Below are 44,891 nucleotides of genomic sequence, written 5' to 3'. Positions count from 1 at the left end.
CGCGGCGGGATCAAAAACCATAGACCAGAGTGAAGCGCGTCAGCGTGTCGGTGCTGACGGCGTTAGGGGGAGGATCGCTGTCGTAATCGAGCGAATAGGAAAAGCGTGTCGTGATCCGGTCGCTGACTTTCGCATCGAGCCCGGTCACCAGCGACAGCGTGGTGCTGGGCCCGCCGATCAGGGCCACGGCCTGCCCGCCCGCCTCGGCGACGGCGTTCGCGTCCTGAGTGAGCTTCAGGCCTTCGGCGAAGGTCCAGTCGAAGTCGAAACCGAGCAGCGCGGCGAGGCTGCTTTCCTGGTCTCCGCTGACGAATTCGGTGTGGCGGAAGGCCGGGCCGCCCTTGACCGACACTTGCAGGCTGTCGTTTTCGACCACCTTATATCCCAATCCACCCGAAACGGCATATCGCGCGTCGAAGCCTTGGAAGCGATTGCTCTCGAACTGGCCGAGACCGTAGGCGAACAGGCGCTCACCGATCTGGTAGCGCGGTTCGTACGAAGCGAAATACTGCTCGCGGCTCGTGATCCCGCGCGAGCGCTGGTAATCGGCGCGCGCGCGTAGCTTGTGAGTCCAGTCGATCCCCTCGCGCTCCAGCGTGAGCCCGCCGGTAAGGCCGACATTTTCACTGTTTCCGGTCGATCGGAACGCACCCAATTCGCCTCTGCCGGACCAGTTCTGGAACAGACCGGCTTCGCGCAATTCGCGCTCCTCGACGATCGCGAGTTGCGCTTTGCGCTCCCTGAGCGTCTCGGCGAAATCCTTTTCGAGCGCGGCGATCTCTGCGGCGCTGTCGGGATTGGTCTTGCGCGCGGTCGCCGTCACGGCGTTGAAAACCGCCGGATCGTTCGTTTCGGCTGCGGCTTTCAGCATGGCGCGCACCGGTTCGGGCAGGGGTTCGGCCTGCGAGACCGGCGGCGTATCGTCCTGCGCGAATACCGGCGCGGCGACACACAGGAGGAGCGGGGAAAGATGGCGAAGGCGTAGCGTCATAGCCCCTGCCCCATAAATCTTCAGGCGCGCAATCGCCACCCCGTCTTGAAGATGAATGCGATCACCGCCACGCACAGGGCGAGGAAGCCGAGCGTGATTCCGAAGCTGATCCCGATGTCCACATCGCTGCTGCCGTAGAACGTCCAGCGCAGCCCGCTGACCAGATAGACGATCGGGTTGAACAGCGCGATCGTGTCCCAGGGCTTGGGCAGCATGTCGATCGAATAGAAGGTTCCGCCAAGGAAGGTGAGCGGGGTGAGGAACAGCATGGGAATGATGCCCAGCTTCTCGAAATTGTCCGCCCAGATGCCGAGGATGAAGCCGAACAGGCTGAAGGCGGCGGCCACCAGCATGATGTAGATCACGGCGAGGAATGGGTGCGCGATCGAATAATCGACGAACAGGCGCGCGGTGAGAAGAATGATCGCGGCCAGGATCAGGCTCTTGGTCATCGCCGCGCCGACGAAGCCGATCAGCGTCTCCGCCACGCCGACGGGCGCGGACAGCAATTCATAGATCGTGCCGGTGAAGCGCGGCATGTAGATCCCGAAGCTGGAATTGCTGGTCGTCTCGCCCAGCAAAGTCAGCATCAGCAGGCCGGGAATGATGAAGGCGCCATATTCCACGCCGCCGAGGTCGGGCATCCGCCCGCCGATCGCCGCGCCGAAGACGATGAAATAAAGCGCGGTGGTCAGCACCGGCGCAAGCACGGACTGGAACGCGGTGCGCAGGAAACGCATCAATTCGCGCGTGTAGATCGACCAGGTCGAGCGCCAACCGGTCATGCGTCCTCTCCCAGCAGAGAGACGAAAATGTCCTCCAGACTGCTCTCGCGCACATCGATGCCGGTGTAGTCGATCCCGGCCCCGATCAGCGCCTTGGTGATCGCCGCCACCTCGCCCTTGCCCTTGCCCGTACCGTCGCCACCGCGATAGCATAGCGAGGTTCCGCCCGCCTCCAGTTCGACGGGATAGGCCGCCAGCGCGGGCGGCAGTTCGGTAAGCGGCTGGGCGAGCGTGATATGCGCCTCGGTCCGGCCAAGACGCGCCATCATTGCGTCCTTATCGTCCACCATGATGATCTTGCCCTTGCGGATGATGCCGACCCGGTCGGCCATCTCCTCGGCCTCTTCGATGTAATGCGTCGTCAGGATGATGGTGACGCCGCGCGCGCGCATCGTCTCGATGATGGCCCACATGCCCTTGCGCAGTTCCACGTCCACCCCGGCGGTCGGCTCGTCGAGGAAGAGCAGGTCGGGCTCATGCGCCAGCGCCTTGGCGATGAGAACGCGGCGCTTCATCCCTCCCGAAAGGGCCATGATCCGTTCCCCGCGCTTGTCCCACAGGGACAGCGAACGCAGGATTTCCTCGATCCGGGCGGGATCGGGGGCGAGGCCGAACAGGCCGCGCGAATGGGCGACGGCGCGCTCGACCGGTTCGAACATGTCGGTCGCCAGTTCCTGCGGCACCAGGCCGATGCGTGCCCGCGCCTTGCGCCAGTCGCGCGCCAGATCGTAGCCGAATGCTGAAATCCTGCCCGAACTGGGCCGAACCAGACCGCAGACCGCGCCGATCAGCGTGGTCTTGCCCGCCCCGTTCGGCCCCAGAAGAGCGAAAATCTCGCCCGGGCGAATGGTCAGATCGATATCGTCGAGGGCTTTCAGGCTGCCGGGATAGACTTTGGACAGACCGGCGATTTCGAGAATGGGTTCGAGCACAGCCCTCGATTAGGGCAGCAGGAGTGAGGAGTCACCATAGGAATAGAAGCGGTAATCGCTCTCGATCGCATGGCCGTAAGCGGCCTGCATCCGCTCGCGCCCCATCAAGGCGCTGACGAGCATGAACAGCGTCGATTTCGGCAGGTGGAAATTGGTCATCAGTCCATCTACGGCCCGGAACTGGTAGCCCGGCGTGATGAAGATGTCCGTATCGCCTTCCCATCCGGTGATGGTGCCTTCGGGCGTGGCGGCGCTTTCGAGCAGGCGCAGGCTTGTGGTCCCGACCGCGATCAACCGCCCGCCTGATGCCCGCGCGGCGTTGAGGCGTTCGGCGACGTCCGGCTCGATCCGGCCCCATTCGGAGTGCATCCGGTGGTCGGCGGTATCCTCGGCCTTGACCGGCAGGAAGGTGCCCGCCCCCACATGCAGCGTCAGGATTTCGCGCCCGATCCCCGCCTCGTCGAGCGCGGAAACAAGTTCGGGCGTGAAATGCAGCGATGCGGTGGGTGCCGCCACCGCCCCGTCACGCGCGGCGAACATGGTCTGGTAATCCTCGCGGTCGGCCTCGTCCGTGGCGCGCTTGCCCGCGATGTAGGGCGGAAGCGGCATGGTGCCTGCGCGTTCCAGCAGCAATTCGACCGGTTCTGTACCCGGAAAGGCCAGCGTCCAGCTGCCGTCTTCGTGCCGGCTTTCCGCCACGGCCGTTACGCCGCCGCCGAAGGTGAGGATATTGCCTTCCTTCACGCGCTTGGCGTTGCGGATGAAAGCCTGCCAGCGCCGCAGGTCGATCCGCTTGTGCAGCGTCACGCCGATCTTCGCTTCGCCCCTGCGGCCTTCGAGCTGAGCCGGAATCACGCGCGTGTCGTTGAAGACGAGCACATCGCCCTTGCGCAGCAGCGCTGGCAGATCGCGTACGCCGCGATCCTCGAAGGGGCCATCGGGGCGCACCACCAGCATCCGCGCCGCATCGCGCGGCCTTACCGGGCGCAGCGCTATCCGCTCGGGCGGCAGCTCGAAATCGAAAAGGTCGACCTTCATCGAAAGCGGGACCGGCCCGGCCGGATCACTCCTCCAGCGGCGCGTTGAGATCGGCTGCGGTCATGTCCTCACCGGCCTGCGGGCCAGTCTGCGGACCGGGCGCACGCATCGCCTGCATGGAAACCGGCGGGCGGTTGTCGCTCGCGATCGAAGCCTGCATGATCCGCGTCGGATTCTGCGGCGGCTCGCCGCGCTGGATCGCGTCCACGGCCGCCATGTTGGAAATCACGCGGCCGAAATTGGTGTAGCGCTTGTCGAGCGCGAAACGCGGATAGAAGACGATGAAGAACTGGCTGTTCGCGCTGTCTTCGCTTGCCGCGCGGGCCATCGCGACCGTGCCGCGGATATGCGGCATCGGGTTGAACTCTTCCTCCAGATCCGGAAGCTGCGAGCCGCCCTGGCCGGTGCCGGTCGGATCGCCGGTCTGCGCCATGAAGCCGTCAATCACGCGGTGGAAGATCACGCCGTTGTAGAACCCTTCGCGAGCGAGGGTTTTCACCCGCTCGACATGGTTGGGCGCCCAGCTCGGCATCAGGCGGATCGCGACACGCTCACCATTCGACAGGTCGAGCAGCAGGATGTTCTCGCGGTCGTTCTCGATATTGTAGTCGATCTGTTCGTAGACCGGCTGCGCCGCGGGCGTTTCGGCCGCATCCTGGGCCTGCGCGGCGACAGGGCTCAGCGTCAAAGCGCCGAGAGCGCACAGGGCGGTGGTGACCTTCAGCATCGTATATCCATCGTGATTGTTTGGGGGTCGGAGGCGGCTGTAACGGGCGCGCGCTGTCGTTTCAATGAATAGGGTGGCAGCTGCGATGCGGCGTCAATAATCGCCGCGCTGTCCGATCGTCTCGACCCGCGCGACCACGTCCTCGCACACCGCCTGGCTGACGAAGGCTTCGATATCGCCGCCGAACAAAGCGATTTCCTTCACCAGTTTGGAAGCGATCGGTTGCAGGCAGACGTCCGCCATCAGGAACACCGTCTCGATATCGTCGTCGATCTGCTGATTCATGCCGGCCATCTGATATTCGTATTCGAAATCCGCGACCGCGCGCAGACCGCGCACGATCACGCTGGCCCCCTGCGCCTTGGCGAATTTCATCAGCAGCGCGTTGAACCCGACGACTTCGACATTGCGAAGTCCCATGGCCTCGACCTCGCGCCGGACCATTGCGAGGCGTTCCTCGGTGTCGAACATCGGGTTTTTCGACGGGTTGGTGGTGACACCGATGATGAGGTGATCGACCAGCTTGGCACCGCGCCGGATGATATCGGCATGCCCCAGCGTGATCGGGTCGAAAGTGCCCGGATAGATACCGATGCGCTTGCTCATGTCTCGTCCCTTCCCGCTCAACGATCGCGTTCGACGACGAAGCGCGCCAGCGCCTCGAGCAGTCGCGCGTCGGATCCGTGCCCCGACAGATGGCCCACCGCCTGATCGACCAGCGCGCGGGCCTGTTCGCGGGCCTTTTCCGCGCCCATCAATGTCACGAAGGTCGCCTTGCCCTGCTCGCCGTCCTTGCGCAGCGCCTTGCCGGCCAGCGCCTCGTCCCCCTCCACGTCGAGCAGGTCGTCGGCGATCTGGAAGGCGAGGCCAATATCGCGGGCATAGGCGCGCAGATGGCCGCGCCCTTCGGGCGGAACGCGCCCCAGGATCGCGCCCATCTCGACACTCGCGCCAAGCAGGGCGCCGGTCTTCAATTGCTGCAGGCGCGTCACCTGGCGCAGGTCGTAATCCTGCTCTTCCGCCGCCATGTCCATCACCTGGCCGCCCGCCATGCCCTCGTGCCCGCTCGCCCGCGCGAGCACGGAAACGAGTTCGCTGCGCACGAAGGGATCGGAGCTGACATCGTTCTGCGTCAGGATATCGAAAGCGAGCGCGTGCAGCGCATCGCCCGCCAGCACCGCGGTCGCCTCGTCGAAGGCGCGGTGGACGGTCGGCTTGCCATGGCGCAATTCGTCATCGTCCATGCAGGGCAGATCGTCATGGATCAGGGAATAGGAATGGATCGCTTCGACCGCGCAGCCTGCGGCGATCGCGGCGGAACGGTCGACGCGATAGAGATCGGCGACCGCCACGACGAGCAGCGGGCGCACCCGCTTGCCGCCACCGATGGTGGCGTGGCGCATCGCTTCGACCAGGCGCGCGCGGCTGTCGTCTGGCACCGGCAGATACGCGTCGAAGGCGCTGTCGATATCCTGCTGCACCCGCGCCAGCGAGGATTTCAGCAGATCGTCGCCAGAAAGGGTATTCATCGCGGTCACGAGTCCGCGTCGAAGGGTGCGGTGCCGCTGGCACGCCCCTGCCCGTCGGTCACGATCTTCTCGATCCGCGCCTGCGCCGCGTCGAGCCGGGCCTGGCAATGCGTGCGCAAGGCTTCGCCCCGCTCGTAAAGGTCGATGCTGCGATCGAGCGTCACCTCCCCGCTTTCGAGTTTGCGCACGATCTCTTCGAGCGCGCGCAGCGCGTCCTCGAAACTCATTTCGGAAATGGCGGGCGTCGCATCGCCCCGGGCATCCTGGTCCATGGGGCGCGAGCATTGACCGCGCGCCGCGCGCCGGTCAAGTAAAGTGGCGGGGAAAGCCACGGGGGAGACGGGAATGGCGCGCGCAATCGTGGACGAGGCCGTCGGGGAAAAGGCCATGGGGCGGTCCGCATGTTCATAGGCCATTGGGCGCCCGCCTTCGCCGCCGGCGCGATTTCGTCCGAAAGCCCGAAACTGGGTACGCTGTTCGTGGCGGCGCAGCTGGTAGACTGGGCGCTCTTCCTCCTCTTGATGCTGGGAATCGAGGACATGCGCATTGTCCCCGGCATCACCGCGATGAACCCGCTCGATCTCCATCACATGCCCTATACGCACAGCCTTCTGGGAACGGCGGTGTTCGCGCTCGGCTTCGGCCTGATCGTGGGGCGCCTGTCGCGCAACGCGGTTGCGGCGACCTGGGCGGGGTTGGTGGTTTTGAGCCACTGGCTGATCGATTTCCTCGTCCATCGCCCCGACCTGACTTTGGCGGGCGGGCCACAGAAATTCGGCTTGGGACTTTGGAACACCCCCGCGATCGCGATGCCGCTGGAGCTGGCGATCACCTTTCTCGCCTTCCTCTGGTATATGCGCGCCACCAAAGGGCCAGTGATTCCACCGCTGATCCTCATGGCTGTCATGCTGCTGTTTCAGGCCGCCAACTGGTTCGCGCCTGAACCCACACGGATGAGCATATGGCTGCCGATCGCCTCGCTGACGGCCTTCGCGATTCTAACCTTGCTTGCGACCTGGGTCGGGCGAACGCGGTGGCATAAACGGCAAACCGGACTGGCAGTGGCGAGCGCGCGCGGCTAAGGCGCGGCGCATGAGCGCAATCACTCCCGATGTCGTCGCCCAGCACGGGCTGTCCGAAGACGAATACCAGCGCGTGCTGAACGCGCTCGGACGCGAGCCGAATCTGGTCGAGCTCGGCATTTTCTCGGTCATGTGGAGCGAGCACTGCTCGTATAAATCGAGTCGCCTTCATTTGAAGAAGCTGCCGACCGAAGCCCCCTGGGTGATCTGCGGACCGGGCGAGAATGCGGGCGTGATCGATATCGGCGATGGGCAGGCTGCGATCTTCAAGATGGAGTCGCACAACCACCCCAGCTACATCGAACCCTATCAGGGCGCGGCGACCGGCGTGGGCGGTATCCTGCGCGACGTCTTCACCATGGGCGCGCGCCCCGTCGCCAATGCGAACGCGCTGCGCTTCGGGCGGCCCGAGCATCCCAAGATGCAGCATCTGGTGAAGGGCGTGGTTGCCGGCATCGGCGGCTACGGCAATTGCGTCGGCGTGCCGACGGTGGCGGGCGAGACCAATTTCCACCCTGCCTATGACGGCAACATCCTCGTCAACGCGATGACCGTGGGCGTCGCCGATGCGGACAAGATCTTCTATTCGGCGGCCACGGGCGTCGGAAACCCCATCGTCTATGTCGGCTCCAAGACCGGGCGTGACGGGATCCACGGCGCGACGATGGCCAGCGCGGATTTCGAGGAAGACGCCGAAGCCAAACGGCCCACGGTGCAGGTCGGTGATCCCTTTACCGAGAAGCTGCTGATCGAAGCCTGCCTCGAACTGATGGCAACCGACGCGATCGTCGCCATTCAGGACATGGGCGCGGCGGGCCTGACCTCTTCCAGCGTCGAAATGGCCACCAATGGCAAGGCGGGCATCCGGCTCGACATGAACAAAGTGCCCTGCCGCGAAGAGGGGATGACTCCCTACGAGATGATGCTGAGCGAAAGCCAGGAGCGAATGCTCATGGTGCTGAAGCCCGGCAAGGAAGAAATGGCGCAGGCGATTTTCGAAAAGTGGGAACTCGATTTCGCCGTCATCGGCGAAGTCACCGATACGCGCCACATGGTGCTCGAATTCGATGGCGAGGTGGTGTGCGACATCCCGCTTGGCCCGCTCGCCGCGGACGCCCCCGAATACGACCGTCCGTATCTCAGCCGCGAAGACTACGCCGCCTGGGCCAAAATCGCCCCGATGAAGGAGCGGCCCGATACGCAGGATGTGGGCGAGGATCTGCTGAAGCTGCTCGCCAGCCCCAATCTCGCGTCGAAAGGCTGGATCTCACAGCAATATGACAGCCAGGTTGGTGCCGACACCTTGCAGACCGGCGGCGATGCGGGTGTGGTCCGCGTGCACGGCACCAAAAAGGCGCTCGCGATCAGCACCGATTGCACGCCGCGCTACGTTCATGCCGATCCCTTCGAAGGCGGCAAGCAGGCCGTGGCCGAGGCCTATCGCAATCTCTGCGCGGTCGGCGCGCGGCCGCTGGCAATCACCAATTGCCTCAATTTCGCCAATCCGCAGCGGCCCGAGATCATGGCGCAGCTCGTCCACGCGCTCGACGGAATGGGCGCGGCATGCCGCCTGCTCGATTTCCCGATCGTGAGCGGCAATGTCTCGCTCTACAACGAATCGAAGGCGACCGGCGGCGGCTCCGCGATCCTGCCCACCCCCGCCATCGGTGGCGTGGGCCTGATCGAGGACTACGACAAGATGATGACCATGCCGTTCAAACAGGACGGCGAGGCGATCTACCTGATCCGCGCGGAAAGCTGGGCCACGCCCGATCCGGAACGCTCGCATCTCGGCAAGTCGCTCTGGCTCGACGTGGTGCATGGCCGCGACGAAGGGCGCACCCCGCCGACCGACCTCACGGTAGAAAAGAATGCGGGCAAGATCGTGCTGCAATTGATCGCCGACGGTCTCGTCAGCGCGGTGCATGACGTCTCCGATGGCGGTCTCGCCGTCGCGCTCGCTGAAATGGCGATGGCGGGCGGGATCGGCGCCGAAGTCGAATGGCACCAGGACTATACCCAGGCGCAATGGTGGTTTGGCGAGGATCAGGGCCGCTACATCGTCACCGTGCCCGATACCGAGGCGCTGAACGCAGCGCTCGCCAAGGGAACCGAGAACGCGGAAACCGCCTCGATCGGATTCCGCCGCATCGGGCGCACCGGCGGCGACACGCTGTTCGGTAAGAGCATCGAAGATCTTCGCGCAGCGCATACGCGGTTCTTCCGCGAATGGATGGAAAGCTGAGCGGCGCTTCTCCCTATCCGACACGGCCAGACCTGTCGGAGGAAGAGCGGATCGCCCGCGCGCAGGCCGCTTTCGAACGGCTTTCGACCCGCCGGTCCTGTCGTGCCTTCGCCGGCACGCCGGTGCCGCGCGCGGTCATCGAATACGCCATCCGCGCCGCCGGCACCGCGCCCAGCGGCGCCAACCACCAGCCCTAGCATTTCGCCGTCATCGGCTCGCCGGAAAAGAGGCGCGCGATTCGCGAGGCTGCGGAGGCTGAAGAGCGGCGGTTTTACGGAGCGGAGGACACTGCGCCCAAGGCCAGCGAGGAATGGCTCGCCGCGCTCGATCCGCTCGGCACCGATGCTGCCAAGCCCTTCCTCGAAACGGCGCCTTGGCTGATCGTCTGCTTCGCGCAGCGCAAGGGCGGGATCGCGGAGGACGGCGCAGCGCAGAACTATTACGTCACCGAAAGCGTCGGTCTTGCTTGCGGGATGCTGATTGCGACGCTGCACGAGGCGGGGCTGGCGACGCTGACGCACACGCCCTCGCCCATGGGATTCCTGCGCGACATTTGCGGGCGGCCCGAATGGGAAAAGCCGCTGATGATCGTGGTGGCGGGGCATCCGGCGAGGCATGCGACCGTGCCCGAGCATGCTTTGCGCAAGAAGCCGCTCGATACGATTGCGAGCTGGCTTTAGATCTCGGTTTTAAGCCGCCTTGGCGACTGCCGCATCCTTGCCGAGCAGATCGTAGGGATCCAGACCCTCTTCACGCCAGATGCGATGACATTCGCGATACCAGTGCGGTTCGGGAATACGCAGCAATTCGCGCGCGTCGCTCAACTGGGTCGCCAGCAATTCCTGGATCGGCAGATCGACCAGCGGCGGGCAGGCATTCCCCGTGCGGCGGGCCTGGCGCACGGCGCGCATCACCGGCGCCTTGCTGCCCTTCGTCATGGTGCGGATATTGATCGCCCCGGCATAGCCGATCAGCAGATGCCCGTGGCTCGGTTGCTGGCCATAAGTGAATAGCAGCACGCATTGTTCGCCAAGCGCGTCGCGCCCGTATCCGGTCAGCACATGCATCAGATCGTGAATGTCGCGCGATCGGAAGGCGAACCATTCGGTAAGATCGCCATATTTCGGGCGGCCCAATTTGTCCGCTTCGGCAACCAGGCCAGCTGCCGTCAGGCCTTCGCTTTCCATGAAATCGCAATAGGCATGGGCGACCGATCCCTCAGGCAGTTTGCGCAGAGTTTCATGATCGTCGAGGATCGTGGGCAGGAACGGTTCCGACTTGCGCAGACGCTCCCCCTCCTCGCTCAAGGTCAGTCGGCGCACCCGCCCGGGAAAATGCTTCGAAGGGAGCGATTCGAATATCTTGAAGACGTGGCTGGTTTCTTCCTTGTCCTCCAGCAGGTCGCGGAAATGGCCATAGGCCTTGGTAAGGGAATAACGGGGTTCGGGCCTGCGCGGATCGCGCAGCAGCGTGCCGTCGGGAGCGGCTTCGAGATCGGACTGAATGTGGGTCTGTTCGGTCATGGCTCAACCTCGTGAAGTGGGCTATCGGCTTACTTACATTAGTGTAAGCATCGCGTAAACGCCCTTCAAGATGGCCGTCAGCCTTCGACCCACTCGCTTTGCGGAATGCCGAGCAATTTCAGGATCGCGGTGAGATCCTCGCTTTCGATGCGCCCGTTCGCCGCAGCGCGCGCCTTGGGCTTGGCGCGATAGGCGAAACCGTAATCGGCCGCCTCCAGCATCGGGATGTCGTTCGCCCCGTCGCCGCTCGCCAACACGCGGGCGCCCTCGCCGAGCAGCGCCAGCTCCTCTTCGAGCACGCGGCGCTTGGTCGCCGAATCGCTGATCGCTCCGTCCAGCGCGCCGGTCAGTTTCCCGTCCGCCACCGCGAGGCGATTGCCGACCACGCGTTCGAACCCGATCCTCTCCGCCACCGGATCGGCGAAATGGTGGAAGCCCCCGGTGACGAGCACGCTGCGGCAGCCTTTCGACTTCAGAGTCGCAACGAGCGTGCGAGCGCCTGCGACCGGCGCGATCCGCTCGGCAAGGCAGCGCTCGATCGCGCTTTCTTCCAGCCCTTCCAGAAGTGCGACTCGCTCGGCCAGCGCGCTGGAAAAATCGATCTCGCCGCGCATGGCCCGTTCGGTAATGGCGGAGACCTTCTCCTTAAGCCCGGCGAAATCGGCCAGCTCGTCGATGCATTCCTGGCCGATCATGGTCGAATCCATGTCGGACACGAACAGGCGCGGCATCTCGATTTCGTGATCCGCCACCAGCAGGTCGCAGCCGCCGAAATGGTCGCTCAGGATATCGGCGACCGCGACGGGTTGCCCCTCGGCCAGCGAGATCTGCAGCACGTCACCGGAAAAATCGAGCATCCCGGCCAGCGCCACCGGCGTTCCCGCCTTTGCAAGCGCGTCGCTGGCGCGTTCCAGACGCGTTTCGAGCTCGCTACCGATGCTGGCCTGATCTGCTATCAACCGGGCGATGATCACGCCTGAACCCCTTGAAAACGCCGTATCCGGCAAACCGGTCGCGCTCATCGCAGGGCCGACCGCCAGCGGCAAGAGCGATCTGGCCGTCCGGCTGGCGCAAAGGATCGAGGCCGATGGACGCCGCGCCGTCGTCGTCAATGCCGACAGCGCACAGGTCTATGCCGATCTGCGCGTCCTGAGCGCCCGGCCGAGCGAAGAGGACATGGGCGGGATTGAGCACCGCCTGTTCGGCAGTTGGGACGGCGCGACGCCCTGCTCCGCCCCCGATTGGGCCGCCGCCGCCAAGCGCGAGATCGATGCGCTCCATAGCGAGGGCGCAGTGCCGATCCTGTGCGGGGGAACGGGCCTCTATATGAAGGTTCTTCTCGAAGGGATCGCGGCGATCCCGCCGATCGATCCCGCCATCCGCGACAGCGTGCGCGCTCTGCCGACCGACGAGGCCTATACTGCCCTGCAAGCCGAAGACCCGGCACGGGCGGCACAGCTCGCTCCGGCGGACAGCCAGCGAATCGCGCGCGCGCTCGAAGTCGTGCGCTCGACCGGGCGGAGCATGCTGGACTGGCAGGCGGACAAATCCGGCGGGATCGCAGAGCGAATAGCGCTCCATCCCCTGGTCCTCCTCCCCGATCGCGAGAAGCTGTTCGAACGCTGCGACCGGCGCTTTTCCCAGATGCTGGACGGCGGCGCCGTCGATGAAGTGCGGGCGCTGCTCGAACGAGACCTCGATCCCGCCTTGCCGGTCATGCGCGCCATAGGCGTGCCGGAAATCGCCGCGATGCTGCGCGGAGAGCTGTCGCGAAACGATGCGCAAACGCTGGGGGCGACCGCCACGCGGCAATACGCCAAGCGGCAATTCACGTGGTTTCGCAATCAATCGCCAAGCCAATGGCCTCGATCGGGAAACAAAACATTCCCGCTCGACAATTTTTTTGAAGCTTTATTTCAAAACAAGCGTTGACATCGTCGCTTCAAGAAACCATGTCTCTGTCAGATCGGCCCGGTGCGCTAACCCCCCGCACCGGGCCGATTTGCTTTCCGTTTCTCGCAGGCCGAGCCAATGAAGGAGATTACCGTGTCGGAGCAGCGCAGTGGCGCGCGAATCCTGATCGATACGCTGGTGCAGCAGGGCGTCGAATTCGTATTCGGCTATCCCGGCGGCGCGGTGCTGCCGATCTATGACGAGCTGTTCAGCGAAGATCAGCGCGAAGGCGGCCTGCGCCATATCCTCGTGCGGCACGAAGCCGGCGCGGCGCATGCGGCGGAAGGCTATGCCCGCTCCACCGGCAAGCCGGGCGTCGTCCTCGTCACCAGCGGCCCCGGTGCGACCAATGCGGTGACCGGTATCGCCGATGCGTGGATGGATTCGATCCCGATGGTGGTCATCACCGGGCAGGTGCCCACTGGTTTGATCGGGACCGATGCGTTTCAGGAGGCCGACACGGTCGGCATCACGCGGCACTGCACCAAGCACAATTATCTGGTGAACGATCCCACCAAGCTGGCTGCGACCATCGAAGAAGCGTTTCGTATCGCGACCACCGGGCGACCGGGGCCGGTGCTGGTCGACATTCCCAAGGACATCCAGATCGCTCTGGTGGACGAAGCGGAAAGCACGCCCCTCGCCTCGCATCGCTACCAACCGCGGACATCCGCCGCTTCGGACGAGATCGCCCGCGCGGTCGAAATGCTGGCGGCGGCGGAGCGGCCGGTCTTCTATACCGGCGGCGGCGTCATCAATGCCGGGCCGCGCGCCAGCAAATTGCTGCGCGAATTGCAGCGCCTGACGGGCGCGCCCGTTACCAGCACGCTGATGGGCCTCGGCGCCTTTTCCGCCGACCACGAGGATTGGCTCGGCATGCTCGGCATGCACGGCACCTACGAAGCCAATATGGCCATGAACCGGTCAGACCTGATCGTGGCGATCGGATCGCGGTTCGACGACCGGGTGACCGGGCGGCTCGACGCGTTCGCTCCGCAGGCGAAGAAGATCCACATCGATATCGACCGGGCCAGCATCAACAAGGTCGTGCCGGTCGATCTGGGCATCGTGGGCGATTGCGCGCAGGTGCTGGAACAATTGGTCTCCGCCTGGGGCGATCGCGCGGCCCGCGATCTGTCGGAATGGCAGGCACGCATCGCAGGCTGGCGGGCGCGCAAATGTCTCGCCTATCCGGCTGGCAAGGACGCGATCATGCCGCAAAAGAGCATCGAGCGGCTGTTCGCCCTCACCCGCGATTCCGATCCGATCATCACCACCGAAGTCGGCCAGCATCAGATGTGGGCGGCGCAGTATTTCGGCTTCATGGGGCCGAACAAATGGCTGACGAGCGGCGGCCTCGGCACGATGGGTTACGGCCTGCCCGCCGCGATCGGCGCCCAGCTCGGCAATCCGGACGCACTCGTCATCGATATTGCGGGCGAAGCGAGCATCCAGATGAACATTCAGGAGCTCGGCACGGCCAGCCAGTATCGCCTGCCGGTCAAGATCTTCATCCTCAACAACGAATATATGGGCATGGTCCGCCAATGGCAGGAGCTGACCTATGAAAGCCGCTATTCCAACAGCTATTCCGACAGCCTGCCCGATTTTGTCGCGCTGGCCGAAGCGTATGGCTGGAAGGGCATCCGGATCGAGGACGAGAGCCAGCTCGACGCCGGGATCGAAGCGATGCTGGCGCATGATGGGCCGGTGATCGTCGATTGCCATGTGTCGAAGGATGCCAACTGCCTGCCGATGATCCCCAGCGGCGCGGCGCATACCGACATGCTGATGTATGGCGACAGCGTGGCGGGCTCGATCGACGACAAAGCCAAGGCGCTGGTGTGAAGGAGGACGAATAATGGGCATGCACGCGAAAATTCCTCCGCAATTCGAAGCGCGCGCCGAACGCCGCGTATGGTTCGATCGGCAGGATGCCGAACGCCTGCTCGACTGGATCGAGGATAGCGGTCAGCGCTTCCTCGGTATCGAGCTGGCGGAAAAGGGCGACGACGAAACCTGGACGCTACTGGCCGACAATCTCGACCTCAGCCGCCAGACCGATAATTTCGAGGCGGTCCGCCGCGGTCGCGATTTCCTGCGCGATTACGATGGCGAGGGCCGCATGTTCGAACCCGTCTGGGAAGGAACCGCCGAATGAGCGATCCTGCCCAAAATCATGCCAAGAGTTATGAACGCCACGTCCTCACAGTCGTGGTCGATAACGAAGCGGGCATCCTCGCCAAGATCGCGGGGCTGTTCACGGCGCGCGGCTATAACATCGACAGCCTGACCGTGGCCGACATCTCGGAAGATCACGCGATCAGCCGGATCACGATCGTCACCGGCGGCCCGCCGCAGGTGATCGATCAGATCCGCGCCCAGCTCGAACGGCTGGTGCCTGTTCACAAGGTGATCGACCTCACCGAGGAAGGCCCGCATGTCGAACGCGAGTTGGCGCTGATCAAGGTCGTCGGCAAAGGCGAAATGCGCGTCGAAGTCTTGCGGATCGCCGAACTGTTTCGCGCGAATGTCGTCGACACCACCACGGCCAGCTTCGTCTTCGAATTGACCGGATCGCCGGACAAGGTCGCCAGCTTCATCGCCCTGATGCGCGAACTCGGCCTCGTCGAAGTCGGGCGTTCGGGCATCGTCGGCATGATGCGCGGCGCGGACAAAATCTGAGAAAAAGGGATACCATGCAGATCTATTACGATTCCGATTGCGACCAGCAGCTGATCAAGGACCGCAAGGTCGCGATCGTCGGCTATGGCAGCCAGGGCCACGCCCACGCCCAGAACCTGCGCGACAGCGGCGTCGGCGAAGTCGTGATCGCGCTTCGCGAAGGATCGGCCACGGTCAGGAAGGCCGAAGATGCGGGCTTCACGGTCAAGACTGTCTCGGAAGCGGCCGAATGGGCCGACGTGCTGATGATCCTGGCCCCGGACGAGCACCAGGCGGCGATCTATGCGAACGAGGTCGCGGGCAAGATGCGCCCCGGCACTGCGCTCGCCTTTGCACATGGCCTCAACATCCATTTCGGCCTGATCGATCCGCCCGCCAATGTGGACGTCATCATGATCGCGCCCAAGGGCCCCGGCCACACCGTGCGCGGCGAATATCTGAAGGGCGGCGGCGTGCCGTGCCTGATCGCCGTTCACCAGGAAAGCGGCGAGGGAGACGGCGGCAACGGCTTCGCCAAGCAGCTGGCCCTCTCCTATGCGAGCGCGGTCGGCGGCGGACGCTCGGGCATTATCGAGACCGATTTCAAGGAAGAGTGCGAGACCGACCTCTTCGGCGAACAGGCAGTGCTGTGCGGCGGCGTGACCCATCTGATCCAGGCCGGGTTCGAGACTTTGGTCGAAGCCGGATATGCGCCGGAAATGGCCTATTTCGAATGCCTCCACGAAACCAAGCTGATCGTGGATCTGCTTTATGAAGGTGGCATCGCGAATATGCGCTATTCGATCTCGAACACCGCCGAATATGGCGACATCAAGACCGGCCCGCGCATCATCACCGATGAAACGAAGGCGGAAATGAAGCGCGTGCTGAAGGACATCCAGTCCGGCCGTTTCGTGAAGGATTTCGTGCTCGACAATCAGGCGGGCCAGCCCGAACTGAAGGCAAGCCGCAAGGCTGCCGCCGCCCACCCGATCGAGAAGACCGGTGCCCAATTGCGCGCCATGATGCCCTGGATCGGCGCCAACAAGCTGGTGGACAAGGAAAAGAACTGAGCGGGGGATTTGAGGACGGGACCGGTTCGCGCTAGGTCCCGTCCACGCCGAATTTTTCGCATTCAGGAGTTTGTTATGAAGCCTATCGCTCTCGCCTTATCCGCCCTCGCTCTCGGTGTCGGCGGCGTTGCCGCGCTCGAAGCGCAACCCTCGCCGCCGTCCAAGCCCGGCCTGGTGGATGTCTCGCGCGTTGCGGGCGGCACTTATGTCGCCGACGGTTCGCACAGCCTGGTTGCGTGGAGCGTCGATCATTTCGGCTTCAACGATTATTTCGGCCTGTTCGGCGATGTCGAAGGCACGCTCACCATCGATCCGGCCAATCCGTCGGAGGCGATGGTCGATGTGACCGTTCCGATCACGAGCGTCGCAGTGGTGAGCGATGGCTTGCGCGACCATTTGCTGCGACCGGGCAAGGACGGCGCGGAACCCGATTTCTTCGGCCCCGAGCCGGAACCGGCCCGCTTCGTGTCGCGATCGGTCGAAGTGGGGCCGGGCGGCGTTACCGCCGATGTCAGCGGCTATCTGACCATGAACGGCGTCACGCGCCCGGTCGATCTCTATGTCCGCTTCACCGGTGCCGGGACCAATCCGATGAACGAGCGGGCCACGATCGGCTTCGAAGGGCGCACGACAATCCAGCGCTCCGATTTCGGGATCGATTACGCGCTGCCGATGGTGGGCGACGACGTGACGCTGGAAATCACCGCTGCATTCGAAAAGCAATGATACCGGCGCTGACCCGGCAATTATCTAACAGTTTTCGATCTCTTGGGCTTGCATCGCGCGCATCGATGCGCGATGCAGGCTCCATGGCTTCGCTTCTGCTCGATCTACGACTTATGCGCCCTTGGGCGTGACCCGGCGTGCCCGATAGGCGCGCGGATCGCCCAAGGGTTTCCGACACCGCGTTCCTTTCGACAGACCGAGTAATCCGATGCCCATGCTCCGCGATCCCAGCGCGAAATACGCGCCCTTCCCCCAGATCGACCTGCCCGACCGCCAGTGGCCGACGCGCACCATCACCACCCCGCCCCGCTGGCTTTCCACCGACCTTCGCGACGGCAATCAGGCCATCGTCGATCCGATGGACGCGCATAAGAAGAATCGTTTCTTCGATCTGCTGGTCGAGATAGGCGTTAAGGAAATCGAGGTCGGCTTTCCCAGTGCCGGTGCGACCGAGTTCGACTTCATTGCAGGGCTGGTGCAGTCGGGTCGCATTCCCGACGATGTGATCGTCCAGGTCCTCACGCAGAGTCGCGCCGATCTGATCCGCACCAGCTTTGCCAGCCTCGACGGTGCGCGCGCGGCGATCGTCCATCTCTACAACGCTGTCAGTCCGGCCTGGCGTGAAATCGTCTTCGGCATGAGCCGCGATCAGGTGCGCGACATCGCTGTCGCAGGCGCAAAAGTCATGCGCGACGAAGCGGGCGCGCGGCCCGATACGGACTGGCATTTTCAGTACAGTCCCGAAACGTTTTCGACCGCCGAACTGGATTTCAGCCTGGAGGTCTGCGAGGCAGTGATGGACGTGCTCGCCCCCACACCCAAGCATCCGATCATCCTGAACCTGCCCGCCACAGTGGAGGCGGCGACACCCAATATCTACGCCGATCAGGTCGAATATTTCATCCGCAACCTGCCCAATCGCGACAGTGCGGTCATTTCGCTGCACACCCATAACGATCGCGGAACCGGCGTCGCGGCAGCCGAACTGGCGCTGATGGCCGGAGCCGACCGGGTCGAGGGCTGTCTGTTCGGAAACGGCGAGCGGACGGGCAATTGCTGCCTCGTCACGATGGCGCTCAACATGTACACGCAGGGCGTCGATCCCGCGCTCGATTTCTCGGACATCGACAGGGTGATCCGCACGGTCGAATATTGCAACGAATTGCCGGTCCACGCGCGCCATCCCTATGGCGGCGAGCTGGTGTATACCGCGTTTTCGGGCAGCCATCAGGACGCCATCAAGAAAGGCTTCGGCGCCCGCGCAGGCCAGAACGACGAGCGCTGGCGCGTGCCCTACCTCCCGATTGACCCCGCCGATCTGGGCCGCAGCTACGAAGCGGTCATCCGCGTCAATTCGCAGAGCGGCAAGGGCGGCTTCGCCTGGGTGCTGGAACAGGATCAGGGCCTAAAACTGCCCAAGAAAATGCAGGCCGATTTCAGCCCCCATGTCCAGCGCATGGCCGATGGCCTCGGGCGCGAATTGAACGCTGGCGATATCTGGCAGGCCTTCCGCGAAGCGTATCACGTGAAGACCGCGAACAAGCACTTCCAGCTCGTCGATTACGAGGAACGGCGTGCCACCGATGGCACCCGCCTATTCAGCGGCACGATCGAAGTGGAAGGGGAGCGCCAGAGCGTGAGCGGTCGCGGCAACGGCCTGATTTCGAGCGTCCTGAGCACGCTGGAAGATGCGTTCGGCCTGCAACTGGAAATCGTCGATTATGTCGAGCATGCGCTGACGACCGGGCGCGACAGCAGGGCTGCGGCTTATCTTGAATGCCGCACGCCGGATGGACTGACCTTGTGGGGTTGCGGGATCGACGAAGATGTCGCCACGGCAGGCGTGCGCGCCGTTCTGAGCGCTGCAAACAGCGCGGTGTCGCTGGCGGTTTAGCGTGCCGCCACGCCGAGTTCCTGCCGCTCGGGCCGGGTGAGCGAAGCTGTGCTATCGGTATTCGTCCAATGCCCTTCGCGCTGCGCGAGCCGGACCATGTTTCGTCCGGCTGCCTTGGCAGCATAAAGTGGCCCGTCCGCCGAATTCATCGCCATGGACGGGCTGCAAGTTTCGGCAATCCGCGCAACGCCGATGCTCGCCGTCACGCTGAAGGCGCGCCCATCCTGATCGGCGATGCGCTTGTCGGCGATTGCCTGGCGGAGATGTTCGCAGATTTCGGGCGCGTCTTTCACGGCATCGCGCATGACGATCATGCCGAATTCTTCCCCGCCCAGCCGCGCAAAGAAGCACCGGCGGGTCGTATGTTCGCGCATCAGTCCCGCGATCTTCTTGAGTACGACATCGCCGGTGTCGTGGCCGTAGGTATCGTTGACGCGCTTGAAATGATCGAGATCGATGAGAGCCAGTGCAAAAGGAGCTTCGTGCGCGTGAGCCAATTGGTCTTCCAACACATCGAGAAAGGCGCGGCGGTTCGGCAGGCCGGTAAGCGCGTCGGTGCGCGCTTCGCGCGTGGCCTGCAATTCGTCGAGCTTGCGAGCAGTCACATCGCGGATCGTGACCACGAAAGAGCCGACCGCTCCTGCGGAATAGACCGAACGAATCTTCGCCTCCAGCCACAAGGTTGCGTGGCCGCGCGTCACTGATCGTTCAATAATGCGCGTGGTGCCAGGCGCCGTACGTGCGTCGGAGAGCGCTTCGTCGATCACCTCCCGATCGAAGGCGCCGAAAAACGCGCTGATCGGTTTCCCGTCGAGATCGTCGAGCCCGCTCAATTCCTTGGAAGCGGGAGACGCGAAGCGGATCAAGCCGTTGCGATCGAGGTGCAGCAGCGCATCGTCCGAATGATCGGAAATCAGCCGCTGGAGCGCTTCGCGCTGCACGATATCGTTGACCAGCCGCTCGCGCTGATCGAGCGCGATCGCGAGCGGCAGAGCGATCAGCAACAGGACCGCAAGATAGAATTGCAGGAACAGCGCCTTGCCGGCAATCGTCAGGTTGAGAGCTGCGAAATGGCCGACATCGATCGCCAGCGAAATTGCGGCGGCCACGGTCACGACTAGCACGCCGACAGCAGCCCCCATCCGGCCGAAGCGATAGCTTGCCAGCACCACCGGAACGATCGGAAGAAACAAGAGCGGATAACTGGTCTGGAAAATCGTGGCCGCGGAGATCGCCGCTATCAGTGCCATGACGGCGACGAATTCCGCGCTTCTCTTAGTAAAGGGGCTGAAGGATTTATCCGTGGTGCCGTCGGTCTTGGTATCCGCAGCGAGCAAGAGGACTAGCGGCATCACTAGCATAGCGCCCAGGCCATGGCCGACAATCCATGCACCTGCGTGAGAGAGCCACGTGCCTCCCACGGCGTGCCAGGCGATGAAGCCGCCGGGCAGAGACATCGCTATCGGCGCGGCGAGCCCTGCAAACGCGATCAGCGCGGAGAAACCCGACCCGCTGGTTATATAATCGCCCTGCGGCCGAACTTTGCGAAGGAGAAACGCTGTGAGGGCAGCTTCGCCGATATTCACGAAGGCGAGCGGGATAGCCGGGCCTGGGCCGAACCCGAAGACTGCGGTCGCGATGGTGCTGAGAACAAGCACGATTACGGCGGGCATCGCCCATAAACGATAGGGCAGACTCAGGAAAAGGGTGGCAGCGATCGCAGTACCGGGCCAGAACAACGCCAGACCGCCACTGTAACGGGTCCAGAAGATCGCAGCCGCCGTCGCCGCGAAGAACGCGGCGGCGTAGCCGAGAATACTTCGAACATCCCGTCTCATGTAATTACCCCCGCCTACGCCCGCGCCCCTACCGCGAAATTCTGAAATAAGCCATAATCGGCAAAATACGTAGAGGCATCAAATTAATTTCAGGTGTTACAAACATCGATCGACAAGGGAGAGACTGGACCATGACCGAAACGATACTCGAGCCCGACTTGCCGATCGTCGATCCTCATCACCATCTGTGGGACTTGCGGCCGCTGCTTCCGGCCTTTCCCACCCCCAGGCATCCGTTTCTGGAAGCGATTGCAGGGGCGGCGTATTACGATTTCGATGCGTTACGAGCGGATATCGGCGCCGGATCGCCGGACGCACCCTCGCACCGCGTGCTGGCGACCGTCTTCATGGAATGCGGCGCCTATTATGCCGCCGATCGCGAGCAGGCGATGAAGCCCGTCGGCGAGGTCGAGTATGTGAACGGCGTCGCGGCGCAGGGTGCTAGCGGGCTTTATGGCGAGTATCGTCCCTGTGCCGGGATCGTGGGCCATGCGGACCTCACGCTGGGCGATGCGGTCACGCCGGTGGTCGAGGCGCTGATTGCCGCCGGAAACGGACGCTTCAAAGGCATCCGGCACGCGGGCGCCTGGGATGCCGACCCGGAAGTGCTCGGGCCTCCCTTCCACGCGCCCGAGGGGCTTTATGGCTCCGATGCCTTTCGCGCCGGTTTTTCGGCCTTTTCGCAATTCGGCCTGACCTTCGATGCCTGGGTGCTGGAACCCCAGCTCGGCGATGTCCTAGCGCTCGCCCGTGCTTTTCCGGATCAGGCCATCGTGCTCGACCATTGCGGCACGCCGCTCGGAATGGGGAAATATGCCGGCACCCTGCCCGAGACGTTCGAACGCTGGCGAGCCAGCATTCGCGCGATTGCCGAATGCCCCAATGTCTCTGTAAAACTCGGCGGGCTCGCCATGTCGTTCTGCGGCATGCCGGAGGACGGACCGGCGAAGGGCTGCGGATCCCAAGAGCTTGCCGATCTATGGCGGCCCTATATCGAAACCTGCATCGAAGCCTTCGGCACCGAGCGAGCCATGTTCGAGAGCAATTACCCGGTCGATCGCTGGGGCGCGAGCTATCCGGTGCTGTGGAACGCGTTCAAACGCCTCGCCTCCGGCGCATCGGCGCAGGAGAAGCGCGCCTTGTTCTGCACCAACGCCGCGCGCACCTACGATATCGCACATACCCTGCCCGAGTTGTCCGACCTTCCGTAACGGCAGTCTCGACAAGGGGGGCGGCGCACCATAACCCGGTCGGAAAATTCGCGAGAGGAGATCGCTCATGCCCCTGCCCGCCCCCTTCGATCGGCTGCGTCTGCCGGTGATCGGCTCGCCGCTGTTCATCGTTTCCGGACCCGAACTGGTCATCGCCCAATGCAAGGCGGGAATCGTCGGCAGCTTCCCGGCGCTCAACGCCCGGCCTCAGGTCCAGCTCGACGAGTGGTTGCACCAGATCACCGAGGAGCTGTCCGCGCATAATCGCGACAATCCCGACCGGCCCGCCGCGCCCTTTGCCGTCAATCAGATCGTCCACCGTTCGAACGACCGGATCGAGGCCGATATGGCGACCTGCGCCAAATGGCAGGTTCCGCTGGTCATCACCTCTCTGGGCGCGCGCGAGGAGATCTTCGACGCTGTGCGCGGCTGGGGCGGGATCACCATGCACGACGTCATCACCGACCGCTTCGCGCGCAAGGCGATCGAAAAGGGTGCGGACGGCCTTATCCCGGTCGCCGCAGGTGCGGGCGGCCACGCGGGCATGCTCAGCCCCTTCGCGCTGATGCAGGAAATCCGGGCCTGGTTCGACGGACTGGTCGCTCTGTCCGGCTCGATCGGACATGGCCGCTCGATCCTGGCGGCGCAGGCGCTGGGGGCGAACTTCGCCTATATCGGATCGCCCTGGATCGCGACCGACGAGGCGAATGCAGATCCGGGCTACAAGCAAGGCATCGTGGATGGGGACGCGGCGGGCATCGTCTACACCAACCTCTTCACCGGCGTGCACGGCAATTATCTGCGCTCCAGCATTGAAGCGGCGGGCATGGATCCCGACGATCTGCCGACGAGCGATCCCAGCAAGATGAATTTCGGCAGCGGCGGCAACACCAAAGCCAAGGCCTGGAAGGATATCTGGGGCTCCGGCCAGGGGATCGGGACGGTCAAGTCGGTCGGCCCGGTCGCGGACATGGTCGAGCGGTTGGCCATCGAATACGACGAAGCGAAGGCTTCGCTGATGGCGAATATCGGTTAGAAGATACCGGCCGACAAGCCTTCCGCCAGGCCTTCGCCCAGCGCCCGGCACTCTGCCAGCGTTTCGTCGGGGACGGTCTTGTCCGCCAGAATACGCTCGGGCGTTTGCGCCTCGAAATTGACGATCATCGGATCGGCCACCCGCTTCAGGCGCCAGCCCTTGGCGATCCGGTCGAGCTGTCTCTGTGCCCCCTCCCCGTCCGATCCCGCGGCGATGACGGTCGCATAAGCGCGCCCCTCCAACCTACCGAGAACGGGATAATAGCAGCGATCGAACATGTCCTTCATCATCCCGCTCATCGCCGCGAGATTTTCGGGACAGACGAACAGATAGCCGCGCGCGGCCAGCAGGTGATCCGGCTCGACCTGTTCGGCGGAAAGGCACAGCGCCGCCTCGCCCGCTCCATCGCGCGCGGCTTCGGCCATGGCGCGGCTGGCGCCGGTCCGGCTGTGCCAGGCAATGAGGAGTGGCGCGAGCGACATCGCGGCACAGCATCGCTGACCTCTGTCGATTGTCAATCCGCACTCCCTTGCGGTTCCCCCCAAGGCGCCTAAAATCCGCATCATGCCCACAGACACTGCCCCTTCCGTGCTCGGCATCGAGCGATCGCTTTCCGGCAAGAAATGGCGCTGGCGGGGCGGAAACATGGACTTGTCGCGCGGCGGCACCGCGACCGTGGCACACGACATCGTCACCCAGCTGCTGCTGGCGCGCGGCGTGGCGGAAGCCGATCTTACGCGCAATCGTACGCCCACCTTGCGCGATTTTCTGCCCGACCCGTCCGAATTCAACGATATGGACACCGCCGCCGATCGCCTCGCTCAGGCGGTGCTGAGCGGGGAGCGGATCACCGTCTATGGCGATTACGATGTCGACGGCGCGACGAGCGCGGCACTGCTGATCCGCTTGTTGCGCGATCTTGGCGTGGAAGCGGATTACTATATCCCGGACCGCCTGCTCGAAGGCTACGGCCCCTCGGGCGAGGCGCTGGTGAAACTCGGCGAACAGGGCAGCAGCCTCGTCGTCACGGTCGATTGCGGGGCGATGGCATTCGACGCCTTACAGCAGGCACACGATGCCGGCGTGGACGTTATCGTGGTCGATCACCACAAATGCGCAGCCGAGCTTCCGCGCGCGCTGGCGCTGGTCAATCCGAACCGCCTCGATGAAAGCGATCTTGCCGCCGGGCATGGCCATCTCGCCGCCGTCGGCGTGGCGTTCCTGCTCGGCATCGCGCTCGTTCGCACGCTGCGCAGGCGCGGTTTTTTCGAAAGCCGGAGCGAGCCCGATCTGATGGGGCTGCTCGACCTCGTGGCGCTCGGCACGGTGGCGGACGTTGCCGCGCTGCACGGGCTGAACCGCGCTTTCGTGGCGCAGGGCCTCAAGGTGATGGCGCGCCGCGCGAACACGGGCATGGCGGCGCTGATCGATGCGAGCCGCCTGAAGCGCGCGCCTGCCTGCAGCGACCTGGGCTTCGCGCTCGGCCCCCGGATCAATGCCGGAGGGCGCGTGGGCGAATCGACGCTGGGCGTGCGCCTGCTGACGACGCAGGACCCGGAAGAAGCGCAGGCCATCGCGGCGCAACTCTCCCAGCTCAATGACGAACGCCGGGCGATCGAGGCCGCCGTGCAGGAAGGGGCGGAAGAACAGCTCGCCGCGCAGCACAACCGCGCGGTCACTCTCGTGGCGGCGCGCGGCTGGCATCCCGGCGTGATCGGGATCGTCGCTGGGCGGATCAAGGAAAAGACCGGCAAGCCCGCTCTCGTCATCGCGATCGACGAGGAGACCGGCCAGGGCAAGGGATCGGGTCGCTCCATCGCGGGCGTAGATCTTGGCGCAGCGATCATCGCGGCGCGCGAAAGCGGCCTGCTGGTCGCAGGGGGCGGCCATGCCATGGCGGCAGGCCTGACGATCGAGGCGGACCGGCTCGACGCCTTTGCCGAATGGCTCGACGAGCGGTTGGCGAAAGATGTGGCGCGGGCCAGCGCCGGACAATCCACCGTGCTCGATCTCGCCGTGTCGCCGGGCGGACTGGTGCCCGATCTCGTCGAGACGCTCGAAGGCGCGGGGCCGTTCGGCATGGGCTGGCCCGGCCCCCGGCTCGCGGTCGGCCCGGTGCGGCTGGTCAAATGCGACGTGGTGGGCACCGGCCATGTCCGCATCGTTGCCGCAGGAGACGACGGGCGCAGCTTCAAGGCTATCGGGTTTCGGATGGCGGACAGCGAATTGGGCCAGACCTTGCTGCATGGCACACGCGGACGCAGGCTGTGGCTGGCGGGCCGCGCCAAGATCGACGATTGGGCCCAGCGCGCCTCTGCCGAACTGCATCTGGAAGACGCCGCATGGGCCGATTGAGCGCCCTGCGGACGCGTGAAAATTTGCCGCGATCCAAGGCTTGACGAGCTTGGACGAGCCGATTAGACGCCCGGCCACGCCACCGACCCGGAAACGGGACTGGCCCCTTCGTCTAGCGGTTAGGACGCGGCCCTTTCACGGCTGAAACACGGGTTCGATTCCCGTAGGGGTCACCATCGGTGGCGTTTTTGCGTTTGCGATCCGCGCACCGTTATCCATCGGCGCGCTCTATTGCATCGGCGCATCTGGCAAGGCCCCTTCGTCTAGCGGTTAGGACGCGGCCCTTTCACGGCTGAAACACGGGTTCGATTCCCGTAGGGGTCACCACCCACTCCCAAATCCTCACGCCCGCCCCACAAGGTTCGCAACCTGCTGGATCGCGAGCACCAGGAACAGGAGCGCCGAACCCGCCAGCGTGGCATTTGCCAGCCAGCCATTGCGCGCCGCGGCGGGGACGCGATCCGAATTGTTGAGGATCAGGAGCGTGATGGCCAGAAACGGCATGAACAGCGCGCCGAACGCACCGTAGACGATCACCAGCAGAAACGGGCGGTCGGCGAACAGCAGCAGCATGGGCGGGAAGGTCAGCCAGGCGAGATAGAAGCGGTAAGCCCCGCTGCCTTCGCGGCCTCCTTCATCGCTGCCGCCCTCATCGCTCGCAGCGGCGCATTTGAGCTGATACCACCAGTCGGAGAAAAACAGGCTCATCCCCTGCCACACGCCCAATAGCGAGGACAGCGACGTGGCCGCGAAGCCGAGCAGGAACAGGACCGCCACGATCGTGCCGAACCGCTCTGACAGCACCTCGGACAAGCCGAGCAGGCCGCGATCGCTGTCTTCCAGCGCTATTCCGACGGAATACAGCAATTCCGCACCCACGATCAGCATGGCCACGACGAACAGGCCGGTGACGATGTATGCGAGCGCGTTATCGGTCCGCATCATCGGCACCCATGGAAGGCCGCGCCAGCCCTTGGCCTGCGTCCAATATCCATAGGCCGCCGTCGTGATCGTGCCGCCGACTCCGCCTATCAGGCCGAGCGTGTAGAAAAGCGAGCCTTCGGGCAGATCGAATGTCAGTCCTGCGGCCATATCGCCGAGGTTCGGTGCGACCAGGATCGCCAGCCCGACCATGATGACGAACATGAAGCCGACCAGCCACTTCATCACGATCTCGAACGTCTCGTACCGATTGAAGAACACGAAGATGAAGCCGAACAGCCCCGCTGCGATAGCCCACGCGCGCAAGGGTATGGCGGGAAAAAGCGCGGCGAGCGGCAGGGCCGTCGCGCTCATCGCCGTCGCTCCGTAGATGAAGCCCCAGATGATGACGTAGATCCCGAAATACCACGCCGCCCATCGCCCCAGCGATCGCCACCCTGCGAGAATCGTGGACCCGGTGGCGAGGTGGTAGCGCGCCGCGCCTTCCGACAGGGCGATCTTGACCACGCAGCCCAGGATCGCCGCCCACAGCAGCGCATAGCCGAAGCGCGATCCCGCAATCAGCGTCGCGACAAGATCGCCCGCACCCACACCGGTCGCGGCCACCACGATACCGGGGCCGATATGGCGCCACATCCTCGCCCGCTCGGGCGGCGGATCCGTCAGCTCGCCATCGCTCATACCTTTTCCCCCCGAATGGCCTCCCGCATCCGATAGCGCAAGCGAGCGCCGGTGGACAATCTATCGTCGGCAGCATGCTTCCAGCCGGGCCGTCATGGCGAGGCTGGTCAGGCGGGCACCGGCTCGCTAGAGGCGCGCGTGTATGGGCGATCGCACGAGCTTCCCCTGGCCCGCAGCCGGTCTCGCTTTGGCAGCGGGTATCGTCATGATCGTAAGCGGAGCCGGCGTCGCGCTCGCTTTCGCCGTCACGCTCCTGTGGATGGGCACGCTGTGGATGGTCGGCTCCCCCGCCCCGCCGCCCAGCGCCGGTGTGGAGCAGGAGGCGATGTCAGCCGAACGGATGGGGGAATTGTTCGAATTTTCCGATTCGCCCATCATCGTGACTCGGCGCAACCGCGTCGCCGTGGCGAACCGCGCCGCGCGCAAGCTGCTCGGCCCGCACATCATCGAACAGGATGTGCGCATGGCCCTGCGCCAGCCCGAAGCGATCTCCCTGATCGATCGCGACACGGACGGGTTTGCCGTCATCCGCGGGCTCGCGCGGCGGCAGGATATCTGGCGGATCAATCGCAAGACGCTCGAAGGCGGGATGGCAGTCATCGAATTCGTCAACCGCACCGCCGAGGCCGATACGGCGCGCGCACACACCGATTTCGTCGCCAATGCCAGCCACGAACTGCGCACGCCGCTGGCCTCGATCCTCGGCTATGTCGAAACCTTGCAGGACGATGCCGACGATCTCGATCCCGCAATGGCCAAACGATTCCTCGGCACGATCGAGCGCGAGGGGCGGCGGCTGCAGGATCTGGTCAGCGATCTGATGTCCTTATCGCGTATCGAGGCGGAAAAGGACGATCTGCCTTCCGACCCTATCGACTTCACCGCTTTGGTGCGGCGTGCGGCACTGGACGCAGCCGGACCTGAACGAACGGCGCGCCTGGCCATAGAGACAGAAACGGATTTCACTGTTTGCGGCGATGTCCAGCAACTCGAACAATTGGTGCGGAACCTCGTCGATAATGCGCTGAAATACGGTGGCGAGGATACGCCGGTTTCGATCCATCTGCAGCCGCAGGGTTCCAAACGCGTGCGCCTGACCGTTGCCGATCAGGGGGAAGGCATTGCACCGGAACACATCCCGCATCTCACGCGCCGGTTCTATCGCACCGATCCGGGCCGCAGCCGCGCTTCGGGAGGGACCGGCCTGGGGCTGGCGATCGTCAAACATATCGTGGAACGCCATCGCGGAAGGCTCGACATAGAGAGCACTCTGGGCGAAGGGACACGGGTTGCGGTGCTGCTGCCGATCGAAAACGAAGCCGAAGATGAAGCGTGAGCCACGCGGTATCAAAGGCTTGCTCGGTCAGGGCTCCGATGAAGTCACGCGGTTGTCGCAATCCTGTAACACAATTTCGCTCTTGGACCGGCACGATACTCCCTGAAGGAACTCGAATCATGATCAAGAGCAGCCGCCTGGCGTTTGCCGCCCTTTCCGTTCTCGCCCTTTCCGCCTGCGGTGATGCCGCAGGGGGCGGCGGATCGCGCGAATCGATCCGTGCGGTCGGTTCGTCCACCGTCTTCCCCTTCGCCAAGCTGGTTTCGGAAAGCTTCGTGCGTTCCAACCCGGAATACCCCTCGCCCATCATCGAGGCGACCGGCAGCGGCGGCGGCATCCAGCTGTTCTGCAGCGGCGTCGGCGCGGACAAGCCGGACATGGCCAACGCTTCGCGCCGCATGAAAGCGAGCGAGTTCGAGACCTGCCAGCAGAACGGCGTGACCGAGATCACCGAATTGCAGGTCGGCCTGGATGGGATCGCCTTCGCTTCGGCGCAGGGCGGGATCACCATGAACCTGACGCCCAAGATCGTGTACGAGGCGCTCGCCGCGAACCCCTATGGCGAAGAGCAGACCAATCGCACGTGGTCCGATGTCGATCCCTCGCTCCCGAACGAGCCGATCCTGGTCTACGGTCCGCCCTCCACTTCCGGCACGCGCGACGCGCTGGCCGAGCTGGTGCTCGAAGTCGGCTGTGACACCAATCCGGAAATGGAAGCGCTCAAGGACAGCGACGAGGACCAGCATGCCCGCATCTGCACCGAAGTGCGTTCGGACGGCGCCTATGTCGATCAGGGCGAGCAGGACAATCTGATCGTGCAGAAGATCGAGAACAATCCGCGCGCCGTGGGCGTTTTCGGCTACAGCTATCTGGAAGAAAACGCGGACAAGGTGCAGGGCCTGTCGATGAACGGGGTCGAACCGACCTACGAAAACATCTCCAGCTTCGCCTATCCCGGTGCCCGTCCGCTCTATGTCTATGTCAAGAACGCCCATCTCGATGCCATTCCGGGCCTGCGCGCCTATCTGGCCGAATGGGGCAAAATGTGGTCGCGTGGCGGACCGCTTGCCGATATCGGGCTGGTCGCTTCGCCGGATGACGTGATGGCGCGCAACACGCAGGCGCTGACGCAATTCCCGACCCTGACCGCCGCAGACTTCCAGTAAGTCCTCGGCGGACCTTCCTCGAAAGACTAGAAACGCGCGCTCGTGTCTCCTTCCATCCTGCTTCTCCTTGCCCTGGCTTTGGGGCTGGCCGGTTGGCTGGCGGCACGGGCGCGTGCTTGGACCTTCAAGCGTGCGCAGCCCGGCGTCAGGCTGGCTGCGCTGCCCAGCTATCACGGCTGGTACGTGGCGCTCTGGATCGTCATTCCGGCGGTTCTGTTCGCGCTGGTCTGGTCAATTCTGTCGCCCAATCTGGTTTTGCAATCGGTGCTGGCCAGCCCGGCGGCGGCAGACCTGCCTACCTTCGGCCTGCAACGCCAGACCATGCTCGCCGAAGCCCGCAACGTCGCGCTCGGCAATTCGCCTGCCGTGTTCAATCCGGCGGCCGCCGACCTCGTCGAGCCGTTCCGCAGCGCGCTGAATTTCTATAGCTGGATCGGCCTTGCCGCGACGCTGGTGATCGCGTTCCTTGGCGGAGCCTGGTCGTTCCTGCGGCTGAGACCCGACTTTACTGCCCGCACGCGGGTGGAAAAGATGGTCATGACCATCCTGCTGCTCGCGTCGCTGGTCGCGATCCTGACCACGATCGGCATCGTCGCCAGCCTGGTATTCGAGACCGTCCGTTTCTTCGGCATGGTCTCGCCGATCGATTTCCTGTTCGGGACGCAGTGGAATCCCGATCCGATGAGCAATCCCCTGAACCCGCAGGGCGATCGCTATGGCGCGATCCCGCTGTTCTGGGGCACGATCTTCATCGGCGCGATCATCGCCATGATCGTGGCCATTCCCCTTGGGCTGATGAGCGCGATCTACCTGACCCAATACGCCGATCCGCGCGTGCGTGCGTGGGTGAAACCCGCTCTGGAAGTGCTCGCCGGTGTGCCCACCGTGGTCTACGGTTATTTCGCCGCCCTCACCATTGCGCCGGGCATCCGCGATATCGCGGTGTCGCTGGGCGTCAGCAATGCATCGAGCGAAAGCGCGCTGGCGGCGGGCCTCGTGATGGGTGTGATGATCATCCCCTTCGTTTCTTCGATGGCGGATGACAGCATCGCCGCCGTTCCCGGAGCGATGCGCGACGGCAGCCTCGCCATGGGCGCCACCAGCAGCGAGACGATCCGCAAGGTCATGATCCCCGCCGCCCTGCCCGGCATCGTGGCGGGCGTGATGCTGGCGGTGAGCCGCGCAATCGGCGAGACGATGATCGTCGTCATGGCCGCCTCCACCGCCGCCAATCTAAGCGCCAATCCGCTCGATTCCATGACCACGGTGACGGTCCAGATCGTCGCCATGCTGACCGGCGAAGGCAGTTTCGACCATCCGGCGACCTTGAGCGCCTTTGCGCTCGGTTTCGTCCTTTTCCTCGTGACGCTGGGGCTCAATTTTATCGCCCTGCGCGTCGTAAAGCGGTTCCGCGAAGCGTATGAGTGATCCCGTGACCACCACCACGAGCGCAGACGACGCCCCGCTCCGCGCGCCGACCCGCACGGCTGCGTTCGAAGCGCGCCTGAAGAAACGGTATGCCGCAGAACAGCGTTTCAAGATGCTGGGCCTGTCGGCGATCGTCTTCTCGGTCGCCGTGCTGGTCTTCCTTCTGGCGACCATGACCATCAACGGCATCGGCGGCTTCCAGCGCGTCGAAATGCCGGTCACGATCGACTTCACCGAGGCCGGGATCAGCGGCGATGCGAACACGCTCGCCGGCAATGAAGGCCTCCGCACTCTGGAGGCGCAAGGGCTGCCCGCAACCGTCCAGTATTTCGCCGCCGAGACCTTGGGCGATCAGGGCGCGGCCCAGATCGGCACTTTCGCATGGCGCGACGTGGCCGAAGCGATCCAGGCCGATCCTTCGATCCTGCGGACCACCACGACTTTCGATCTCGCCGCCAGCCCGGACCTTTCCGCCGGTTACGAAGGCGAAGGATCGCCCGAAATGCAGGCCCTGGCACGCTCGCTTTCCGAACGCGGCCTGCTGGAAAAGAATTTCGACGCCGGTTTCTTCAGCCGCTCCGACGCGACCAATCCGCAGGAAGTCGGTATCTGGGGCGCGCTCAAGGGCTCGCTGCTGACCATGGCGGTGACTTTGATCCTGGCCTTCCCGATCGGGGTTCTCGCAGCGCTCTATCTCGAAGAATACGCGCCCAAGAACCGCTGGACCGACGTGATCGAAGTCTCGATCAACAATCTCGCCGCCGTGCCCTCGATCATCTTCGGCCTGCTCGGCCTTGCCGTGTTCCTGTGGATCTTCCCGAATTTGCGCTCCGCGCCTCTGATCGGCGGCATGACGCTGGCGCTGATGACCATGCCGGTGATCGTGATCGCCGGGCGCAATGCCATCAAATCGGTCCCGCCCTCGATCCGCGACGGGGCACTGGCGGTCGGCGCCTCGCCCGTCCAGGTCGTGTTCCACCACGTCCTCCCGCTCGCCCTTCCCGGCATCCTCACCGGAACCATCATCGGCATGGCCCGCGCGCTGGGCGAAACCGCGCCGCTGCTGATGATCGGCATGCGCGCCTTCGTCGCCACGCCGCCCGACGGGCTGACATCGCCCGCCACCGTCCTGCCGGTCCAGATCTTCCTGTGGTCGGACGAGATCGATCGCGGTTTCGTGGAACGGACCAGCGCGGCGATCATCGTCCTCTTGCTGTTCCTCCTCGTGATGAACGGCCTTGCCATCTATCTGCGCAACAAATTCGAGAAACGCTGGTGACTGTAGTTCACGATAATCTGGAAGCCACCGAAGCCAAAATGCGCGCGCATGACGTGAACGTGTTCTACGGCTCGAAACAGGCGATCGATTCGGTTTCGATCGATATTCCGCAGAAATACGTCACGGCCTTCATCGGCCCGTCGGGCTGCGGCAAATCGACCTTCCTGCGCTGCCTGAACCGGATGAACGACACCATCCCCGCTGCGCGCGTGGAGGGCGACATCACGCTGGACGGCGAGAACATCTACAATCCCAAGCTCGACGTCGTGCAATTGCGCGCACGGGTCGGGATGGTCTTCCAAAAGCCCAATCCCTTCCCGAAATCGATCTACGAAAACATCGCCTACGGCCCCAAGATCCACGGCTTTGCGGAAGGCAAGGATGAGCTCGACGCCATCGTCGAAAAATCGCTTCGCCGCGCCGGCCTGTGGGAAGAGGTGAAGGATCGCCTGACCGACAGCGGCACCGCGCTTTCGGGCGGCCAGCAGCAGCGCCTGTGCATCGCGCGCGCCATCGCAGTCGATCCCGAAGTGATCCTGATGGACGAGCCGTGTTCCGCGCTCGACCCGATCGCGACCGCCAAGATCGAAGAGCTGATCGCCGACCTTTCGGGACGCTACGCGATCGTCATCGTCACGCACTCCATGCAGCAGGCCGCCCGCGTCAGCCAGCGCACTGCCTTCTTCCACTTGGGAAAGATGGTGGAGTATGGTCGTACTTCTGACATATTCACCAATCCGCTCGAACAGCGGACCCAGGATTACATAACCGGCCGTTACGGCTGAGGACGAATTTATGCAGGAACACACTGTAAAGGCCTTCGACGAGGACATCACCCGCCTGCGCGGCCTGATCGCCGAAATGGGCGGGCTCGCCGAAGTCGCCATCCAGCGCTCGCTCGAAGCCTTGGTCAAGGGCGACGACACGCTCGCCAAGCAGGTCATCAAGGGCGACAAGCGCATCGACGCGCTCGAAAGCGAGATCGACAAGCTGGCGATCCGCGTGATCGCGCTGCGCGCGCCGATGGCGGACGATCTGCGCGAAGTCATCGCCGCGCTCAAGATCGCGGGCGTGGTCGAGCGGATCGGCGATTATTCCAAGAACATCGCCAAGGCGAGCCGCGAAATCGAGGCGGAGAATCGCAAGAAGTTCGAACCGCTGACGCTGCTCCCCGCCATGGCCGAAGTCGCCGCCGAAATGGTCCATGACGTTCTGACCGCCTATGCGGCGCGCGATGCGGAGCTGGCCAAGGAGGTCATCGAGACCGACGCCAAGGTCGACGCCTTCTACAATTCGATTTTCCGCAATCTGGTCAGCCACATGGTCGAAAATCCGGCGACGATCAGCAACGCCGCCCAATTGCTGTTCGTGGCGCGTAATCTCGAACGGATCGGCGATCATGCGACCAATGTCGCGGAAATGGTCCACTTCGCCGCCACCGGATTCTACTATCACGACGACGACAGCCAGGACGAAGACAATCGCAGTGCTGAAAATGCGGATGGCGGAGATCGTTGACACATTCCTGTAGTGTGGGCGTCATATCAGAATGACGAACGCACAAACTACGGGACGGTCAGGCGACGTGAACAAAGCGAAACTGCTGCTTGTCGAAGACGATCCGGCGCTGCTGGAACTGCTCGAATATCGTTTCAGCAATGAAGGATATTCGGTCCGCGCCACTGCCGATGGGGACGAGGCGCTGATCCTCGCCGCGGAGGACACGCCGGATCTCGTCATTCTCGACTGGATGATCGAAGGCACCAGCGGGATCGAGGTCTGCCGCCGCCTGCGTCGCGACAAGTCGACCGCCCACGTCCCCATCATCATGTTGACCGCGCGCGAGGCGGAGGACGATCGCATTCGCGGGCTCGACACCGGGGCGGACGATTATCTGACCAAACCCTTCAGCCCGCGCGAATTGCTGGCGCGGGTCGGCGCGGTCATGCGCCGTATCCGCCCGGCTCTGGCAGGCGAAACGATCGAGGTGGGCGACATCGTGCTCGATCCCGTCGCGCACAAGATCGTGCGCCGGGGCGAGGTGCTGAAGCTGGGGCCCACCGAATATCGCCTGCTCAAATTCTTCATGGAAAGCCCTGGCCGCGTGTTTAGCCGCAGCCAGCTGCTCGACGGCGTCTGGGGCACGAGCAGCGATATCGAGCTGCGCACGGTTGACGTCCACATCCGCCGTCTGCGCAAGGCGATCGAAATGCCGGGTACGAAAGACCCGATCCGCACCGTGCGCTCGGCCGGCTATTCGCTGGAAGGGTGACGCGCTTTTGCGTTTCGGCGAACGGCGCTAGGCTGTCGTCATGCGCAGGTTCTTGTCTTCCCGCTCCATCGTGACCTTGTTCGCACTCGTCGCGGCATTCGGCGCGGGTATGGCAGTGACCTCTCTTGGCGATAGTGGCGATACGGCGCCCGCATCAACTGCTTCGATCCCCGAGAGCGACAGGCGAGAGGTTTATTCGCCGAGCCTGCGTTCGGATCCCTATTATCTGGGCGAACAGAAGCGCAATGTCGAATTGCTCGAGCGGCACTGCGCCAATAGCGGAGACATGTGCGCCGAAGCGCGCGCCGCCCGCCTGGCTTACGAAAAACTGCGCGAAGAAAGCTAGCGGCAGACGCCCGACCAGCGCGGGCTCATGTCGAGATGGAAATGATCGGCGTGGGCGGCGTTGTAATCCGGGCTCAAGGTCGTTGCAAAGGCCTTGCAGGCCCCGTCCCGCGCGCGGCGCAGGAAACGCGCTTTGTCGTTCTCGCCCTCCCAATCGCCGAGCAGGCTGATCCGCGTGCCGTCTTCCAGCACGAAAGCGGCGATATCGATCGCGTTTCCAGTCGCATGCTCGCTCCACGCGCCGCTGTCTCGGCCATAGAGGCGTCGGCAGGAATAGGCACCAAGGTGCTCTATTCTTTGCAAATCGCTAGCGAAGATGTCTCTGGCGGCAGGCTCCAGGGTGTCGGTGCGCCAGATCTCCAGCGCGATCCCCACCGGGCACGTCGTAGGCGGACTAGCGGGCGAGAGCGGATAGGCGTCGAGCCGGGTCCGATCGGGCCGCGCGCAATTGCCCTCCCCCTGCGCATCGAGTGCGGTGAACGCCACGTCGGACCGCTCCAGCACTGCGCGGCAGGCGGTCACATCGTCGCGAAGGGCCTGCAATTTCGCCATCGTCGCCCAGCCCGGCGGATCGCGCAGATCGAGGGGCGCCCACGGATCGTGTTCGGGATGCTCCGCCAGCCAGGCTCGCCCGCCGATCAGAGCGGCCAGCACCAGCAACAGGCCGATTACGCGGCGATCGCCGGCGAAACGGCCGATCCGGGTGGAGATGGATGTGCTTTTTCCCGCCATCGTCAATGAAAGTCGCGGGATTTGGGAATGATCCTGACATTGCGCGGATGCCCGCCCGATTGCGGCCCGTGGAATCCGCATTCGCGATTGCCGGCGGGCGGTTCCTCCCACGGTTCGACGGGCTGGTAGGGATCGTCGGCGCCTTCGCGAAGGTCGTCGCGCGGGTTGGATTTTGCCGAGAACGAGGACGGCAGCGGATTGCTGACATGATCGGCGCGCGCGACGGGGGCGTTCAGCATGTCGTCGGACAGCTTGTGCAGCTCGTCCGTGGAGTCGCTCATATGGTGCGCGATCACGTGGATCACCTCGTCGTCATATTCGACGCGGCCCCGCACCTCCATCAGCCGCGCGCCCATCACCACACGCCGCTGCTTCTCCTTCAAGTCGGGCCAGACGACCAGATTGATGACGCCCGTCTCGTCCTCCAGCGTGATGAAGCACACCCCCTTCGCGCTACCCGGCCGCTGGCGGATCAGGACCACGCCTGCGACATGGACCATGGAGCGAAACTTGCGGGCGCGCAGGTCGCAGGCGCGTACGAAGCCCCGCTCGGCGAGGCCGGCGCGCAGGAAGGCCATCGGATGCGCCTTCAGGCTCAATCGCGTGGTCTGGTAATCGGCGACGACCTCTTCGCTCAGCGGCATCACGGGAAGCGCGGTGCGCCGCGTCTCCGCCCCCTCGTCGCGCGCGGCGGCATGGGCGAACAGCGGCAGATCGGGCGCGCCGATCAGGCTGCGCGCGTCCCACAATGCCTGACGCCGCGACAGCCCCAGCGACCCGAAACAGTCCGCGGATGCGAGCCGCTCGATATAAGCAGGCCCGATCTTCGCCCGGTCGCGCAATTCGGCAACATCGCGATAGGGGCCGTTCTCGACCCGCTCGGCCACGATCCGCGCCGCCATCGCCTCGGGCAGGCCGTCGATCTGGCGCAGGCCCAGGCGCAGGGCGATATGGCGGTCCGCCCTCCCCATTACCTCGTCATCAGCCGTGTCCGACTTCGCGACACTCAATTCCCGCTCTCGCTGGGATGCCGTGTCTTCCAAAGTGCAGTCCCAGTCCGACAGATTCACATCTGCCGCCAACACGCGCACGCCATGCTCCGCCGCATCGCGCACGATCTGGGCCGGCGCATAGAAGCCCATCGGCTGCGAATTGAGCAGCGCGCATCCGAAGGCGGCCGGAAAATGGCATTTCAGCCAGCTGCTGACATAGACGAGATGCGCGAAGCTGGCCGCGTGGCTTTCCGGAAAACCGTATTCGCCGAAGCCCCTGATCTGGTTGAAGCAGCGCTGGGCGAATTCGCGATCGTAGCCGCGCTTCACCATACGCTCCACCATCATGTCCTGCAATTCGTCCACCATGCCCCGGCTGCGGAAGGTCGCCATCGCCTTGCGCAAACGGTTGGCCTCGAGGCTCGAAAATTTCGCCGCGTCGAGCGCGATCTTCATCGCCTGTTCCTGAAAGATCGGGACGCCGAGTGTGCGTTCGAGAATGCTGGACAATTCGTCGGGCGGGCCGTGTTCGGGGCTCGGCGCGGGGATGACGACCTGTTCCGCCCCCCGGCGGCGCTTCAGATAAGGATGGACCATGTCCCCCTGGATCGGGCCGGGCCGCACGATCGCGACCTGGATCACGAGATCGTAGAATTCGCGCGGGCGCAGGCGCGGCAGCATGTTCATCTGCGCGCGGCTCTCCACCTGGAACACGCCGAGCGAATCCCCCTTGCGCAGCATGGCGTAAGTCTCGGGATCCTCGCGCGGGACGCTGGCCAGATCGAGACATCTTTCGTGATGGTTTTCAAGCAGATCGAGGCACTTCCTGATACAGGTCAGCATCCCCAGCGCCAGCACGTCCACCTTGAGGATACCGAGCGCTTCGATATCGTCCTTATCCCATTCGATGAAGCTGCGCTCGGGCATGGCGCCATTGCCGATCGGCACCGTCTCGGTCAGCGCGTTGTCGGTCAGAATGAAGCCCCCGACATGCTGCGACAAATGGCGTGGCATGCCAATCATCTGCTCGGTCAGTTTAAGAACCCGCTTCAAGTGAGGGTCAGTCACGTCCATGCCGGTTTCCTGGGCGTGGCGTTCGCTGATCTCCTTGCCCCATCCGCCCCAGACGGTCTTCGCGAGCGCGGCGGTGACATCCTCGGTCAGGCCCATCGCCTTGCCGACCTCGCGGATCGCCATGCGCGGGCGGAAATGGATCACCGTGGCGCACAATCCGGCGCGGTGGCGGCCGTACCGCCTGTAAAGGTACTGGATCACCTCTTCGCGGCGCTCGTGCTCGAAATCGACATCGATATCGGGCGGCTCCTTGCGCTCTTCGGAAATGAAGCGGTCGAACAGCAACTGGTGCTTGGCGGGATCGACATTGGTGATGCCGAGGCAATAGCAGACCGCCGAATTGGCCGCGCTGCCCCGCCCCTGACACAGGATCGGCGGATCGACCCCGTAGCGCGCGAAATCGACGATATCCTTGATGGTGAGGAAATAGCGCGCGAGGTCGAGCTTGGCGATCAGCGCCAATTCGCGCTCCAGCGTCTCCGCGATATGGTCAGGCACACCGGATGGATAGCGATCTTCCGCCCCCCACCAGGTCTCGCTTTCGAGAAATTCCTGTGGCGTCATGCCGTCAGGGTAGATTTCCTCGGGATACTCGTAGCTTAGATCGTCCAGCGAGAACTCGCATGAATCCGCCACTGCGCGCGTGGCCGCAATTGCATGGGGCCAGCGTTCGAACAGGCGGAGCATGGTTTCGGGCGATTTGAGATAGCGTTCGGCATTCCCGTGCAGCAGATGACCGGCGGCGGCGACGGTGGTCTTGTGCCGGATCGCCGTCATCACGTCTTGCAGCGGGCGTCTGTCGGGCGTGGCGTAATGCACATCGTTGGTCGCCAGGATGGACAGGCCATTCGCCTTTGCCAGCGCGTCGAGCCTTTCGATCCGTACGACATCGTCGCCGGAGTGGAGATAGCTGGCGGCGATATGACGCAGGGTCGGGAGACGGTCTGCGATGTGACCGACAAGCTGTTCGAAAGGCTTGGTTATATTGCGAAACGGTGGCGAGGTCTCACCGAGTATTCCCGACCGAAACGGAACCACATTGTTCGGTACTGCGATGGTGAAACGCTCGTCCAGATCGCGCGGCGGTATGAGGACGAGGTGGACGTCCTCGCTGTGATCGGCGAGCATGGCCAGGCTGATCTCGCAGGCCCCCTTCGCCTGCCATTCGCCATCCAGCGTCGCCATCCGGCCTGCGCTGATCAAGCGGCACACCCGCCCATAGGCAGCGCGGTTTTCGGGGTAGGCGAGGAAGGCCAAGCCTTCGACCGTTTCTATCCTGCAACCGATAACCGGCTTTAATTTCAGCGTTTTCGCTTCGGTATGGATACGCACCACGCCAGCCATCGTATTGGCATCGGCGATCCCGATCGCATCGTAGCCAAGCTCCCAGGCCCGCTTGACGATATCCACCGCATCCGACGCGCCGCGAAGGAAGCTAAAGCAGCTCACCAGCCCAAGCTCCACGAAAGGCGCGCGTGGCGGCGCATCGACAGAATCGGGGCCGAGCTCGATCCTGCGCCGGGGTATTTGGAGATCGTTTTCGGGCATGTGCCTGCCCGGCCGTCATTCCCGCGAAGGCGGGAATCCAGCTGCAAGCTCGGCGGCTCCGCTCTGGACCCCCGCCTTCGCGGGGATGACGAAGACATGCATGTCGATCACCCGCTCAGCTCCTCCAACCGCTCCTTCACCGCGACTAGATCGGCGTCGAACAGGCGCGCCTGTTCCTCACGCGCCGGGCCTTCGAGGCGCAGCAGATAAGAGGGGTGCGCGGTGATCCACAGCTCGCACCCCTCTTCCAGCGCGATCGGCGCGCCGCGTGCCTTGGAAATGCTGACCGTCTTGCCGAGCATTCCGCGCGCCGCGCTGGCACCCATGGCGAGCACGAGTTTCGGTTGCACGATCGCGCGCTCGCTTTCGATCCACCAGCGGCAGGTATCGATCTCCTTCGCAGCCGGAGACTGATGGAGCCGCCGCTTGCCGCGCTGAACGTATTTGAAATGCTTGACCGTGTTGGTGACGTAGCTCGCCTTTCGGTCGATCCCCGCTTTCTCAAGATGGACGTCGAGCAATTGCCCTGCAGGCCCGACGAAGGGCCGCCCGGCCTGATCTTCCTGATCGCCCGGCTGTTCGCCGACTATCATGAGAGCGGCATCCTGCGGTCCCTCGCCCATCACCGCCTGGTTTTCGAGCGCACCGATCGGACATTTTCGGCATGCGTGGATCGCCTTGTCGATCGCTGCCAGCGTCTCGGGCCGTTCTTCGAATTCCAGAGCTCCGGCATCGACCATCGCGCTCTCCCGCTTCTGCGCGCCCGCCACCAGCTCGGGAATGAGCGCGGCTTCGGGCATGTTCTTCCAATATTTGCGGGGCATTTCCTTGAGCATGGCCCCGACCTTCAAACGCGCGGGGTTGAAGATGGATGCGTAATAGGTGCGCCACAAATCCTCCATCGGATCGCCGCCCGGCGCGTCGACGCGTTCGGCGGGCGGGCCTTCGCGCATGGTCTCGCCGTCCCAGTGGAGGCTGCCCTGCGGCGTCAGGATGGACCAGCGCATATTGGCGAAACGACGCATGAAGAAGCCCGCATTGGCGCGCAGGATATGATGCTCGGGCTCGAACCAGGCGACGTAGTGCTCGCCATCCGTTTCCTCGTTCTCCACCAGGCGGAAGCGGACGAAGGCGTGCATCTTGTGGCTGTCGCGCCGGACATTCTTGTCGAGCTCTTCGATCCGGCGCACATCGGGATCGGCCTTGTCCTCCATCATGCGCGGGTTCGCCTGAAGCCGCCACAGCAGGCGATAGAGCAAGGCGAAGCGTTCGGGATCGGAATGGAGCGCGGCGTTCTTCGCAAGGGGTACGAAGCGGCGATTGGCACGCACCGCAGGCGCATCGCCGGGCGGTACGGGCGCGCGCCTCTCGCCATGCGCGAACAGATCGCCACTACTTCCCGGTTCGATCCAGGCGATCCGATCGGGCGGCACGTCGCACTGGATCAGCGACCGCGCCCGCTCGCGCCAGAATTCGAAATCGTCCGGCTCGGGCAGCTCGACCACGTAATATGTGCCGAGCTTCATGGACTGGAGCGATCGCGCCTCTCTCATGCCGCGAACAGTTCGAGCTGCTCGGTCTTGGGAGCGAGCATGGTCCTGAGGTCGGCGCGGTCGGTCAGCAGAGTAGGACGCCAATCCACCGTACAGATGAACGGACGCACCTTAGTGATCGACTGGGTGAGCCGCGCCACATCGTCCAGGCGCAGGGTGCGGTGGCGGCGGCTGGCGAGGATTTTGTGGACCGCCTTCACCCCCAGCCCCGGCACGCGCAAAAGCTGTTCCTTGGTCGCACGATTGACATCGACCGGGAAACTGTCGCGGAATTTCAATGCCCAGGCGAGCTTGGGATCGATATCGAGCGGCAAATTCCCGTCCGCCTCGGTCGCCTGCATCACCTCTGTCGGCTTGTAGCCGTAGAATCGCATCAGCCAGTCTGACTGATACAGGCGATGTTCGCGGATCAGTGGCGGACGCTTCAGGGGCAGCACCGCGCTCGCATCGGGGATCGGGCTGAACGCGCTGTAATAGACCCGACGCAGGCGGAAATTGTCGTAGAGCCTGCTCGCCTTGCCGACGATGTCCGCATCGGTCGCGGCATCGGCGCCCACGATCATCTGCGTCGACTGGCCCGCGGGCGCGAAGCGCGGCGCGTGGCGGAAGCGCTTCCTCGCATCCTTCGCCTCGACCAGATCGGCCTTCACCCTTCCCATCGCCCCTTCGATCTGGCGGGCGTCCTTGTCGGGCGCCAGGCGAGTGAGGCCGCTATCGGTCGGCAATTCGACATTGATCGAGACGCGATCGGCGTAAAGCCCCGCGCGGTGGACGATCTCGGCATCCGCTTCCGGAATGGTCTTCAAATGGATATAGCCGCGAAAATCGTGCTCTTCCCGAAGGATGCGCGCGACTTCTACGATCTGTTCCATCGTATGATCGGAGTTCTTCACGATGCCCGACGAGAGGAACAGCCCTTCGATGTAATTGCGGCGATAGAAGGCCAGCGTCAGGTCCACCACCTCCTGCGGCGTGAAGCGCGCCCGTGCCACGTTCGAGCTCTTGCGGTTGACGCAATAATGGCAGTCGAACACGCAGTGATTGGTCAGCAGGATCTTGAGCAGCGAAATGCAGCGCCCGTCCGGCGCATAGGCGTGACAGATGCCCATCCCCTCGGTCGATCCGATCCCCTTGGCCGATCCCAGCGAGTTCTTCTTCGCCGTGCCGGACGACGCGCAGGACGCATCGTATTTCGCCGCATCGGCGAGAATCGCGAGCTTTTCGAGGACGGTCTGCGAAGCCATCTGTTCTATATATGTTCTGCTGAAGGCCTTGCCTAGCCCTCGCAGGAAAAAAGCGCCGATTTCGTAACTTACGGAACGCGCGGGCCCTCCGGTGGGTTGGTTCACCATATCCCCCCTTTCAAGGAGACGATGAATGCCCAACCTCATCACTCGTGATGGAACGCGCCTGCGCTACAAGGAACTTGGCGAAGGCCGCCCCGTGATCCTGATCCATGGCTGGCCGCTTTCGGCCGATAGCTGGGATCCGATCATGATGAAGCTGGCCGAAAACGGCTATCGTGCGATCGCCTATGACCGGCGCGGTTTCGGCCATTCCGATCATGCGCCCAAGGGCTACGATTACGATACCTTCTCCGACGATCTCGCCGATGTGATGAAGGAGGTCGGCGCGAGCGACGATGTCGCTCTGGTCGGCTTTTCCATGGGTGGCGGCGAGATCGCGCGCTACATGTCGCGTCACCAGGGCAAGGGCGTGAGCGCGGCGGTGCTGGTCAGCTCCGTCGTTCCCTATATGCTCAAGACCGACGATAATCCCGACGGCGTGCCGCAATCCACGCTGGACGAAATGACCAAGGGGATGAAGACCGAATTTCGCCACTTCTTCACGGGCTTCTTCAAGGATTTCTACGGCGATGGCGTGCTGTCCACCAAGGTGCATGACGAGGAGAAGCACTGGGCCTGGATGACGACGATGATGGCGAGCCAGTATGCGACGCTGCAATCGGCAGGCGCGTTCGCCAACACCGATTTCCGTCCCGACCTCGCCAGCTTCAATGTGCCCACGCTGGTAATCCACGGGACCAAGGACCAGACCGTGCCGATCGATGCCACCGGACGCCAGGTCGCCGAAAAGGTGCCGAGCGCAACGCTGATCGAATATGACGGCGAACCGCATGCCGTGTTCGCGACTCAGACCGAGCGTCTGGGCGACGATCTGCTCGAATTTCTCGGCGGCGCCGGAAGCAGCAGAGCCACGGCCGAAGGTGGAACGATCGCGTCTGCCTGATATTGGCGGACAGATCGTGACAGAGAACGAGGCGCGTCCTGCGGGGCGCGCCTTTTCTTTTTTGAATCAGTACCTTTCGATGACGTCATGAATGCATGGCGGCGTGGCGTCAGCCGCACAGGCCCTGCAAATACCAGTCCGGCATTCCCCCTCGCCCATCGCCGATAAGCCCCTGACGATAGATCCAGTAGCGGCACCCGGCCCCGTCCTCGATCCGGTAGTAATCGCGCAGGCGCGCGTTGCCGCGTTCGCGCCACCATTCGGGCGCGATCCGTTCCGGTCCTTCCACCCGCGCCACTTCGCGCACTGCCCCGCGCCAGCGAAAACGCTTGGGATAGCCATCGGGGGTGGCGTAGAGCACGGCGATCTTCTCCGCTTTATCCAGCAATTTCATCGGCCTGTTATGGAAAGCCAACAGGCCTTGTGAAGCCGGTTCGGGGTCCAGCGGAGGACGCCAGCGTTGCGCGCGTTCGGGAATGTGGCTTGCGAACGGGATCGGGCGAGTGATCCTTTCAGCGCCCAGCCTCACGCTCAGCCGGTCGATACAGGCCGATAGCGAAGTGCCGTGCGCTTCTGCCGCGGCTTCGATATCGCCCTGCGCCAGAGCCAGCGGCTCGGCCCAGCTGGCGCGCAGGCGCAGCATCTCGATCCCGAACCCCGCATCCACATCGTCGAGCCGGGCGGCGAACAGGCGGCAGATATGCGCGGGATCGCGCGTCGCCGCGGCCATTTCAAGGCGGCGGACCAGCACCTCGCCATCGACGCGCCATAGACCGAGTTCGAGCCGCCGCGCGCCCAGCGCCTTGCCTTCCAGCTCGCGCGCCATGTCGAGCGCCAGATCATCGAGCACGGTGTCGAGCAGCGTGCGATGGCGGATCGGCTCCATCAGCCTGCGCTGCACCAGCGGAGCCTGCTGGGGGACGACCGGCAGCAGCGGCTCGGGTATCCGGCCGAGCAATTGGTCGAGCCGGATCAGCGGATTGGCGGCGGGCGATTTGCGGTTGCGGAAGCGCCGCTGGATCGCATCGCGCCCCGCCCCGTCCTCCTCGATCGCATCCAGCTGGCCCAGACGTTTGATCCCGAGGCGGCGCAGCACGGTGAGGACATCCTCGTCGAGCCGCAAGGCTGCGACAGGCAGGGCTGCGAGTTGCGGGGGGATGCGATCCCCTTGCGCCGGGAAAGGATCGAGAATCGCCTGCGATCGTCCGTAATGCGCCAGGGCCCATGCCGCCCCGGCAGTCGGCGCGATGGCACTGCGCAGGGCAAGCTTGCGGCGCGCGAAAGCAGCATGGACATCCTCGATCAGCCTGGCCTCGCCCCCGAACAGGTGGGGCACGGCGGTCACATCGACCAGCAACCCGTCGGGCGGATCCATCGCCGACCACGGTCCCCAGTGCATCGCCCAGATGGCAAGATGTTCGAGAAAGGCGAGATCGCCCGCCGGATCGGCCGGAGCGGTCAGCAGCGCAGGGCACAGCGTGCGCGCATCGGCCAGCATCATGCCCCTGCGCGCGCCCGCCACGGCTCCGGCGCGATTGACCGCCTCGATCCGCGGGCCATGCGCTGTGTCGGCAATCAGGACGCGCGGCTGGGTATTATCCTCATCCTCATGCGCAAGCCGCCAGCGATCCATCGCCAGCGCCGGGAGCCAGAGGGACAGGATGCGGCGGGCCATTTGCATCGCTCATGCC

Annotated in this window: 39 protein-coding genes, 2 tRNA genes and 1 pseudogene; 24 read left to right on the top strand and 18 right to left on the bottom strand. The window is 64.1% G+C overall.

Annotation, left to right across the window (positions count from 1 at the left end; all coding sequences use genetic code 11):
* Positions 1-10: 10 nt before the first annotated feature.
* The 8 genes from A3736_RS12510 to A3736_RS12475 all read right to left on the bottom strand — a co-directional run bounded on the left by A3736_RS12510 (position 11) and on the right by A3736_RS12475 (position 6,274).
* Positions 11-991 (bottom strand): YdiY family protein, encoded by a 981-nt coding sequence (locus A3736_RS12510; RefSeq protein ID WP_067683453.1) that lies wholly within the window; start codon positions 989-991, stop codon positions 11-13.
* A gap of 20 nt (positions 992-1,011) precedes the next feature.
* Positions 1,012-1,776, bottom strand: coding sequence for an ABC transporter permease (locus tag A3736_RS12505; RefSeq protein ID WP_067683444.1), 765 nt, complete (start codon positions 1,774-1,776; stop codon positions 1,012-1,014).
* The gene (locus tag A3736_RS12500; RefSeq protein WP_067683442.1) at positions 1,773-2,708 is read right to left on the bottom strand and encodes an ABC transporter ATP-binding protein; all 936 of its coding nucleotides are present in this window, start codon (positions 2,706-2,708) and stop codon (positions 1,773-1,775) included. Before A3736_RS12500 ends, A3736_RS12505 begins: the two co-directional genes overlap by 4 nt.
* Positions 2,709-2,717: 9 nt before the next feature.
* On the bottom strand, positions 2,718-3,746 hold the full coding sequence (gene queA, locus A3736_RS12495; RefSeq protein WP_067683440.1) for a tRNA preQ1(34) S-adenosylmethionine ribosyltransferase-isomerase QueA: 1,029 nt from the start codon (positions 3,744-3,746) through the stop codon (positions 2,718-2,720).
* A gap of 25 nt (positions 3,747-3,771) precedes the next feature.
* The gene (locus A3736_RS12490) at positions 3,772-4,473 is read right to left on the bottom strand and encodes a peptidylprolyl isomerase (protein WP_067683438.1); all 702 of its coding nucleotides are present in this window, start codon (positions 4,471-4,473) and stop codon (positions 3,772-3,774) included.
* 93 nt (positions 4,474-4,566) lie between these two features.
* Positions 4,567-5,079 (bottom strand): pantetheine-phosphate adenylyltransferase, encoded by a 513-nt coding sequence (gene coaD, locus A3736_RS12485; RefSeq protein WP_067683435.1) that lies wholly within the window; start codon positions 5,077-5,079, stop codon positions 4,567-4,569.
* Positions 5,080-5,096: 17 nt separating this feature from the next.
* Positions 5,097-6,002, bottom strand: coding sequence for a polyprenyl synthetase family protein (locus A3736_RS12480; protein ID WP_067683451.1), 906 nt, complete (start codon positions 6,000-6,002; stop codon positions 5,097-5,099).
* Positions 6,003-6,007: 5 nt separating this feature from the next.
* The gene (locus tag A3736_RS12475) at positions 6,008-6,274 is read right to left on the bottom strand and encodes an exodeoxyribonuclease VII small subunit (RefSeq protein WP_067683433.1); all 267 of its coding nucleotides are present in this window, start codon (positions 6,272-6,274) and stop codon (positions 6,008-6,010) included.
* A gap of 129 nt (positions 6,275-6,403) precedes the next feature.
* Here A3736_RS12475 and A3736_RS12470 point away from each other — a divergent pair, with 129 nt between their 5' ends.
* From A3736_RS12470 to A3736_RS12460, 3 genes and pseudogenes are all read left to right on the top strand, one after another.
* Positions 6,404-7,084: a hypothetical protein gene (locus tag A3736_RS12470; protein WP_067683432.1), complete on the top strand. Its 681-nt coding sequence runs from the start codon at positions 6,404-6,406 to the stop codon at positions 7,082-7,084.
* A 10-nt stretch (positions 7,085-7,094) separates the two neighbouring features.
* Positions 7,095-9,329 carry a phosphoribosylformylglycinamidine synthase subunit PurL gene (gene purL / locus A3736_RS12465; RefSeq protein WP_067683431.1) on the top strand — a complete coding sequence of 745 codons (2,235 nt, stop codon included), beginning with the start codon at positions 7,095-7,097 and terminating at the stop codon, positions 9,327-9,329.
* Positions 9,314-10,009: pseudogene (locus tag A3736_RS12460) on the top strand (nitroreductase family protein). Before purL ends, A3736_RS12460 begins: the two are co-directional and overlap by 16 nt.
* Positions 10,010-10,018: 9 nt before the next feature.
* On the opposite strand, the gene A3736_RS12455 reads toward A3736_RS12460, so the two are convergent.
* Entirely contained in the window at positions 10,019-10,852 is an 834-nt protein-coding gene (locus A3736_RS12455; RefSeq protein WP_067683430.1) for a Coq4 family protein, read from the bottom strand.
* A 77-nt stretch (positions 10,853-10,929) separates the two neighbouring features.
* Positions 10,930-11,826, bottom strand: a complete 897-nt coding sequence (gene serB, locus A3736_RS12450) for a phosphoserine phosphatase SerB (protein ID WP_067683428.1) — start codon at positions 11,824-11,826, stop codon at positions 10,930-10,932.
* Here serB and miaA point away from each other — a divergent pair.
* From miaA to leuA, 7 genes are all read left to right on the top strand, one after another.
* Positions 11,819-12,784 (top strand): tRNA (adenosine(37)-N6)-dimethylallyltransferase MiaA, encoded by a 966-nt coding sequence (gene miaA / locus A3736_RS12445; protein ID WP_067683450.1) that lies wholly within the window; start codon positions 11,819-11,821, stop codon positions 12,782-12,784. The two genes, serB and miaA, sit on opposite strands and share 8 nt — an antisense overlap.
* Before the next feature lie 99 nt (positions 12,785-12,883).
* Positions 12,884-14,653: a biosynthetic-type acetolactate synthase large subunit gene (ilvB, locus tag A3736_RS12440; RefSeq protein ID WP_233999377.1), complete on the top strand. Its 1,770-nt coding sequence runs from the start codon at positions 12,884-12,886 to the stop codon at positions 14,651-14,653.
* A 19-nt stretch (positions 14,654-14,672) separates the two neighbouring features.
* Positions 14,673-14,966, top strand: coding sequence for a hypothetical protein (locus tag A3736_RS12435; RefSeq protein ID WP_067683426.1), 294 nt, complete (start codon positions 14,673-14,675; stop codon positions 14,964-14,966).
* Positions 14,963-15,490 (top strand): acetolactate synthase small subunit, encoded by a 528-nt coding sequence (gene ilvN / locus A3736_RS12430; protein ID WP_067683425.1) that lies wholly within the window; start codon positions 14,963-14,965, stop codon positions 15,488-15,490. The genes A3736_RS12435 and ilvN overlap by 4 nt, the downstream gene beginning before the upstream one ends.
* A 14-nt stretch (positions 15,491-15,504) precedes the next feature.
* Entirely contained in the window at positions 15,505-16,542 is a 1,038-nt protein-coding gene (gene ilvC, locus A3736_RS12425; protein WP_067683423.1) for a ketol-acid reductoisomerase, read from the top strand.
* Positions 16,543-16,617: 75 nt separating this feature from the next.
* The gene (locus tag A3736_RS12420) at positions 16,618-17,268 is read left to right on the top strand and encodes a YceI family protein (protein ID WP_067683421.1); all 651 of its coding nucleotides are present in this window, start codon (positions 16,618-16,620) and stop codon (positions 17,266-17,268) included.
* Between the two features lie 208 nt (positions 17,269-17,476).
* Complete coding sequence (leuA, locus tag A3736_RS12415) at positions 17,477-19,162, top strand: 2-isopropylmalate synthase (RefSeq protein WP_067683419.1); 1,686 nt, start codon at positions 17,477-17,479, stop codon at positions 19,160-19,162.
* Here leuA and A3736_RS12410 read toward each other — a convergent pair.
* On the bottom strand, positions 19,159-21,000 hold the full coding sequence (locus A3736_RS12410) for a sensor domain-containing diguanylate cyclase (protein ID WP_067683418.1): 1,842 nt from the start codon (positions 20,998-21,000) through the stop codon (positions 19,159-19,161). The two genes, leuA and A3736_RS12410, sit on opposite strands and share 4 nt — an antisense overlap.
* A gap of 131 nt (positions 21,001-21,131) precedes the next feature.
* Here A3736_RS12410 and A3736_RS12405 point away from each other — a divergent pair, with 131 nt between their 5' ends.
* A complete protein-coding gene (locus A3736_RS12405; RefSeq protein WP_067683417.1) occupies positions 21,132-22,211 on the top strand; it encodes an amidohydrolase in 1,080 nt (359 codons plus the stop codon).
* 67 nt (positions 22,212-22,278) lie between these two features.
* A complete protein-coding gene (locus A3736_RS12400; protein ID WP_067683416.1) occupies positions 22,279-23,247 on the top strand; it encodes a nitronate monooxygenase family protein in 969 nt (322 codons plus the stop codon).
* Here A3736_RS12400 and A3736_RS12395 read toward each other — a convergent pair.
* Positions 23,244-23,729 carry a flavodoxin family protein gene (locus tag A3736_RS12395; protein WP_067683414.1) on the bottom strand — a complete coding sequence of 162 codons (486 nt, stop codon included), beginning with the start codon at positions 23,727-23,729 and terminating at the stop codon, positions 23,244-23,246. The two genes, A3736_RS12400 and A3736_RS12395, sit on opposite strands and share 4 nt — an antisense overlap.
* Before the next feature lie 82 nt (positions 23,730-23,811).
* On the opposite strand from A3736_RS12395, the gene recJ reads away from it, so the two are divergent.
* From recJ to A3736_RS12380, 3 genes are all read left to right on the top strand, one after another.
* The gene (recJ, locus tag A3736_RS12390) at positions 23,812-25,602 is read left to right on the top strand and encodes a single-stranded-DNA-specific exonuclease RecJ (RefSeq protein ID WP_067683413.1); all 1,791 of its coding nucleotides are present in this window, start codon (positions 23,812-23,814) and stop codon (positions 25,600-25,602) included.
* A gap of 101 nt (positions 25,603-25,703) precedes the next feature.
* A tRNA-Glu gene (locus tag A3736_RS12385) sits at positions 25,704-25,778 on the top strand.
* A gap of 76 nt (positions 25,779-25,854) precedes the next feature.
* Positions 25,855-25,929, top strand: a tRNA-Glu gene (locus A3736_RS12380).
* 15 nt (positions 25,930-25,944) lie between these two features.
* On the opposite strand, the gene A3736_RS12375 is transcribed toward A3736_RS12380, so the two are convergent.
* Complete coding sequence (locus tag A3736_RS12375) at positions 25,945-27,225, bottom strand: Nramp family divalent metal transporter (protein ID WP_067683412.1); 1,281 nt, start codon at positions 27,223-27,225, stop codon at positions 25,945-25,947.
* Positions 27,226-27,367: 142 nt separating this feature from the next.
* On the opposite strand from A3736_RS12375, the gene A3736_RS12370 reads away from it, so the two are divergent.
* From A3736_RS12370 to A3736_RS12335, 8 genes are all read left to right on the top strand, one after another.
* The gene (locus tag A3736_RS12370; RefSeq protein ID WP_082851473.1) at positions 27,368-28,561 is read left to right on the top strand and encodes a cell wall metabolism sensor histidine kinase WalK; all 1,194 of its coding nucleotides are present in this window, start codon (positions 27,368-27,370) and stop codon (positions 28,559-28,561) included.
* A 119-nt stretch (positions 28,562-28,680) separates the two neighbouring features.
* Positions 28,681-29,727 (top strand): substrate-binding domain-containing protein, encoded by a 1,047-nt coding sequence (locus tag A3736_RS12365; RefSeq protein ID WP_067683411.1) that lies wholly within the window; start codon positions 28,681-28,683, stop codon positions 29,725-29,727.
* A gap of 42 nt (positions 29,728-29,769) precedes the next feature.
* Complete coding sequence (gene pstC, locus A3736_RS12360; RefSeq protein ID WP_067683410.1) at positions 29,770-31,155, top strand: phosphate ABC transporter permease subunit PstC; 1,386 nt, start codon at positions 29,770-29,772, stop codon at positions 31,153-31,155.
* The gene (pstA, locus tag A3736_RS12355) at positions 31,148-32,434 is read left to right on the top strand and encodes a phosphate ABC transporter permease PstA (protein WP_067683408.1); all 1,287 of its coding nucleotides are present in this window, start codon (positions 31,148-31,150) and stop codon (positions 32,432-32,434) included. The genes pstC and pstA overlap by 8 nt, the downstream gene beginning before the upstream one ends.
* A 38-nt stretch (positions 32,435-32,472) precedes the next feature.
* Positions 32,473-33,219, top strand: coding sequence for a phosphate ABC transporter ATP-binding protein PstB (gene pstB, locus A3736_RS12350; protein ID WP_067683447.1), 747 nt, complete (start codon positions 32,473-32,475; stop codon positions 33,217-33,219).
* Between the two features lie 10 nt (positions 33,220-33,229).
* Positions 33,230-33,952, top strand: a complete 723-nt coding sequence (gene phoU / locus A3736_RS12345) for a phosphate signaling complex protein PhoU (RefSeq protein ID WP_067683406.1) — start codon at positions 33,230-33,232, stop codon at positions 33,950-33,952.
* Between the two features lie 67 nt (positions 33,953-34,019).
* Positions 34,020-34,706, top strand: coding sequence for a phosphate regulon transcriptional regulator PhoB (phoB, locus tag A3736_RS12340; RefSeq protein ID WP_067683403.1), 687 nt, complete (start codon positions 34,020-34,022; stop codon positions 34,704-34,706).
* Between the two features lie 40 nt (positions 34,707-34,746).
* Positions 34,747-35,052 carry a hypothetical protein gene (locus tag A3736_RS12335; protein WP_067683400.1) on the top strand — a complete coding sequence of 102 codons (306 nt, stop codon included), beginning with the start codon at positions 34,747-34,749 and terminating at the stop codon, positions 35,050-35,052.
* Here A3736_RS12335 and A3736_RS12330 read toward each other — a convergent pair.
* The 4 genes from A3736_RS12330 to A3736_RS12315 all read right to left on the bottom strand — a co-directional run bounded on the left by A3736_RS12330 (position 35,049) and on the right by A3736_RS12315 (position 42,194).
* Positions 35,049-35,783 (bottom strand): extensin family protein, encoded by a 735-nt coding sequence (locus A3736_RS12330; RefSeq protein ID WP_067683398.1) that lies wholly within the window; start codon positions 35,781-35,783, stop codon positions 35,049-35,051. The two genes, A3736_RS12335 and A3736_RS12330, sit on opposite strands and share 4 nt — an antisense overlap.
* A 2-nt stretch (positions 35,784-35,785) precedes the next feature.
* The gene (locus A3736_RS12325; protein WP_067683395.1) at positions 35,786-39,397 is read right to left on the bottom strand and encodes an error-prone DNA polymerase; all 3,612 of its coding nucleotides are present in this window, start codon (positions 39,395-39,397) and stop codon (positions 35,786-35,788) included.
* 107 nt (positions 39,398-39,504) lie between these two features.
* A complete protein-coding gene (locus A3736_RS12320; RefSeq protein WP_067683394.1) occupies positions 39,505-40,923 on the bottom strand; it encodes a UdgX family uracil-DNA binding protein in 1,419 nt (472 codons plus the stop codon).
* A gap of 23 nt (positions 40,924-40,946) precedes the next feature.
* Entirely contained in the window at positions 40,947-42,194 is a 1,248-nt protein-coding gene (locus A3736_RS12315) for a putative DNA modification/repair radical SAM protein (RefSeq protein ID WP_067683392.1), read from the bottom strand.
* Between the two features lie 133 nt (positions 42,195-42,327).
* On the opposite strand from A3736_RS12315, the gene A3736_RS12310 reads away from it, so the two are divergent.
* Positions 42,328-43,200 (top strand): alpha/beta fold hydrolase, encoded by an 873-nt coding sequence (locus A3736_RS12310; protein WP_067683390.1) that lies wholly within the window; start codon positions 42,328-42,330, stop codon positions 43,198-43,200.
* 109 nt (positions 43,201-43,309) lie between these two features.
* Here A3736_RS12310 and A3736_RS12305 read toward each other — a convergent pair whose 3' ends face one another.
* Positions 43,310-44,875 carry a DNA polymerase Y family protein gene (locus A3736_RS12305; RefSeq protein ID WP_233999376.1) on the bottom strand — a complete coding sequence of 522 codons (1,566 nt, stop codon included), beginning with the start codon at positions 44,873-44,875 and terminating at the stop codon, positions 43,310-43,312.
* Positions 44,876-44,891 lie beyond the last annotated feature (16 nt).

The sequence above is a fragment of the Erythrobacter sp. HI0063 genome, assembly GCF_001635685.1.
Lineage (GTDB): Bacteria > Pseudomonadota > Alphaproteobacteria > Sphingomonadales > Sphingomonadaceae > Qipengyuania.
The sequence above is the reverse complement of the archived record's forward strand: the minus strand, read 5'-3'. Positions and strand labels throughout refer to the sequence as shown.

What these genes read in the sequence shown, in the direction of transcription:
- A3736_RS12395 (WP_067683414.1), bottom strand. Translation starts at nt 23,729, where the DNA reads ATGTCGCTCGCGCCACTCCTCATTGCCTGGCACAGCCGGACCGGCGCC.
- A3736_RS12410 (WP_067683418.1), bottom strand. Translation starts at nt 21,000, where the DNA reads ATGAGACGGGATGTTCGAAGTATTCTCGGCTACGCCGCCGCGTTCTTC.
- ilvB (WP_233999377.1), top strand. Translation starts at nt 12,884, where the DNA reads ATGAAGGAGATTACCGTGTCGGAGCAGCGCAGTGGCGCGCGAATCCTG.
- A3736_RS12480 (WP_067683451.1), bottom strand. Translation starts at nt 6,002, where the DNA reads ATGAATACCCTTTCTGGCGACGATCTGCTGAAATCCTCGCTGGCGCGG.
- A3736_RS12475 (WP_067683433.1), bottom strand. Translation starts at nt 6,274, where the DNA reads ATGGACCAGGATGCCCGGGGCGATGCGACGCCCGCCATTTCCGAAATG.
- A3736_RS12315 (WP_067683392.1), bottom strand. Translation starts at nt 42,194, where the DNA reads ATGGCTTCGCAGACCGTCCTCGAAAAGCTCGCGATTCTCGCCGATGCG.
- A3736_RS12365 (WP_067683411.1), top strand. Translation starts at nt 28,681, where the DNA reads ATGATCAAGAGCAGCCGCCTGGCGTTTGCCGCCCTTTCCGTTCTCGCC.
- A3736_RS12330 (WP_067683398.1), bottom strand. Translation starts at nt 35,783, where the DNA reads ATGGCGGGAAAAAGCACATCCATCTCCACCCGGATCGGCCGTTTCGCC.
- A3736_RS12455 (WP_067683430.1), bottom strand. Translation starts at nt 10,852, where the DNA reads ATGACCGAACAGACCCACATTCAGTCCGATCTCGAAGCCGCTCCCGAC.
- ilvC (WP_067683423.1), top strand. Translation starts at nt 15,505, where the DNA reads ATGCAGATCTATTACGATTCCGATTGCGACCAGCAGCTGATCAAGGAC.
- A3736_RS12420 (WP_067683421.1), top strand. Translation starts at nt 16,618, where the DNA reads ATGAAGCCTATCGCTCTCGCCTTATCCGCCCTCGCTCTCGGTGTCGGC.
- leuA (WP_067683419.1), top strand. Translation starts at nt 17,477, where the DNA reads ATGCCCATGCTCCGCGATCCCAGCGCGAAATACGCGCCCTTCCCCCAG.
- A3736_RS12320 (WP_067683394.1), bottom strand. Translation starts at nt 40,923, where the DNA reads ATGAAGCTCGGCACATATTACGTGGTCGAGCTGCCCGAGCCGGACGAT.
- A3736_RS12335 (WP_067683400.1), top strand. Translation starts at nt 34,747, where the DNA reads ATGCGCAGGTTCTTGTCTTCCCGCTCCATCGTGACCTTGTTCGCACTC.
- miaA (WP_067683450.1), top strand. Translation starts at nt 11,819, where the DNA reads ATGATCACGCCTGAACCCCTTGAAAACGCCGTATCCGGCAAACCGGTC.
- A3736_RS12490 (WP_067683438.1), bottom strand. Translation starts at nt 4,473, where the DNA reads ATGCTGAAGGTCACCACCGCCCTGTGCGCTCTCGGCGCTTTGACGCTG.
- A3736_RS12305 (WP_233999376.1), bottom strand. Translation starts at nt 44,875, where the DNA reads ATGGCCCGCCGCATCCTGTCCCTCTGGCTCCCGGCGCTGGCGATGGAT.
- A3736_RS12435 (WP_067683426.1), top strand. Translation starts at nt 14,673, where the DNA reads ATGCACGCGAAAATTCCTCCGCAATTCGAAGCGCGCGCCGAACGCCGC.
- A3736_RS12510 (WP_067683453.1), bottom strand. Translation starts at nt 991, where the DNA reads ATGACGCTACGCCTTCGCCATCTTTCCCCGCTCCTCCTGTGTGTCGCC.
- ilvN (WP_067683425.1), top strand. Translation starts at nt 14,963, where the DNA reads ATGAGCGATCCTGCCCAAAATCATGCCAAGAGTTATGAACGCCACGTC.
- purL (WP_067683431.1), top strand. Translation starts at nt 7,095, where the DNA reads ATGAGCGCAATCACTCCCGATGTCGTCGCCCAGCACGGGCTGTCCGAA.
- coaD (WP_067683435.1), bottom strand. Translation starts at nt 5,079, where the DNA reads ATGAGCAAGCGCATCGGTATCTATCCGGGCACTTTCGACCCGATCACG.
- A3736_RS12400 (WP_067683416.1), top strand. Translation starts at nt 22,279, where the DNA reads ATGCCCCTGCCCGCCCCCTTCGATCGGCTGCGTCTGCCGGTGATCGGC.
- A3736_RS12375 (WP_067683412.1), bottom strand. Translation starts at nt 27,225, where the DNA reads ATGAGCGATGGCGAGCTGACGGATCCGCCGCCCGAGCGGGCGAGGATG.
- phoU (WP_067683406.1), top strand. Translation starts at nt 33,230, where the DNA reads ATGCAGGAACACACTGTAAAGGCCTTCGACGAGGACATCACCCGCCTG.
- recJ (WP_067683413.1), top strand. Translation starts at nt 23,812, where the DNA reads ATGCCCACAGACACTGCCCCTTCCGTGCTCGGCATCGAGCGATCGCTT.
- A3736_RS12405 (WP_067683417.1), top strand. Translation starts at nt 21,132, where the DNA reads ATGACCGAAACGATACTCGAGCCCGACTTGCCGATCGTCGATCCTCAT.
- A3736_RS12325 (WP_067683395.1), bottom strand. Translation starts at nt 39,397, where the DNA reads ATGCCCGAAAACGATCTCCAAATACCCCGGCGCAGGATCGAGCTCGGC.
- A3736_RS12370 (WP_082851473.1), top strand. Translation starts at nt 27,368, where the DNA reads ATGGGCGATCGCACGAGCTTCCCCTGGCCCGCAGCCGGTCTCGCTTTG.
- pstB (WP_067683447.1), top strand. Translation starts at nt 32,473, where the DNA reads ATGCGCGCGCATGACGTGAACGTGTTCTACGGCTCGAAACAGGCGATC.
- pstA (WP_067683408.1), top strand. Translation starts at nt 31,148, where the DNA reads ATGAGTGATCCCGTGACCACCACCACGAGCGCAGACGACGCCCCGCTC.
- queA (WP_067683440.1), bottom strand. Translation starts at nt 3,746, where the DNA reads ATGAAGGTCGACCTTTTCGATTTCGAGCTGCCGCCCGAGCGGATAGCG.
- A3736_RS12505 (WP_067683444.1), bottom strand. Translation starts at nt 1,776, where the DNA reads ATGACCGGTTGGCGCTCGACCTGGTCGATCTACACGCGCGAATTGATG.
- A3736_RS12470 (WP_067683432.1), top strand. Translation starts at nt 6,404, where the DNA reads ATGTTCATAGGCCATTGGGCGCCCGCCTTCGCCGCCGGCGCGATTTCG.
- A3736_RS12310 (WP_067683390.1), top strand. Translation starts at nt 42,328, where the DNA reads ATGCCCAACCTCATCACTCGTGATGGAACGCGCCTGCGCTACAAGGAA.